The organism is Roseovarius sp. PS-C2 (genome assembly GCF_018862045.1).
Lineage (GTDB): Bacteria > Pseudomonadota > Alphaproteobacteria > Rhodobacterales > Rhodobacteraceae > Roseovarius.
This window is the reverse complement of sequence record NZ_JAHKSQ010000006.1, coordinates 1-57,671: the sequence shown is the minus strand read 5'-3', so window position 1 is coordinate 57,671 and position 57,671 is coordinate 1. Positions and strand designations below refer to the sequence as shown.

Here is a 57,671-nt window from a genome sequence, read left to right as displayed (position 1 = left end):
ACGGTTGATCGGGGCGCGGATCGGTGACGGGGCCACACACCCTTCGATCTTGGCATAGCGCCCGGCGTGGAGGAGTTGCGCGCAGATCAGGCTGCCTTCGGCCTGCACCGCCTCGCAGATCGGGCGCAGGCTAAGCGCTTCTTCCGGATCATCGATTCGCGGACCTTCTGGATCGAATATGCCCTCGGCATTGGGCGAAAACCCGCCGGTGATCAGAATCGCCGCCTCCCCCCGCGCACGCTCGGCGTAAAACGCGATCTGTTTGGCTATGCCGTCAGGCTCGGTTTCCAACCGCGTGTGCATCGACCCCATGATGACACGATTTCGCAATGTATGCTGGCCTGCGCGGATGGGCGAGAGCATGGTTTCAAAGCTTCCATCTGGTCTATTTTTCACTTTGGTTCTCCTCCTCAAAACTGCACTTGATCTACATTCTAACATTTGTTAGATTTTTGGAAAGAAGATTTTCGCTCATGGGGAGGAGCACCGATGCAATTCCAGCCTACAGACGATCAGAAGGCGTTTCGCGAGACCGCAAAGCGCTTCGCAACTGAAAGGCTTGCGCCCACATATCAAGAACGCGCCAGCGGCCATACATTCGACCGTGCTCTGATCAAGGAGATGGGCGCACTGGGGCTGATCGGGGCCGATCTGCCCGAGGAATTCGGGGGACTCGGCGAAAGCTCTGTCACGTCAGGGCTGATCGTCGAAGAGATCGCCTATGCCGATTTCAACGCAAGTTACGTGCAGCTTCTGGGCTCTCTCATGGGCGGAATGGTTGCCAAACATGCCTCCAAGGACATCGCGTCGGAATGGGTGCCCAAGGTTGTTTCGGGTGATGCGGTCATTGGCCTGGGCCTGACAGAGCCGCGCGGCGGTTCGGATGCGGCGAACCTGATTCTGAGAGCTGAGAAATCCGGCAACGGCTGGCGGCTGAACGGTGAAAAGACATCCATGAGTTTTGCCAGTCAGGCGGATGCGGCGGTCGTCTTTGCCCGTACCGGCGATCCTAACGGCGGCTCACGCGGGGTCAGCGCCTTTTTCGTCGATCTGAACCAGGAAGGCATCAAGCGCACCCATTTTGACGACATCGGCACCAAGCCTGTCGGGCGCGGGTCGGTGTTCTTTGACGATGTTTTCGTTCCGGCCGAAAATATGATGGCGGAACAGGACCGTGCCTTTGGCACGATCATGGCGGGCTTCGACTATTCCCGCGCACTGATCGGGCTGGAGTGCCTGGGGGCCGCGCAAGCGTCGGTGGATGAAACCTGGGCCTACGTTCAGGAGCGCGAGGCATTCGGAGCCCCGATCGTGCAGTATCAGGGTGTCAGCTTTCCCCTGGCCGAGGCCGAGACCCAACTGACCATGATGCGCCAGCTTTGCTATTACACGCTGGACCTGCGCGACCGTGGCCTGCCGCACACCTCTCAGGCCGCCATGTGCAAGTGGTACCTGCCCAAAACCGCCTGCGAGATCCTTCACCAGTGCCTGATCCTGCACGGACATTACGGCTACACCACCGACCTGCCCCACCACCAGCGCTACAACGATGTGCTCGGCCTGCAGATCGGTGACGGCACCGCGCAGATCCAGAAGCTGGTGATCGCCCGCGAAAAGGTCGGTCGCATGGCGCTGCAGTATGACAAGAAGGCGAAGGGAGCCGCGAAATGAGCGACCCCATCCTCGTCACTTCCGAGGGCAACACCGGCATCATCGAACTGGCCCGCCCCGAGAAATTCAATTGCCTGTCACTTGAGGTGCATGAGCGTATTTCTGTCGCGCGTGCGGAATTCGAGGCGAACCCGGATATCCGGGCGATCCTCATCCGGGCGCAGGGCAAGCACTTTTGCACCGGCGCCGATCTGGTGGAAGTGAAGGGTAAATTGAACGATCCCGCCGCGCTGGACCATTTCATCGCCTTTGGCATGAACAACCTGCGTGCGCTCGAAACCTCCTCCCTCCCTGTCGTGGTGGCAGTGCAGGGGTTGTGTCTGGCCGGCGGGATCGAACTGATGCTGGCATGCGATGTATGTTTCGCGGCCGAAAGCGCCCAGTTTGGCGATCAGCACGCGCAATTCGGGCTGATTCCCGGTTGGGGTGGCTCGCAGCGGCTAACACGGTTGATGGGGCAGCGCCGGGCGCTCGACCTGATGTTCTCGGCCCGCTGGCTCAAGTCGGACGAGGCCAAAGAGGCCGGCCTGGTCAACTACGTCGTGCCGGATGCGGATCTGCACAAGATCTCGCTGGAATACTGCCAGAAGATCGCCACCCGTTCACGTCCCGGCATCGCCGAGATGAAGCGGTTGGCGCGTGAAGGCGCGGACCTTGGTATCGACCAACAGATGCGGCTTGAGCGCGATGCCGCCGTGCGTGCACTGCCCAGCGATGACGTGGCCGAGGGCCTCGACGCATTCGAGAACCGGCGCGCCCCCAGATTCAAGGCCTGAGGACAGAACATGGATTTCACTTTGAACGACGAACAACGCCAGATTTACGAGTATGGCGGCCAGCTGGCGCAGAAGTTCGACAACGATTACTGGCTGAGACACGCGCGCAAGCACGAGTTTCCGCACGAAATGTTCCACCAGATCGCCGATGACGGCTTCCTCGGCATCATGGTGCCCGAGGAATATGGCGGCGCGGGCCTTGGCATGACCGAAATGGCCCTGTTCATGGAAGGCACCGCCAATCACGGCATTCCGCTTTTGATGATGGTGGTCGGGCCGACCATGTCGCTGGCCCATATCGCCAGCCACGGGAGCGAATTCCACAAGAAAGAGCTACTGCCGGCCGCCTGCCGCGGTGATATCCAGTTCTGTTTCGCGATCACCGAACCGGGGGCCGGGTCGAACACGATGAAGGCCACTACGCTTGCCAAGCGTCGAGGCAACCGGTTCAGCCTGTCGGGCGAAAAGACCTTCATCACCGGGGCCGAAGTGGCCGACTACTGCCTCGTGGTGGCGCGGACCAAACCGCATACCGAGGTCAGCCGCAAGACCGACGGCTTTACCCTGTTCGCCGTCGATCTGAAGAAAAAAGGCGTCGACAAGCAGCGGGTGAAGATCTCGATCCCCCTGCCCGAGGAGCAGTGGACACTGTTCTTCGACGAGGTGGATCTCGGCCCCGAGGATGTGGTCGGCGAAGTTGACGAAGGATTCTCGATTCTGTTCGACAGCCTCAACCCCGAACGCATCATCCTGGCCGCACTGTGCTGCGGCATCGGCCGGTTCGCCCTGAACAAGGGCGTGGCCTATGCCTCCGAACGCAATGTGTTCGGCCAACCCATCGGTGCGCACCAGGGCGTGCAGCACCCGATGGCCAAGGCGCATGCGGCAGTCGAAATGGCCAGTCTGATGACCCGGCGCGCGGCATGGGAGTTTGACAACAAGCTGCCCGCCGGTGCGTCGTCGAACATGGCCAAATATGCCGCCGCCGAGGCCGGGATCGAAGCGGTCGACGCGGCGCTTCAGGCGCATGGCGGATCGGGCTTTACCGAAGATACGGGGCTTTACGAAATGTACCCGCTGGTCCGCCTTTTGCGCACAGCACCGGTGAATCGCGAACTGTGCCTGAGCTTTATCGGCGAAAAGGTCATGGGTCTGCCGCGGTCTTATTGATCGCTCTGCCCGACATGGAGAACGACATGCAATTTGGAATGCGCTTCCGGCGGGAGGATGCCGCCGACAAGGTAAATGATCGCTTCTGGCACCTGATCGAGGGCACACCGCTCGACGAGGTGCGCCGTATTCAGGAAGAGCGGCTGCGCGATCAGATGGCGTATCTCAAGGCGAACTCGACCTTCTATCAGGAAAAGTTCGCCGAGGCCGGTGTGGAATTCGACGATATCCGCACTATCGAAGACCTGCAAAAACTTCCCTATACCTACAAGACCGAGATCCGCGAAAGCCTCGCCGCCGAGCCGCCCTTTGGCAAGCACCGTACCGCGCCCATGTCGGACATCATCCAGATGCAGGCCTCGTCGGGCACGACCGGCAGCCCCTCATATGTGGCCCTGACAGAATCCGACGCCGAAATGTGGCACGAGATGACAGCGCGCTGTTTCTTTGCCAATGGTGTGCGTCCCGGCGATATGGTGCTGCACGCATTTTCGCTCGCCAAGGGCTTTGTCGGCGGCATCCCCGTGATGCAGGGATTGCAGTACATGGGCACGATCGATGTGCCGGTGGGCGCCGATGGCGGTGCGGAACGGCTGCTGCGCGCCTGCGCCGACACCCGCCCGCGTTGCGTGGTCGGCGCCCCGAACTTTGTGCTGCACCTGGCCGAAAAGGCTCCCGAGGTGCTTGGCTGCAAGGCCAGCGAACTGGGTATCGAGCGCGTGATCGTCGGCGGCGAACCCGGCGGCGGCATTCCCGCAATTCGGGCAAAGATCGAAAAGGCCTGGGGTGCGAAATGCACCGAGATGCTGGGCGGCACCGATCTGGGCGTGACATACTGGGCCGAGTGCGACGCCCAGTCGGGTATGCACATGGTCAACATGGATTATGTCCTGACCGAGCTGCTCGACCCGGAGAGCGGCAGGATCATTCCCTGGAAAAAAGGCGCAGAAGGCGAGATGGTCTATACCGCGCTCGGCCGCCAGGCGAGCCCGCTCGTGCGGTTCCGGTCAGGCGATTATATCGAAGTGATCGATACCGAATGCTCCTGCGGCCGCACCGGACCGAAGATCCGCTGCACCGGCCGCACCGACGACATGCTGATCGTGCGCGGGGCCAATGTCTTCCCGTCGGCGATCAACAGCATCATTACCGAAATGGTGCCGGACACCAACGGCGTCATGCGAATCGTGGCCGATTTCGAGGGCCACACCACGCAGGGCGCGCTGACGGTGATTGTCGAACGCGGCCCCGATCGCGATCCGGCCGATGACGTCACCCTCAAAAAGAAAATCGAGCAGCGGCTGCGCGACTCCTTGGTCTTCAAGGCCGACGTTCACCTGGTTGCGGCCGACACTTTTGAAAAACCCGGCGCCGCGAAGGTCGCCTTCGTTCTCAGGAAATATCCAGACCTGCCATGACTAGAATGAAATCCCTTCTCGACACTGCGTCGGACGACTTCCGCGCCAACGACGCGTCTTACCGCGAAAAGGTCGATGAACTGCATGCCCTCCGGCTCTCACAGCGCGTCGGCGGCCCCGAAATGGCGCGCGAACGTCATGTGGAAAAAGGCAAGATCCTGCCCCGCGAACGGATCGAACGGCTGATCGATCCGGGCACCCCCTTTCTGGAACTCGGCGAGCTGGCCGGACTGAACATGCACAAGGGTGTTCCGCCCGGCGCCGGCATCATCACCGGTATCGGAGTGATCGAAGGCCGCCAGTGCATGATCATCGCCAACGATGCTACAGTGAAAGGCGGCACCTATTTCGGGATCACCTGCCGCAAACATGTCCGGGCACAAAAGATCGCCTGGAAAAACCGCCTGCCTGTTATCACGCTCGTGGATTCCGGCGGGGCCTTCCTGCCCGACCAAGCCAACCTTTTCCCCGACGAAGGCCAGTTCGGGTCCATCTTTCACCAACAGATCGGCATGTCGGGTGACGGTGTGCCGCAAATCGCCGTGGTCATGGGGCCCTGCACCGCGGGTGGTGCCTATATCCCCGCGCTCTGCGACGAGGTGGTCATCGTGCGCGGCCAGGGCTTCATGTACCTGGGCGGACCAGAGCTGACCTTTGCCGCGACCGGCGAAAAAGTGGATGCCGAAACATTGGGCGGCGGCAAGATGCATTGTTCTGTCTCCGGCGTGACCGACCATCTGGCCGAGGACGATGCCCATGCTTTGGCCATCACCCGCGATATCGTCCGACACCTGGGCGAAAAGCCCCTGCCCCGCAAGACGCCGGAAACGCCGCGTGAACCTGCCTATCCGGTCGAGGAAATATATGGTCTCGTCAGCCGCGACCCCAAGGTGCCGACCGACAACCGCGAGATCGTCGCCCGGCTGGTGGATGACAGCGATTTTCACGAATTCAAGCCGCTTTATGGCGACACGATCATGACCGGCTGGGGGCGCATCCACGGCCATGAGGTCGGGATCATCGCCAATACAGGCGTGCTTTTCGTCGAAGCCGCGCTGAAGGCGACGCATTTCATCAATCTCTGCGTCCAGCGTGATATTCCGCTGCTGTTCCTGGCCGATGTGAACGGCTTCATGGTGGGCCGCGAGGTCGAGCAGATGGGCATTGCCAAGGCCGGCGCCAAGATGATCACGGCCATGTCTTCGGCCCGGGTGCCGAAATTCACAATCATCACCGGTGGCTCTTACGGGGCCGGATACCTGGCGATGCTGGGCCGCCCGTTCCAGCCGGACGCAATGTTTGCCTGGCCGACGGGACGGTCGGCGATCATGGGGCCGGAACAGGCCGCAAGCGTGCTGGCCCAGGTCCGCGCCCAGATCAACGAGCGCGAAGGCAAAAGCTGGACCCCCGAGGAGGAGGAAGCCTTCAAGGCGCCGATCCGCAAGGAATACGAGGATTTTCAGGGGGCCTATAATTTCGCGTCCAACCTTTGGATCGACAGCGTGATCGAACCCTGTGAGACCCGTGACGTCATGGCGCTGATGCTGGATGTGACATCGCGCAGACCCAAGGTCGATACCAACTTCGGCGTGTTCAGGATGTGAGGAGCGAACCGTGAAAATCAAAACGCTTCTGATCGCCAACCGCGGTGAAATTGCCTGCCGGATCGCGCGCACCGCGCGGGCCAGCGGGATCACCCCTGTCGGCGTGCATTCGCAGGCCGACGCCAATGCCCTGCATGTCCGCGAAATCGGCAGGTCGGTCTGTATCGGCGCCGGACCTGCATCCGAGAGCTATCTGAAAATCGACGCGGTGATTGCCGCTGCGCAATCAGTGGGCGCGGATGCGATCCATCCCGGTTATGGCTTTCTGGCCGAAAACCCCGATTTTGCTCGTTCGGTCGAAGCCGCTGGCATGATCTTCATGGGGCCGACGCCGGAAACGCTTGAACGTTTCGGCGACAAGGCCAGCGCCAAAGAGGCCGCCGTGGCGGCCAGCGTCCCGGTGATTTCGGGCGCCGAAGGTGCGCGGTCCGATCCCGAGCAGATTGTAGAGGAGGTGCGCCAAATGGGCCTGCCGGTGCTGCTCAAGGCTGTCGGCGGCGGTGGTGGGCGAGGGCAACGGCTCGTCACTGACGAAACCACGCTGGTCGAGGACATCGAAGGCGCGCTGCGCGAAGCAAAATCCACCTTCGGCTCCGAAGGGCTGCTGTTGGAGCGTTTCCTGCCCGAGGCGCGCCATGTTGAAGTGCAGATCGCAGGTGACGGCAAGGGCCATGTGGTGCATCTGTTCGAACGCGATTGCACGCTTCAGCGCCGCCACCAGAAGGTCATCGAGGAAGCCCCGGCCTGGGGTCTGCCCCGGACGCTTATGGACGACATCGCGCGCGACGCGGTGCGCCTTGGTGAAACGCTGGACTATCGCGGGCTGGGCACGGTCGAGTTTCTGGTCGCGGGGGACGAGTATTTCTTCCTTGAGGTAAACCCGCGCATTCAGGTGGAACATCCCGTCACCGAAGCGATCACCGGGCTGGACCTTGTCGCGCTTCACCTGCGGATTGCCGAAGGCGCGGGCCTTGGATTGGTGCAGGACGATCTGACGATCAACGGCCACGCGGTCGAGGCGCGGCTTTACGCCGAAGATCCGGCGATGCAATTCGCCCCGTCGACCGGCACCTTGACCACGCTCAGCCTGCCGTCGGGCCTGCGCATCGACAGCGGCGTCGAGGAAGGCGATGCGGTCACGCCTTATTACGACCCGATGATCGCCAAGCTGATCGTGCACGCGCCCGACCGGGAAACCGCATTGGCACGTCTGGCCACGGCGCTTGATCATGTCGCGGTCGAAGGCGTCGAGACCAATCGCGCCTTTCTGAGGGCACTGGCGCGAAACCCTGAATTCGAACGGATGCAGGTTCATACACGGTGGATCGACGGCCGGTTGGCCGAGCTGACACAGGCGTCCCCCCTCGTTCGCCCTGATCTGTGGAAAGCGGTTGCCGCCATTCTGTTCGTGGCCGCCTCGCGCGGCGATACGGATGCCAATCCCTGGACCAACCGTGATGCCTTTACCGGCTGGCGGCTCGGCCTGGGCGGCGATGCGATGGAAGCAGGGCAAAGCGTGACGCTCACCGATTCTGACGAGGTATCCGAAGAACTGCGCATCGGCCCTGTCAAACCGGGTGCCAGATACACCGTCTATTCGGAAAACGGCGAGGCGCTGACACTGTCGGCACGTGAACTGACCCCGGGCTGTTGGCGTGTCGGCGAAGGCGACACCGTCCATCTGATCGAGGCACGTCTGCACGCGGGCGTGATCGAACTGGACACGCCCGAAGGCCGCCTGGTCTTCCGCCCCGCCGCGCCCCTTGCCTTTGCCGGCGGCGATGCCGCGGGGGATCGCGCCGTGACCTCTCCGCTGACCGGCATGATTGTCGAAATCAAGGTCTCCGGTGGTCAGAGCGTAGCCGAAGGCGACGTGGTCGCGGTCATGGAATCCATGAAACTCGAAATCTCGATCCGGGCGGCCGCGGCCGGGATCGCCAGCAATATATCCGTCTCGAATGGGGACATGGTCGATCGCGGCCAGGTCATCGCCGAGATCCTGCCATCCGAGGAGTGATGAAATGAGCGACTTTCCCAAATTCGTCGAATTTCGTGAAGAAGGCCCGCGCGAGGGATTCCAGATCGAAAAAAAGATCTATCCGGTCGAAGAGCGGATCGAACTGATCGACATGCTCAGCGAAACCGGTCTGAAACGCATTCAGGTCGGCAGCTTTGTCAGCCCGAAATACGTTCCTCAGATGGCGGACACCGGCGAGTTGTTCCAGCGTATCAAGCGCAAACCGGGCGTGAACTACACATCGCTGTGGCTGAACGACAAAGGGTTTCGCAAGGCCCTGACCGCGCATGAGGTCGATATCGACCCGCGTCTGCTGTTCTATCCTTCCGAAGCATTCGCCCAATCGAACAACAATTGTTCCTCGGCCGAGATGCGGGAAAAACAACGTGACTGGGTCCGTCTTTACAAGGAAGAGGGATATACCGTCGACGCGGCCTATGTGATGACCGCCTTCGGCTGCAACCTCGAGGGCCCCATCCCCCAAGAACGCATCTTGGACGATTTCCGCTTTATCCTCCAACTGTGCGAGGAAGAGGACATCCCCGTGCCGATCCTTGTGATCGCCGACACCATGGGTTGGGGAAACCCCGAGGCGGTCAAACGGATGATCGGCGCCCTGCGCGAATTGGCGCCCGAGGCGCGCATCGGTATGCACATCCATGACACACGTGGGCTGGGGATCGCCAACGTTTATGCGGCCCTGTCGATGGGCGTGGACATGTTCGAAAGCTCCGTCGCCGGTCTTGGCGGCTGTCCTTTCGCGGGCCACGGCCACGCGCGCGCCGCAGGAAATGTCTGCACCGAGGATGCAGTGTTCCTGTGTCACGAGCTCGGCATCGAAACCGGCATTGATCTGGACAAGCTGATCGCAGCGGCGGTCAAAGCAGAAGAGATCATCGGTGTGCCGCTCATGGGCCGGGTCATGCACACCGGCGGGTTGGACAAATACCGCAAGTCACGCTGAGGGAGCAAGAAGATGACAAAAGCACTTGACGGAAAGGTCGTTCTGGTCACCGGGGCCGGCGGTGGGATCGGGCGTGATATCGCCTTGATGGCAGCCGCAGAAGGCGCCGCCGTGGTGGTCAATGATCTGGGTGCCTCGCTGAAAGGCACGGGCCAGACCGAAACCGCTGCGCAGAAAGTTGTTGCCGAGATCAGGGCGGCGGGCGGCGATGCGATCGCCGATGGCGGCAACGTCACCGATCCGGACGCCGCGCGCGCGATGATCGAGGCGGGTGTCAAGGAATTCGGCCGCATCGACGCGGTGGTGAACAACGCCGGCATCCTGCGCGACGGGTTCTTCCACAAAATGACCTACGAGGATTTCGACGCGGTGGTGAAGGTTCATCTTTATGGCGCCTTCAACACCAGCCGCGCGGCGGCCGATTATTTCCGCGAACAGGAGGGCGGCGCGCTGGTGCATATGACCTCGACCTCGGGGCTGATCGGCAATCTGGCGCAGGCGAATTACGCGGCGGCAAAGCTGGGCATCGCGGCCTTCTCGAAATCGGTCGCGCTTGACCTGAAACGCTGGAACGTGCGGTCGAACTGCATCGCGCCCTTCGCCTGGAGCCGGATGATTTCCTCGATCAAGACCGACACGCCCGAACAGGAGGCGCGGGTTGAAAAGCTCAAGCAGATGACGCCCGCCAAAGTGGCGCCGATGGCCTGTTTCCTGATGTCGGACAGGGCCGAAGGCGTCAGCGGACAGATCTTTGCCGTGCGCAACAACGAGATTTTCCTGTTCAACCAGCCCCGCCCGGTGCGCTCGGTTCATTCCGGCGATGGCTGGACCGCAGATGAAATCGCCGAGCGCGCCATTCCCGCGCTCAAATCGCAATTCACGCCGCTCGAGGTTTCGGCGGATGTCTTTTCATGGGATCCGGTCTGATGGGAAAACGCAAAGAAAAAATCAGCTCCAGCATTGCCTGGAGCACCCCTGACAAGATCAGCGTGCGTGGCCTCGACCTGCCCAACGAGATCCTGGGCCATATGAACCTTGGCGATCTGGCGTTCCTGCAACTAACGGGCCGCAAGGCCACGCCCGAGGAAAGCCGCGTCTTTAACGCCATCGTCATTACCCTGGTCGAACATGGTATCACGCCCTCGGCCCTGGCGGCGCGGATGACCTATATGGGGGCGCCGGAATCGCTTCAGGCGGCTGTGGCGGCTGGCTTGTGTGGGCTGGGCACCGTCTTTGTCGGTTCTATGGAAGGTGCCTCGAAAATGCTTTACGAGGCACTGCCACAGGACAAGTTGGGCACCGGTGTCGATCTGGATGCGCTGGCCGTCGAGACGGTAGAAAAATTTCGCGCCCGCAAGATGATCGTGCCGGGGCTGGGCCATCCGGTGCACAAACCGGTCGATCCGCGCACCCCGCGCCTGTTCCAGATCGCTGCCGAGAACGGCAAGTCCGGTGAATACATCGAGTTGATCCAGAAAATTCAGGCCGTTGCCGAAGAAAAATCGGGTAAGATGCTGCCGATCAACGCCACCGGCGCGATCGGGGCGATCTGCTGTGAATTCGGCTTTCCCTGGAAGATCGTGCGCGGCTTTGGCGTCATGGCGCGGTCCATCGGGCTGGTCGGTCATATCCTCGAAGAGAGCGAAAACCCGATTTCCTATGAGCTGTGGCAGCGTGCCGAGCAGGAAATTCTTGAAACGTCGGGTCCGGGGGCGGCATAAGCGATGCAGACCTCGGCCCCCGACAGCCATAACGACCTGCGCGACGCCATGCGCGCGCTTTGCGCGCAGTTCCCGCCCGACTATCACCGCCGCGAAACCTACCCCGAGGAATTCGTCGATGCGCTGACCCGCGAGGGCTGGCTCGCCGCGATGATCCCCGAGGAATACGGTGGCTCGGATCTGGGGTTGACGGAAGCCTCGATCATCATGGAAGAGGTGAACCGCTGCGGCGGAAACGCGGGCCATTGCCACGGGCAGATGTATAACATGGGCACGCTTCTCAGGCACGGTTCGGAGAAGCAAAAGCAGAAATACCTGCCCGGCATCGCCAGCGGCGCGTTGCGCCTGCAATCCATGGCCGTGACCGAACCGACAACCGGGACCGACACCACCAAACTGAAGACCACCGCGGTCAAGAAGGGTGACCGGTATGAGATCAATGGCCAGAAGGTCTGGATCAGCCGTATCCAGCATTCCGACCTGATGATCCTGCTGGCACGCACCACGCCGCTGAGCGAGGTCAAGAAAAAGTCGCAGGGCCTGTCGATCTTTATGGTCGATCTGAAAGAGGCCATCGGCAACGGGATGGAGGTCCGCCCCATCGCCAATATGCCCGGCCACGAAACCAATGAAGTGTTTTTCGACAACCTGGAAATCCCCGCCGAGAACCTGATCGGCACCGAGGCGCGCGGATTTTACCATATTCTTGACGGGCTGAACGCCGAACGGACCCTGATTGCGGCGGAATGTATCGGTGATGGATACTGGTTCGTCGACAAGGCCCGCGCCTATGCCGGTGACCGCGTGGTCTTTGACCGTCCCATCGGCCAGAACCAAGGCGTGCAATTCCCTATCGCCAGGTCCTATGTGAACATCGAGGCCGCCAATCTGATGCGCTTTGAAGCCTGCAGGCGCTTCGATGCCGGGCTGGATTGCGGAGCGCAGGCGAATATGGCTAAGCTGCTGGCTTCGGAGGCCAGCTGGGAAGCGGCCAATGCCTGCATCCAGACCCATGGCGGCTTCGGTTTCGCACGGGAATACGATGTCGAGCGCAAGTTCCGCGAGGCGCGCCTCTATCAGGTCGCCCCGATCTCGACCAACCTGATCCTGTCATATGTCGGAGAACATATCCTCGGCATGCCAAGATCGTTCTGAAGGCCAGGGTTATGGGTGAGATCGACCTTGACGCGCTGGCGCCCTGGCTGGGACGCACCGAGACTAAGGAAGATGTTCTGACGGAGGGGCTGATCGACAAATTCCGCGCCACGCTCGGTCCGCATCTTTGGGACGGATCAGGCGATGTCCCGCTGGGAATTCATTGGTGCCTTGTCCTTGATACCGTGCCAGCTGCCGCCCTGTCAGAAGACGGCCATGCCGCGAGGGGTGGATTTCTGCCCCCTGTTCCGCTGCCCGCCCGCATGTGGGCTGGCGGCGATGTTACGCATATCGCGCCGCTGAAAATCGGCGAAACCATCACCCGCCGCTCGGTGATCGGGGACATAGTGGCCAAGCAGGGCCGCAGTGGCCCATTGGTCTTTGTGACCGTCGAACATGAGTATTCGAGTGGCAACCGGCTTTGTATCCGGGAGCAGCAAACGATCGTTTATCGTGAGATTTCCGCCCCCCGCACGGGCGAGAGCGCACCTGACGCGGGTGACCCCACCACGCTCAGATCGACCCTGACACCGGATCCTGTTCTACTGTTTCGCTATTCGGCGCTGACGTTCAATGCCCATCGCATTCACTATGACCACATCTACGCCACCGAAACCGAAGCCTATTCCGGACTTGTTGTGCATGGCCCATTGCAGGCCACGCTGCTTCTGAATCTGGCGGCGGATGCGTTAAAAACATCGCCCCACCGGTTTTCGTTCCGCGGACTCGCGCCGCTCACCCTGCCCTGCGAATTGCAACTGCACAATGAAGGGACCGGCGCCTCCGGGACAGTCTGGTGTCAGGATCAAAACGGTCTTCGAAGCTTTTCCGCAGAGTACGCGGCGATCTGATCAGTTTCCTTTGGTAGCGGATTCAGTTGTTGACCAATTTTTCTAACATCTGTTAGGCTTTGCGGAGAGGCTTGGTAAATAGACCAGGCAAACCTCTGAATTAAAGCATTTCTGATTGAACCTGAATCGCGAGGGATTCCCTTAAGGCATCAGGTTTGTTTCATCCTGTTTGGGAGGATGGATCATGTCAGCACCTTTACCTTCGGCACTAAGGACGCGGTTTCAGAGATATATTGACGAAGGGTTAAGCGGGCGTGCGGCGGCGTTGCGTCTGAAATTGTCACCTGCGACAGGTGCGCGATGGGCGCGCCAAGTGAGGACCAAGGGTCACGCGGAACCCGCACCGCAGGGACCGCCGCGCGGCAAAGGCAAGCTGGCACCGCATCAGACTTTCCTTGAGGAGTTGATTGCACAAGACCCCGACATCACCCTCTTCGAGCTACGCGACGCGCTGGCCGAGGCAGAGGGCGTGCAAGTGCATCACTCTTCCATCTCCAACCTGCTGTCCCGGCTCGGGTTCACATACAAAAAAAGTCTCCGGTTGCCACCGAGCGCCGTCGCGCCAAGGTAAGGCAACAGCGCGGCGATTGGTTCAAGCATCGCTTGCCCACCATCTCCCGGATGCCAGACCGCGTTGTCTTTATTGACGAAACTGCAGTGAAGACGAACCTGACCCGCCTGCGTGGCCGATCCAGACGAGGCGAGCGTCTGACCATGGACGCGCCCTTTGGAAGCTGGGGGACGCAGACACTGATCGCGGGCCTGACGCAGGATGCACTGATCGCGCCTTGGGTTATACAGGGTGCGATGGGCGGCCCGGCCTTTGCCGCCTACATACGCCAAGTGCTGGTCCCAGAGATCGCACCAGGAACCGTTGTTATCCTCGACAACCTCGCGACGCATCGCAACAAGGACGCCGCGCAGGCCCTGCGCGACCACGGCTGCTGGTTTCTGTACCTGCCGCCTTACTCGCCCGATTTGAACCCCATCGAACAGGCATATTCAAAGCTGAAAGCCCACTTGCGACGGATCGGGGCTAGAAGCTTCACCGAGGTCTTCGACGCTATCGGATCAATCTGCGATCTCTACGATCCAGAAGAGTGCTGGAATTACTTCAGGGCTGCCGGATATGTCTCAGGTTAATATCGAAACGCTTTAACAATTACCTTGGGCCAATCAGATCGGGCTGCTCAGGATCGGAGCGGTGAAAGAGGTGATGACCACGGCGGCCTACATCGACCGTCTCGACCGAGAATACCACGCCGCCAAAGATGCGCTCTGTTCCTGACGAAAGAGGGCGGCCGGTCACCCGGCCGCCCATCTGTTTCTGCGGTTGTCGCCGAAGATCGAGACGCGATCTCAGACGTCTTTTTGGTTGACGATCAGTTCTGCATTCTCGGGTAGTTCCGAAACGATGCTCACCGCGTCGGCGCGAATTCGCGCATGCAGTTTAAAGCTTTCGGCGGCGGCTGCTTCCGCAGCAGAAGCGTCGGCACCGTCTTCAAGCACAAGCGAGAGGCGGATCATGTCGCGATCGTTCTCGCGCACTACCACGGCCTGCGCGGCCTTTGCGCCCGGCGTGCCGATGACGACTTCTTCAACCACGCGCGGATAAACGAAAATCTCGCGCACCTTGACCGCGGTGCCAACCCGGCCCTGCAATGCGGAAATGCGGCTGACGCTGCCATCCGCGTTGCTTTCCAATGCAAACGCGCTGTCGCCGGTGCCGAACCGGATCATCGGCCAGGTGGCATCGCGCGCGGTCACAACAACCTCGCCCGGTTCGCCATGGGCGACCTGTTCGCCGCTGACCGGATCGCAGATCTGCACCACGCGGTCGGGATGAACCAGGTAGCCTTCGCCCCCGTCCTCGTAGGCGACAAGGCCCAGATCGGCGGTGGCATAGGCGGCCCAGGTCGACACGCCGTAATCGGCCTCGATCCGGCGGCGTTTGGCCATCCAGTCGCCCATTTCCCCGCCCAGAAAGGCGGTTTTCACCTTCCATGCGTCGCGGCCATAGGTTTCGATCACCTTGTCCGCCAGCGTCAGGAAAAACGCAGTCGAAGCACAGATCGAAGTCACGCCGGTTTCGACGATGATCTGTGCCTGAAGCTCGGTATTGCCGACGCCGCCGGGGATCACCGTAGCGCCTGCGGCCTGTGCGGCTTCGTCGAACAAAAGCCCCGCGGGCACCAGATGATACATCCATGTGTTCAGGATGATATCCCCCGGCCCCACGCCTGCCGCCTTGAACAGCAGGTCAAGGCCGTGGCCGCCACCGCCCGAAAGGGCGGGTTCGAAAATCGGGCCGGGGGACACGTAGATCCGTCCGACATCCTTCAGATCAGACGCCAGGAACCCGCCAAAGGGCGGGTTCTCGCGCTGGATCTTCAGAAGTTCTTCTTTTTTCATCACTGGAAGACGCGAGAGGTCCGCCACCGATGTGATGGCTGCCGGATAGAATCCGGCAGCCGTAAATCGCGATTTCAGGCCAGGAGCCTTGTTGGCCGCAGCGGCATAGGCTTGAGCTATATCTTGGTAGATATCATCAGACATTTCCATGCCTCCTCGTCCAATCGGGCGTTAAAGCGGGCAGTCCTTACGGAAGTTCGGCGCGCGCTTCTCGCGGTGCGACAACACACCTTCCTTGACGTCCTCGCTCATGAAGCCAAGCATCTCCAGCGCGGTCGACGCATCAAAGATCGGCCCGGCCTGGCGCAGCCAGTTGTTCAGCGAATACTTGGTCCAGCGGATCGCGCTTTGCGAGCCGTTGGCCAGTTCGACGGCTGTATCCAGCGCGATCTGCTGCAGCTCGTCATCCTCGACGCACATTGATACCAGACCGATACGCTCGGCCTCTTCGCCCGATACGGGCTTGCAGGTCATCAGATAGTATTTCGCCTTGGCCATCGAGGTCAGCAGCGGCCAGATAATCGCCGCGACGTCACCGGCGGCAACACCAAGGCGGGGATGACCATCGACAATCTTTGCCCGTTTCCCGGCGATTGAGATGTCGGCCAGGATGGCAACCACAAGACCCGCGCCTGCCGCAGGGCCATTGATCGCGGAAATGATCGGCTTGTTGCAGTTGATGATGTTGTAGACGAGATCCTTGGCTTCTTTCCACGTCTTCATGATCTCGTGCGAGTTGCCAATCATGTTTTCGATCAGGCTAAAATCACCACCGGCGGAAAACGCCTTGCCCGCACCGGTCACGATGACCGCGTTGATGTCGGGGTCGCGGTCGATGTCGATCCACATGTCCGTCATCTGGGTGTGGGTTTCGGCATCGACCGAGTTGAATGTCTCGGGCCGGTCGAACGTGATGCGCAGCACGCGATCCGCCGGGTAGTCAAATTTCAGTTTGTCGTACTTTGCGTAGCGCTCCGACATGGGTCTTTTCCTCCTCACGGTATGGGTTCAGCCAGGCAGTCCCAGGACGGCCTTGGACAGGATGTTTCTTTGGATTTCGTTCGATCCACCGTAGATCGTGGTAGGTCTGGCCTTGTAGAAACTCGCCAGAACATCGACACTTACGTTGCCGACCTGAAGCGGCCCGATGGAGCCGCCATCGGGACCGGCTGCTTCGATCATCAGCTCGGTGATGCGCTGGAAGCACTCAGTCACCCAGATCTTCAGCATGGACACATCCGCACCCAGCGTCTCGCCACGTTTGAGCTGATCTGCAAAACGGGCATAAAGCGCGGCATGATCTTCCACATCCAGTGCCGCCTGGGCAAAGCGGTCACGGAACACCGGATCGTCAAACGCGCCACGGCCACGGGCAAAGCTTTCAAGCTGTCCCAGAGCGTTCTGGGCCAGACTTGGCGAACCGATGAAAATGCGTTCGAAGCTCAAAAGCGCCTTGGCCATCGTCCAACCCTTGTTCAGCTCGCCCACGAGGTTCTCGCGGGGCGTCCGTGCATTGTCAAAGAAGACCTCGCAAAACTCGGTCTCGCCCGACAGGGTCGTGATGGTGCGTACATCGACTCCGGGCTGATCCATCGGAGCGAGCAGGAAACTGATACCCTGTTGTTTCTTGGGCGCATCCGGATCGGTGCGCACCAGCATGAAAATATGCGTGGCGTCATGCGCCATCGTGGTCCAGATCTTCTGTCCGTTGATGACAAAGTCGTCGCCGTCAATCTCTGCGCGTGTGCGCAGGTTCGCCAGATCGGACCCGGCGCCGGGTTCCGAATAGCCCTGACACCAGATGTCTTCGCAACTCAGGATACGCGGCAGCCAGTAGTCTTTTTGTTCCTGGGTGCCGAATTTGATGATCAGCGGCCCGACCATCTGCACGCCCATGTCGCGACCGCGATTGACGCCCCAGCGCTGCTGCTCTTCATAAAAGATCAGCAGCTTAGCAGCGTTTAGGCCCATACCGCCGAATTCAACGGGCCAAGCTGGTGCAACCCAGCCCTTGGCGTGAAGCTTGCGGTGCCAATGTTCGATCTCGGCGAACTTCGGGCGGTGCGGCAGGTGGCGCAGCTCTTCGGGATATTCCGCCTCGAAGAACGCGCGCACTTCCTTGCGGAAATCCGCATCGCTCATTGCGTTCCAGTCGGTCATTGTGCGGCTCCTTCCTGTTCTCGCGCCTCGAACCAAAGCCGTCTGTGGTAGGCGTCATCGCCCAGCCAAGCGGACAGAACCAGCGCTCGGTTCAGATAAAGCCCGATGTCGAACTCGTCGGTATAACCGACGGCCCCGTGCAGCTGGATGGCGTCGCGCGTGATCTTCTTGGCGGCGGTGACCGCGCGAGCCTTGGCCCGGCTGGCAAGCCGCGCCCGGACTTTTGGATCGGTTTCGCTGTCCATCTGCGCAAGCGCCTCCCGCACTCCGGCCTGCGCGACCTCGCACATCACGTTGAGTTCGACGGCACGGTGCTGGATGACCTGAAAAGACCCGATCGGCTTGTCGAACTGCTCGCGCGTCTTGATGTAGTCGAGCGTGATCTCGAAGGCACGCTCGCTCAGGCCGACAAGCTCGGCCGCGGCAAGCGCCGTTGCATCGGCGACAGCCTCGGCCAGTGCAGTGGGAACCGCACCGCCGCTGGCCAATTCCACGGCCGGAGTTCCCGAAAACGAAAGCTCGCCCAGAGAGCTGCCATCCGCCTGCGTCCGCTTGTCGATGACAAGCCCCTGCGCGTCTGCCTCGGCCAGAACCAGAACCGGACCATCATCCTGTTCGGCCACGACAAGGAACCCGTGCGAACCGATCGCACCGACGACCCAGGCCTTGCCACCGGTCAGCTTTCCGTCCGCGTATCGGCAGGTCGCATCGGCAGGCGCCCCATCGGGGCCGCGTTCCTGCCAGGCAACCGCCAAGGAAATTTCGCCGCCGATGAGCTGTGCCATCTTCGGATGATCCGGACAAAGGCGGCGCAGAAGGCCAAGACTCAGACCGATTGTCAACACGACCGGTTCCGGTGCAATCACACGGCCGACTTCCTCGGCGATGACACCCCCGGCGGCTAGGCCCATGCCAAGCCCGCCCTGATCTTCGGGCACCGCCACGCCGAAAACACCGGCCTCGGCGAGTTCCCGGACCATCTCCGGATCGAAACCGCTCCCGGCATCACGGAGTTGTCGGGCCCTGTCACTTCCGCCCGCCCGTTCAAACAACGTGCGCGCGCTCTCGCGCAACAGGCGAAGGTCTTCTTGTTCGCTGGAAAGGATATCAGTTTGTGTCATTTTGTTTTCGCTGGATCATCACGGGGGTGTCGGTCGAAAAAACGACCTCGCCCTCGGGGTTTTTGGCGCTGAGTGTATAGTGCAAAACACCTCTGTCGGGCTTGCTTTTTGACGGTGTGACCGAGTTGACCGTCAGTTCGACATCAAGGGGTTCGTTCGGGCGCACCGGCCGCAGCCAGCGCAAATTGTCAAAGCCCATGCCGCCGATATTGGCAACATTGACCATCATCTCGGTCATGACCGGCTTGAACACCTCAAGCATGGTCTGAAAGCCCGAGGCGATCAGGCTACCATGTATGGCGATTGCATAGTCTTCATCGGTGTGCAGTCGCTGCGGATCCCATTCCTTGGCAAAGGCCTTTATCGAATCCGCGCTCATCGGAGCGCTGCGAAAGCGATAGACTTGGCCCGGCGAGAAGTCTTCCAGATACCTCAAGAGGCACCCTCCTTTGCGAAACCGTCATCGTATCCGCTCGCATCCTTGGATATCCGGATGCGGTTGAATTCTTCCAGCTTCGGATAGGTTTCCTTGAACGCCGCCAGGAACTCACCCATCGGCGCGTCGAAATAGAGACCACGGTCGTTCACATATTCCATGTGCCGGTGATTCTGTTCGTCGAACTCGTGAAAGAGCGCGTCGTTATAGCCGTCGAAGACCAGGGGTTTGACCCCGAATCTTTCACACAGTTCCATGTTGAATGCAGGTGTCACCTTGTAGGCCTCATTCCCCAACCACAGCTGAACATAGCCGTGGTAGATAAAGAGATCGGTCCCCATCAACTCCTGCAACTTGGGTGTATTCAGGTGGTTGCGCACATCCGCGAACCCCAGAGCGGCGGGGATACCCACAGCACGCAAACAAGCCGCCAGAAGAATTGCCTTGGGAACGCAAAACGCCGCTTCCGCCCCAGCGATACGGCTGGCACGGTACGAGTCCTCATCCAGCGCAAAACAATAGGGATCATAGCGAATATCGTCGCGCACCGCTTCGAACAGGCGGATCGCCTTATCTCGATTGGTTGCGTCCACAGGAAGATCACGCAAAGCCGATGTCACGAAACCCTGCACTTCCAAGCTATCGCTTTCCACAAAGCGCGATGGCATGAGATAACGCTCAGCTTCAGTCGGCAGGTCATCGTCAGACTTGTCCATTGGCCCCTCCCTTTTTCTAACAAGTGTTAGATTACCGATTCAAAACCTGCCCGTCAACGGGATTTACTCTGTCTTTGGTTGGTCCACGCCATAACGCGTATTGTCTTCGCCCAGAGTGGCTGCAACTCCGACCGAATTTCCCGAAGAACGGAACTCCGGCGCAATTGGCAGCGGCAAAGCAGGCGCGTCCCGGCCGGAGATTTTTACTGTCCGCCCGAACACGTCACGCGCTTTGAAATGCGGGTCACGCGCCGCCTCGGCGGGCGTCTTCACGACCGAACAGCAGCAATCTGCCGCAGCCAGCAAAGGCTCCCAATGGGTCGAGGGGTGTTCCCTCAGACGACGTGCAACCTCCGCGGCACAGGCATTTGGATCGGACCAGTCATCGCGAAGGGCCACCGGCAAACCAATGACATCGCAGAACGACTGCCAGAACTTTTCTTCCAACGCGCCGACGGCGATCTGACGCCCGTCCGCAGCCGAATAAAGCCGATACCGGGCCAGGCCACCCGTCAGACGGCTGCCACCGCTTTCGATGTTCTGCCCGGCAATCACACCTTCGGCATGTGCCCAATAGGCAAAGGCGAACGCCCCCTCGGCCATTGCGATATCCAGATGCGTTCCCTGCCCGCTTGCCTGCCGCGCTATCAGGGCCAGCAGGATATTCATCACCGCCGGATATGTTCCGCCTCCGATATCGGCGACCAGCCCGAACGGTGTCGTTGGCTGGTCATCCGGTCCGCGACTGAGCGACAGGATACCCGCATCACCGACGTAGTTGAGGTCGTGGCCAGCGGAGCTGGCCTTTGGTCCGGTCTGGCCATAGCCGGTGATCGAACAATAGATGAGACCGGGATTGATCTTTCGCACCGCTTCATAACCAAGCCCCAGCCGGTCCATCACTCCGGGACGGAACTGCTCTACCAGAACATCGGCCCTCTCGATCAAGGGGCGCAGACGTTCCACTGCTCCCCTTGACTTGAGGTCGATGGCCACCGATCGCTTGCCGTGGTTCAACACGGCAAATCCGATGCTCTCTCCGTCGATCTTGGGCTCGGTTTGGCGCGCGTGCTCGCCGACTCCGGGCCGTTCGAACTTGATCACTTCGGCGCCGGCCTCGGACAGCATGAGCGTCGCCATCGGACCGGGAAGAAGGGTGCTGAAATCCAGCACCAGGATATCCTTGAGCGGTTGAGCCATCTTCATTGCCTCAGGCGAAGCGCGCTGCGCCGTTGTTCAGAACAACCACGTCGCGTGCAGGAATAGACGCTCGAAACCGGGCCTCGCCGTCCTCTTCCCAGATTTCGAACCGCACGGTTTCGCCGGGATAGACCGGAGCCGAGAACCGAACATCCAGACCGACAAGCCGGGCAGAATCATAGTCAAGCAACGTCTTTAGAATCGCCCGGGCCGCCAGCCCATAGGTCGCCAGACCATGCAGGATCGGGCGGTCAAACCCGACAGAACGGGCCACATCCGGGTCAGCGTGAAGCGGATTGAAATCACCGCTGAGACGATAAATAAGGGCTTGGCGCGGCAGGGTATCGATGTCACATATATGATCCGGCGCCCGATCAGGCAGCACTGCGGGTGCCGGGCCCGCCTGGTTTTCACCGCCGAACCCCCCATCACCGCGACAGAAAGCCGACATCGCCACGCGCGCCAGTTTTTCACCGCTGTCCGCGTCGATAATATCGCGGCTTTGGTAAATGACGGCTCCCTTGCCCTCGCCCTTGTCGGCGATGAAGTCGATTTTGCTACGGCCGACAATCCGGCCATGTGTCGGCAGCGGCTTGTAGATGTCGAGCCACTGTTCGCCGTGCAGCACTTTCTGCCAGTTTACGCCGGTCTTGGGGTCGCGCAGCCAGAAGCCGGGATACCCCAAAATGACTGCCATCGAGGGAACTGCCTTGAGCCCGTCCTCATAGACATAGGCCAGCTCCATTTTATCTGTCGGATCCTCGCCGAACCCAAGGCCGAGTGCATACAAGATGGTATCCCTCTCGGTCAGCGTCTGTTCGATTTCCTCAAAGTCCCAGTTCGATAGTGCCTCGAAATCCAATGGCATTTGCTTTCCTCCCTTAGTTGCCGTCAGAGCGTGTTTTGCGATCCAAGTATCGCCGTGACCTGACTGGACAGCACACCGCCGTTGCCATGCGCCAGCGCCAGATCAATATCCTTCAGCTGAAGGCCCGGCGCGTCGCCACGGATCTGACGGGCAGCCTCGATCACTGTGAAGATGCCGTACATCCCGGGGTGCACGCAGGAAAGGCCGCCGCCATTCGTGTTCACCGGCAACACGCCGCCAGGCGCGATGCGCCCGCCTTCGACAAAGGCCCCTCCCTCGCCCTTGGCGCAGAACCCAAGATCTTCGAGAAACAAAATCGTGTTGATGGTGAAGGCATCATAGAGCTCGACCGCCTGGATGTCCGCAGGGGTCACTCCGGCCGCCGCAAAGGCGCGCGCGCCCGAGTCGCGGGCCGCGGTCACGGTGAAATCCTTCATCTGGGAAATCTGCCGGTGCGAGCTCTCCGCCGCACTGCCCAGCACATAGACAGGCACCTTGGGGAAATCCCGGGCGCGGTCCGCGCGGACCATTACGATCGCGCCGCCGCCGTCGGTGACAAGACAACAGTCGCGCACGGTCAATGGATCGCCCACCATGCGCGCACCCAACACGTCCTCGCGGGTCAGCGGGCCGCGCTCGAACGCTTCGGGGTTGTGCTGCGCCCAGGCCCGCGCGGCAACGGCCACGTCGGCCAGCTGTTCGCGGGTGGTACCATATTCATGCATGTGCCGCGCCGCCGCCATCGCATAGGCCGAGATCGGATAGCGCGGATTATACGGCGCCTCGTAGGCCGGCGGACGTGAAGCGGTCACCAGTCTGCCGGACGCGGTGCGCTGGTTGGAGCCATAAACAATCAGCGCGACATCACACAGACCGGCGTCCAGCGCCATGGTCGCGGACGTCAGGTAGTTTACGAAGGACGAACCGCCCGACATCGTGCCATCAATGAAACGGGGCTGGATGCCCAGATACTCCGCCGCCATAAGCGCCGGCATGCTGTCTTCCATCATGGTGCAAAACAGCCCGTCGACGTCGGACATTTTCAGCCCGGCATCGCCAAGCGCCGCAAGCGCGGATTGCGCCATGACATCATAGGCCGTCAGGCCATGGGCTTCTCCGAAACCGGCATGACCGGTTCCCACGATGGCGGATTTCCCCCGAAGTTCTGTGGTCATGGCTTATCCCTCCGACGGCTTGAAAAGCACGGCCGGAGCGCCCTCGGCCTCGCCCACGAAAGCGGTTACAGCCATGTCGATGGCGACCTCACCCGGGGCAATGCCCTCGACCCGGCTCATCATCCGGACACCCTCGTCCAGCTCGACGACGCATACGTTGTAGTCGCCGCCCCGTTCGGGCTTTCGGCGCACGACTGTTGTGGTGTGGACTCGTCCCTTGCCGCCAGCCTGCTTCCACGAAATCGCGGCGCCATGACAATGTGGACACAGGACTCGCGGGAAAAAGTGATAGGCCCCGCAGTCGTCGCACTTGGGCAGCAGGATCTCGCCCTCTGCCAGCGCGCGTTGGAAAAGCTGGTCTGGTCCTTTGGCATCCTGCATAGGCGTTCTCCTTCAAGCGACCCAGTCATTGTTCAAGCGTATTGATAATCTTTCTAACAATTGTTAGATTTAGTCAACCTTTCAGGATCAATTGAGAGAAACTCATGCCAGGTTCAGACTTAGCCCCCCTTTCCGGCAAACTCGTCATTGCGCTGGAACAGGCAGTCGCCGCGCCTTTTTGCTCCTCGCGGCTGGCCGACGCCGGCGCGCGCGTGATCAAGATCGAACGCAAGGGCGCAGGCGATTTCGCCCGCGCCTACGATACCGCCGCCAACGGTGAAAGCGCCTATTTCACATGGCTGAACCGAGGCAAAGAATCGGTCGCCTTGGACATTAAAGCCGACGAAGACCGTGAAATCCTGCTCAGGATGCTGGAAAACGCAGATGTGTTTATTCAGAACCTGCTGCCTGGCGCGCTGGCCAAGCTCGGGCTCGATTCCGCGACTCTGCGAGAGAGCTTCCCGCGTCTCGTGACCTGCGACATCACCGGATATGGCGAAGACGGCCCGATGCGCGACGCCAAGGCCTATGACCTTCTGGTGCAATGCGAGAGCGGTCTGGCATCAGTGACCGGTACACCCGACGGACCAGGACGGGTGGGCGTGTCGGTCTGCGATATCGCCACCGGTATGACAGCCCATGCTGGAATCTGCGAAGCACTTGTCGGGCGTGATCGCACCGGCAAGGGCAGCGGCGTTTCCGTGGCAATGTTTGATGTGATGGCCGACTGGATGTCGGTTCCGCTGCTGTATCACGATCACCTTGGCAAGCCGACACCTCGTGTCGGACTGAACCACACGGTCATCTGCCCGTACGGGGCCTATGAATGCAAGGACGGTCAGCTTGTCGTCATTACCGTTCAGCACAGCGGCGAATGGCAACGGTTCTGTGAACACATACTGGGCGATGCGGCTTTGGCAACCGACCCCCGGTTCCATGACAACACGTCGCGAATTGAAAACAAACCCGCGCTCGAAGTTCTCATCAAGGCCGTGTTCGCCTCGCATGACCGCGCCGAGATGCTGAAGCGGCTTGACGCTGCGGGCATTGCCTCGGGCGCGGTGAACGACGTGGCGACCCTGTCCGGTCACCCCCAGCTTGACCGGTCCGTAATTCGCACGCCTTCCGGTGAAATCAACGTCCCGACCCCCCCGATCCGGCGCAGCCTCGGCGAAACGGCACTGGGCCCCTGCCCGGCCTTCGATGCGCAAGGCAAAGCCCTTCGCGCCGAGTTCGGCCGTCGTTCATAAAAACGGTGGGCAACTAAAAGGGTGGACAACCAAATGACCGCTGAGAACAAACCGGGGCTTCTTCAAGGCGTGAAGATCGTCGATCTGACTTCTGTGGTTTTCGGACCTTTGGCGACGCAGATGCTGGGCGATCTGGGGGCCGATGTGATCAAGGTGGAAGGCCCCGAGGGCGATCTTCTTCGCCAGGTCCAGCCATCGCGCAACAAGCTGATGGGTGCCGCTTTTCTGGGGGCCAACCGTAACAAGCGCAGTGTCGTACTGGACCTAAAAACGCAAACCGGTCGCGATCAGTTGCGCAAACTGCTCATCGATGCCGATGTGATGATTTCGAGCATTCGGCCTGCGGCGCTGGCCAGATTGTCTTTGGATCCCGAAACTCTACGCCAGGAAAACCCGAACCTGATCATGGTATCCGCCACCGGTTTCGGGCAGGACGGGCCCTATGCCGCCAAGCCTGCATTCGACGATTCCGTCCAGTCGGTGTCGGGATTGGCCAGCTTGGCAACCTTGCGCGACCCTGGGGTACCGCCCGCTTATGCCCCGACAATTCTCGCCGACAAGCTTGGCGGGGTCACCGCCGCCTATGCCGTGATGGGTGCCCTGTTCCACCGCGAACGTACTGGAGAGGCCCAGCATGTCGAGGTTCCGATGTTTGAAACGCTGGCCGCCTTCCTGTTGGCCGAACATATGGATGGGGCCACCTTTGAAGAGACTCCGCAGGATTTCGGCTATGCCCGCATGCTGGTTCCGCACCGGCGTCCAGTTCAGACCGCTGATGGCTACATCACCATTCTGCCCTACACCAACGTACAATGGGCACGGTTTTTCAAGGCGGTTGGGCGCAATGACATGATCGACCATGTCTGGGTCACGGACATGGACACCCGTAGCCGCAACATCGGCGCGGTATACGATATGGTGGCGCAGATTGCGCTGACCCGGACCACGAATGACTGGCTTGCCCTGATGGAGCAGGCAGACATACCAGCCATGCCGGTGCGCAACCTGTCAGATTTGCCGAACGATCCCCATCTTGCCGCGACCGGGTTCTTTCAACGGATTGATCACCCGACCGAAGGTGCGATCTGGACGACACGCCCGCCGATACGCTTCTCAGCGACCCCGGCGCGACATGATCATCGCCCGGCCCCGCGACTTGGGGAACACAGCGACGAAATTCTGGGGCCGGGTAGGGAATAGCCCCACCCGGCACCGGACGGATCAAACGTCCATCGAACGTGCGATCAATTCCTTCATGATCTCGTTGGTGCCGCCATAGATCATCTGGACCCGGCTGTCGGCATAAAGACGCGCGATGGGGTATTCCATCATGAAACCGTAACCACCGTGCAGTTGCAGGCATTCATGCATGACCTCGTTCTGCGTCTGGCTGCCCCACCATTTCGCCATCGAAGCCGTGGCCGTATCAAGTTCGCCCGCTTCAAGACGCGCGAGCCCATCATTGACGAAGGAACGTAGCAATTCGGCCTTGGTTTTGCATTCCGCCAGTTTGAAGCGCGTATTCTGGAAGTCCATGATCCGGCTTCCAAATGCCTTGCGGTCCTGAACATATTTGACCGTTTCATCGATCGCAAAATCAATAAAACCGAGCGCGGTAATGCCGATCATCAGCCGCTCCCAAGGCAGCTGCTTCATCAGCTGGTAGAACCCCTGCCCCTCTTCCGGACCAAGCAGGTTCGCCGTAGGCACGCGTACATCTTCGAAGAACAGCTCAGCCGTATCCGAACCTTTCATACCCAGTTTCTTCAGGTTCCGTCCCCGGCGAAAGCCCTCGGCACCCTCGGTTTCCAGAACGATCAACGAAAGGCCCTTGGCGCCGGCGTTGCGGTCGGTCTTTGCCACGATCACAACCAGATCCGCCGCGTGCCCGTTGGTGATGAAGATCTTCGATCCGTTGATCTTGTAGTGGTTGCCATCCTTTTCCGCATAGGTTTGTACGTTCTGGAGGTCAGAGCCCGTTCCAGGCTCGGTCATGGCAATCGCCGCAACGCTGTCGCCGCTGACCAGTTTCGGCAACCACTTTTTCTTCTGTTCCTCACTGCCATATGCGTTGAGATAATGGATTACGATGGACTGGATCCCATAGCCCCAACCCGTATCACCGGTGCGCCCCTGCTCGTAGACGGTAATCGCGTCGAACCCGATGCCGCCACCGAACCCACCATATTCTTCGGCAATCGAGCCACCCATGACACCCTGCTGACCGACTGTTTTCCAGAAGTCGCGGTCAACAATTCCCTGTTCCGTCCATTTTTCAATCTTCGGAGCCATCTCTGCATCGAAAAGCCTGCGTGTACTATCGGCGAACATCTTGTGTTCATCCACTGCCCAGCTAGGGGAGTTCTTAATCAGAGACATGAATTTTTCCTATCGATTCAAGCTTGTGTTGAGCCAAAATCTAACAAGTGTTTTGCTTCTTGACAATGAACCGGAGCCGTTCTGACGAGGCGTCACAAGGCTTAGGACCGCGCGCATCCTGGTCCGTCCGATCCGCTCGCCGCCCATTCGGCTCGTACCAAAAAAGGCCCGCCGGGGGTTCGGCGGGCCTTTGATGCGTTTTGGCGGGTTGGGCCGTGGCCCTTACAGCTTCTCGGTCAGTTCGGGGACGGCCTGGAACAGGTCGGCGACCAGTCCGAAGTCGGCGACCTGGAAGATCGGGGCTTCTTCGTCCTTGTTGATCGCGACGATGATCTTGCTGTCCTTCATCCCGGCCAAGTGCTGGATCGCGCCCGATATGCCGGCGGCGATGTACAGATCCGGTGCCACGACCTTGCCGGTCTGACCCACCTGCCAGTCGTTCGGTGCAAAGCCCGAGTCGACGGCGGCGCGGGATGCGCCAACGGCGGCGCCCAGCTTGTCGGCCAGTTTCTCGATCAGGGCAAAGTTCTCTTCGGAGCCAACGCCGCGCCCGCCGGACACGACCACACCGGCCGAGGTCAGTTCGGGACGATCCGATGCGGCGACCTTGTCTTCGACCCATTCCGACAAGCCGGGGTCGTCCCCGGCGCCGATGCTTTCGACCGAGGCAGACCCGCCTTCGCCAGCGGCATCAAAGGTCGAGGTGCGGAAGGTGATGACCTTTTTCACATCCGACGATTTGACGGTCTGAATCGCGTTCCCGGCATAGATCGGGCGCTCGAACGTGTTGCCATCGACAACGCCGGACACGTCCGACAGGACCATCACGTCCAGCAGCGCGGCAACGCGCGGCATGACGTTCTTGGCGTCCGTGGTGGCCGGGGCGACGATATGTTCATAGTCACCGGCCAGCGATGCGATCAGCGCGGCGGTCGGTTCGGCCAGGCGGTGACCCAGCGATGCGTCTTCGGCGACCAGAACCTTAGCCACACCGTCGATCATGGCGGCGGCGTCGCCTGCGGCAGCAGCAGAGGCGCCCGCGCACAGAACGGTCACATCGCCCAGGGCCTTGGCCGCGGTCACGGCCTTGGCGGTTGCGTCGATTGCCAGTTCACCATTGGTGACTTCTGCGAGAAGAAGAACAGCCATTACACAGCCCCCGCTTCTTTGAGTTTTGCGACCAGCTCGTCCACCGAGCCGACCATGATACCGGCCGCGCGTGCCGCGGGCTCGGAGGTTTTGACGATTTCCAGACGCGGCGTGACATCAACGCCGTAATCATCGGCGGTTTTCTCATCCAGCGGCTTTTTCTTGGCCTTCATGATGTTGGGCAGCGACGCATAGCGCGGCTCGTTCAGGCGCAGGTCCACAGTGACGATCGCGGGCATCTTGACCTTGATGGTCTGCAGGCCGCCGTCAACTTCGCGGGTCACGACGGCACTGTCGCCATCGATGCCCATTTCCGAGGCAAAGGTCGCCTGGCTCCAACCGAGGATCGCCGACAGCATCTGGCCGGTGGCGTTCATGTCGTTGTCAATGGCCTGTTTGCCCGCCAGAACCAGACCGGGCTGCTCTTCCTCGACCACCTTGGCCAGGATTTTCGCGACGGCCAGCGGCTCGATGTCGGTGTGCACATCATCGGCGGCAACCACCAGAATGGCACGATCCGCACCCATGGCCAGCGCAGTGCGCAGGGTTTCCTGCGCCTGTTTGACGCCAATGGAAACCACGACGATTTCTTCGGCCTTGCCGGCCTCTTTCAGGCGAATCGCCTCTTCGACGGCGATTTCGTCGAAAGGGTTCATCGACATCTTAACGTTGGCCAGATCGACACCGCTTCCGTCCGCTTTGACACGAACCTTCACGTTGTAGTCGATCACGCGCTTCACAGGCACGAGTACCTTCATTGGCGTGGTCTCCTTGAGTTTTGCGATAAGGTTTCAACCGAGCTAACGGTCTTTGAATTCTGGAGTTCTTTTTTCCGAAAACGCTTTCATGGCCTCGGGAAAGTCATGCGCGCACAGCAAAACGCTTTGGGCATCGCGCTCGATATCCAGCGCCTCGAGATAGCTGCACTCGGCTGCGGCGCGCATCACACGCTTGGCGGTCTGAACGCCAAACATAGGGTGCGTTGCAATCTCGCGGGCAATTTCCAGCGCCCGTTGTTCGACCCGGTCGGCCGGTACGCATTCCTCCACGACACGCAGGTCCCGGGCGGTGCGTCCGTCGATCTCGCGGCCCGTGAGCACCAGCATCCGCGCCACGCCGGCCCCGGCACGCTGCTGAAGCAGCCAGCTCGACCCGGTGTCGGGACAGCCGCCGACGCGTGCAAAGACTTCGCACAGCCGGGCATCTTCGGCGGCAACGACGATATCCGCCGACAAGGCCAGGCTTAGACCCGCGCCAAAAGCCACGCCGCATACCGCGGAAATCAAGGGTTTACAAAACAGATAGGCCGCGCGTCCGCCATCGTGCACGCGGTCCACCATTTCCGATGTCGCCCTTGCGCCTTTCGCGATCTCAGACTGAAACCCGACAAGATCGCCGCCGCTGCTGAAATGATCGCCACCGGTCATAACAACGACACGGATCGCATCGTCACGTTCGGCTTCGCGCAGGAGCGCCACTAGTTCTTCGACGAACCCGATGCTGTAAGGGTTGCGTTTTGTCGGCTGAAGAAAACGCAGGATTCCGACAGGGCCATCCCTGTCCAGGCGAATAAGCTCAGTCATTCAAGCCTCCATCAGGTCCCGGTCCAGACGGGTGCTCGCTTTTCAGCAAAGGCCTTTGGGCCTTCAATCGCGTCGTTGCTGGCGTAAACCACCTCGTGCAGGCGCTTGCCCTCTTCCAGACCACCGGCACAGCCCAGATCCATGGTTGCGCGAACACTGCCTTTCGCGGCAACAACCGACAGCGGGGCCGCGCTGGCAATGCGTTTGGCAAGGTCGAAGGCCCGTGCGCGGACAGCATCGGGAGTGTCTTCGATATAGTTGGTGAATCCGTATTCGTGCAGGCGCTCGATCGGCATCAGGTCGCCGGTCAGAACGATCTCCATAAGGATGGGCTGTGGCAGCATGGACAATGCCGGCGATGCCCAGGGCGAGCCACGACCGATCTTTACTTCGGTGATACCGACCTTGGTCCCCTTGAGACCGACCCGCAGATCGCAGTTCAGCGTCAACATCATGCCACCGGCCATCAAGGATCCGGTCATGGCGGCGATGATTGGCTTTTTACAGTCGCGCATCGTTTCGTGAAACGGATCGCGCATCTTGGTCAGAATATCGACCCCCTCATCCTGCTTGATCTGGGTGGCTTCCTTGAGATCAAGCCCAGCACAGAATACACCGCAATCGGCCGAGGTCAGAATGGCCACGCGAATGCTGTCATCCGCTTCGATCTTTTCCCAGGCATCCGTCAGCCCGTTCGTTGCAGCCACGGACAGCGCATTCTTGCGCTCGGGCCGGTTGATACAGACGGTTGCGATGCCGTCTTCAATCGTCAATTCGATAGGGCTCATGATCTCTGCTTCGTTTCTTTGGTTTATATACAAACGTAAGGTATGGAGTTCCCCGCGACATGGTTGCCGCGGGGAAAATCTTGCTTATTCGACGGTGAACGTCGCGGAGCTGTGCTTGATGACATCCCAAACAACGTCGAGATAGTCGGCGCTCCAGTCGGTCAGCGGAACCCAGGTTTCGCCATTCCACTGTTCGACCCGAGTCTTGCCGCCACCACCGTGGTCTTTGTCGGTCACTGTAACCGGGGCCATGATGCCGTTTCCATCGAAGTCCTCGATCGATTCATAGGCATTCTTCATGCTTTCCGGTGTGATCGGCCAACCGTTTTCAGTAATTGCGATCCGCGCGGCTTCGAAACCGGCCGAGTAGATCGCCATGCCCGTGTTGTAGTACACGTCGCGCACCAGGCTCTCGGGACCGCTGCCCTTGCCATTGGCATAGTAGGTGTCCAGCATCGTCTTGACGATCGGAACTTCCTGGCCACCGGCCACGTTGGTCCCGCGCAGGATGCCTTTCGCCTCTTGTGCGCCAATATTGGCGATATCAACTTCGTTCAGCCAGTTCACCGACAGATAGCGGTCGATCGGGAAACGGTTGCGGCGCATTTCCTTCGAGGCGACCACATGCCCGCCCGCCAGCAGCCAGCTGATCACGTAGTCAGGCTTGTCGCGGCGGATTTTGCTCCATGCGCCGGCCTGATCCGACCCGGGAAGCGGCACGGGATACAGCTCCAGTTCGAACCCTTCCTTTTCGGAAAGCGTTTTCAGGATCTCGATCGGTTCCTGGCCAAAGGGATAATCCAGATAGATGAACCCGATCTTCGCCTTGCTCAAGTCACCGCCCATCTGACCCTTGATGAAGGCAACGTCATTTGCCGCCTGCTGCCAGTACGTCGGACCGACCGGGAAAACCCATTCGAACACTTCGCCGTCCACCGCGTCACCGCGGCCAACAAAGGACTGCATCAACACGTTGCCGTCCTTCATCGCACGCGGCAGAACCGCGTTCGTGACCGGCGTGGACAGAAAATTGAAAAGGAAAACGCCTTCGCGCTTGAGCTGCTCGTAGCATTCCACACCGCGCTGCGGTTCGTTGCCGTGATCGCGAATGATGACTTCAACCGGATGCCCTTCGATACCGCCATTTTCGTTGGTGTACATCGCCAGGTCCTGCGCGGCCTGGGCCACCTGCGGCGAAATGAACGTGTAGGATTTACTGAGGTCGAAGCAGAGTCCGAAGCGGATCGGCTCCTTGTCCTGCGCTGAGGCAACAGTCGCGCTTGCTGCCAGCGCAGTAGCAAGTACCACTGCCTTAATGTGCTGTTTGACTTTCATGTTTTCTCTCTCCCGTTGGTTTGGTTTGGGGCGGTGATACCGCTTTGTAAACGCCGCTGCCGCCCCGCGTAGCGTCGCCCTTCCTGCTACCAGTCTTTCACTGCTCGTATTTCGCGGAACTCTCTTTAACCACACCCCACACAACGTCCGTGTACGCAGAGATCCAGTCGGTTTGCGGCACCCAAGTCTCTCCGTCCCACATTTCGATACGGGTCTTGCCCCCGCCGCCATGATCTTCGGCCGTCACCGTAACGGGGGCCATCAGCCCGTTCGCGTCATAGCCCTCAAGCGACTCCAGTCCGGCCTTGTAGGATGTCGGAGTGATCGGCAGCCCCTCGGCTTCCGCCGCCTTGCGCGCGGCTTCGAACATGATCGAATACATGGCCAGCCCGGTGTTGTAGAAAACGTCCTGCGTCTTCTCGATCGGGCCGGATCCCTCGCCCTTGTCATAAAGCTCGGCCATGATTTCCTGATACAGGGCAATATCCTGACCGCCCACGACATTGGTCCCGCGCTTGATACCTTTGGCGGCCTCTTTACCGATGTTGGCGATATCGACTTCGTTCAGCCAGTTGACCGAGATGTATTTGTCCATCGGAATGCGATTGCGCTTCATCTCTTTCGAGGCAACCACATGGGCACCGCCCAGCATCCAGACGATCACATGATCGGGCTTGTCGCGGCGCACCTTCGACCACACGCCGGCCTGGTCGCTGCCAGGCAGTGGCACGGGGTACAGTTCAAGCTCGAAACCCTCTTTCTCGGACAGGGTTTCCAGGATCTCGATCGGCTCCTGCCCGAAGGGATAATCGAAGTAAACAAACCCGACCTTCACATCTGACAGATCGCCGTCATGCAATTGCTTGATGTAGGCGACATCGTTGGCGGCCTGTCCCCAATAGGTCGGCCCGATCGGATAGACCCAATCGAAGACGGTGCCATCAACGGCATCGCCGCGCCCGACAAGAGACTGCATCAGGATACGCCCGTCTTCCATGGCCCGCGGCAGGATAGCCAGAGACACCGGAGTGGACAGGGTATCGAAAACAAAGACGCCCTCGCGGCTGAGTTTCGAGTAGCACTCGATTCCGCGCTGCGGTTCGTTCCCGTGGTCACGCACGATGACTTCGACCGGTTCGCCACCGATGCCGCCCTTCATGTTGATGAGCTTGGCAAGGTCCATCGCGGCCTGCGAAACCTGCGGCGTGGCAAAGGTATAGGCTTTGCTGAGGTCGTAGCAGATGCCGATCTTGAATGGCTCGGCCAGCGCCTGGGTGCTGAACACTGCTCCTCCGAACATGGATAGTACAGCCAACGCTTTGGTAAATTTCTTCATTTGTTCCTCCCTGAACAACTTCTGATTAGTACCTCAACTCAACCAACGTTTGCGTCGGCTGTAGTGCTTGACGTTGTGAAAGTCGGTCTCTCCGCCGCCTAGATAGAACTCCTGAATGTCGGAGTTAGATTTGAGCGCCTCGGCGGTGCCGTGCATAACAACGCGGCCGTTCTCGATAAGGTACCCTTGCGAAACGATTTCCAGAGCCGCCAGGGCGTTCTGTTCCACCAGCAGGACGGACAGGCCCTCATCCTTATTGATCTTTTGCAAGATGCCGAAGATCTCCTCGACCAGGAACGGAGCAAGCCCGAGACTTGGTTCATCAAGCATCAACAGCTTCGGCTGGGTCACGAGGGCCCGCCCAATGGCAAGCATCTGTTGCTCACCACCCGACAAATAGCCTGCTTGCGAACTTTTGCGTTCGGCAAGCCGCGGAAAATATCCGTAGATCTTGTCCTTTTCCGCATTCAGCGTTGATCGGGACATTCCGCGCGGCGCGGCGGCGGTCAGGTTCTCGTCGGGGGTCAGATGTTCGAAGACCCGCCGCCCTTCGATGACATGACAGATGCCCATCTCGACGCGTTCTTGCGCGAGCGCTTCGGTAATGTCCACTCCCTGGAACGTTATCTCACCTCGGCTGATGCGTCCGCGCTCAGCCTTCAAAAGACCGCTGATCGCTTTCAACGTGGTGCTTTTTCCCGCTCCGTTCGATCCCAAGAGTGCGATCATCTCGCCCTTTGGGACTTGGACCGAAACACCTTTGATCGCCAGTATTACATTGTCGTACAGTACTTCGACGCTGTTCATGGATAGAATGTTCTGGGCTTCAACTTTTTCTTGCATCGGCATTCCCCTATTTCTTGAACTGATCGAAGGGCCAGACCATCAGATAGTCTCTGATGTTGCCGTAGAGTTTTCCCAAACCGAGTGGTTCGATCAGAAGGATAATGACGATCAGTGCGCCATAGACTGCGTTCGGGATGTGAGCGAGTGTTTCAACATCGATCTGCATGCCAAGCCCGTCACTCAGCGTGACGACGAGACCGTTCACGATACCCGGAACAAGAAGGATCAGGGCAACACCGAAATAGGAACCGATAATGCTGCCAAGGCCGCCAACAATCACCATCGCAAGAACCTGGATCGAAACGGCAACCGAAAATTGCTCGGGTGCGGCGAGAAAGAAAAAGGTGGCAACAAGCAACGCACCGCTGACGCCTGCGATGAACGACGAAGTCGCGAACGCGAGGATTTTGTAGTAGAAACTGTTCACACCCAGGATCGCGGCCGCAAAGTCTTTTTCCCGGACAGCGACCAAGGCGCGACCGAGTCCAGTACGCTTGAGATTAAGCATGAAGATCGTCACCAACACACACCAGCCGAAGGCGACATAGTAGAAGCCAGTATCAGTGGTAATCTCTTGCCCGAGCAGAGCCAATGTCGGTGACTGGAGCGACGCGTGTGAACCCCCCGAGATCGCCGGAGAGTGGGTCAGAACCCAGTCCATCACGAATTGCATCGCAAGAGTGGTAAGGGCGAGATACAGTCCCTTGACCCGCAAAGCGGCAAAAGCAAACAGGCTGCCGATCACGGATGACGTCAATCCGCCGATGATCAGGGCGAATTCCCACGGCACCCCGAAACGCGCGGCATGGATCGACGAATACGCTCCGACGGCCATGACCGCAGCATAACCCAAGTGAAGTTGGCCTGCCCAACCTGTCACCAGATTCAATCCAAGCGCGGCGGCCGTCCAGATCAGCCAGGGAAGCATGTAGCTGTTCAGATAAAGCGACGGGATGATGAATGGCGCGGCAAGACCGATCAGAAAGATGAATGCTGTCAGATTTCTGTCGGCAGGCACCTTGAAGATACGGCTGTCCGAAACGTAGTTGGCGTGATGGACGCCGGAAAGTCTGTAAAACATCCCTTACACCCTTTCGATGTCGTGACGACCGAACAGCCCGTGCGGACGGATCATGACGGTAAGAATGAGCACGGCGGCGACGATAAGCTCACGGCTTCCGCCTCCGACAAGCGGATCGAGGAAATCAGAAACAACGTTTTCGACGACGCCCAGGATGATGCCTGCGATCACGGCGCCAAGGATACTGTCGAGACCACCGAGAACGGCAACTGTCAGACCTTTGAGAAGCAACAGCGACAGCGCCTGATCGACACCCTGAATCTCGCCCCAGATAACGCCCGCAGCGACGGCAACAACGGATGCCAGCGCCCAGGACAGGCCAACTCCGCGTTCAACCGAGATACCTACCGACCACGAAGCCATGTAATCATCCGCGATCGCCCGCAACTTGATCCCGGTCCGGGTTCGGAAAAACAGCATGAATGCGACAAACAAGGCGAGCGCAACACCGGCACCAACCAGATGGATGCGGCTGATGAAGATGTCGTCAAAAAACAGTGGATCATAGCTGACGCCCAATTCCATCGAACGTGACGTCCCGCCCCAAATCGCAAGCGTTGTACCCCGCAGGAAAATGTCGAGGCCGAGTGTCAGCATCAAGATCATGACAACCGGCCGACCTGCGAGACGGCGCAGAGCAACACGCTCAATGCCGAACCCAAGGCCGAACATGACAACCGCAGCCAGAGGGATGGCCAGCCACAAGGGTAAACCCACGTCGCGTGCCAGCGCCAGGACCACATAGGCCCCTACCATGGTCAACCCGCCCTGAGCCAGATTGGGCACCGAAGATGCCTTGTAAATCAGCACAAGGCCGATGGCGAATAGCGAGTACAGCAGACCCGTCAAGGCTCCGTTGATCGCAAGCTCTGATAGAAAGACCCAGTCCATTTATACCTCCCTGATGGGAAGGCTTCTTTCGACCTTCCCTACTTCCCCGGTCTCGTAAGTCACCTGCGCGCTTACATGGACCTCTTTTGAACCGTCGTAGAGCGCCGCGATCACGTCGGCATAGCGTTCCTGAACGACCTTCCTCCGCAGTTTTCGGGTTCGCGTGATTTCACCATCGTCCGGGTCGAATTCTTTCGGCAGACTTACAAAGCGTTGCAGGCGCAATGGTTCGGTGACGGCCTTGTTGACCCGTTGGAAGGCCTCGCGAAGCAACGTCGCGACCTCTTCACGCTGAGAAAGATCGGCATAAGACACATAGGGCACGCCGTTCACCTCTGCCCAGTGGCCAACGGCTTCGAAATCCACGCAGACCATAGCCGTCAATTCGTCAAGCCCGGCGCCAATCACGGCCGCATCCTTGATATACGGGCTGAATTTCAACCGGTTCTCGATGTAGTTTGGAACGTAACGTTCACCGTCGGCGGTGTGCATGACCTCGGATACACGCCCCAGAACAACCAGGTGTCCATCTTCCTCAAGATACCCGGCATCACCTGTATGCAGCCACCCGCCCTCAAGGGCTTCGGCGGTCGCTTCGGGTTTGTTGAAGTACCCTTCGAATACGCTGTCCGAGCGTACCAGGATCTCCCCGTCCTCGGCGATGGTCACCTCGACGCCGGGCGCGGGTTTGCCGACGGTATGAAGGCGCACTTCGCCCGGAGACTGAATTGCATTGATCGCGCTGTTTTCGGTTTGGCCGTAGAGTTGGCGCAATTTGATTCCCAAGGCTCGGTAGAAAACAAAGGTGTCTTCGCCGATTGCTTCACCGCCGGTGAACGCGTTCTTGAGTCGGCTCATCCCGAACTGGTCCTTGATCGGACCGAAAATGATTGCCTCGCCCAAAAGTCGGCCCAAAGGCTCCAATATACCACCGCTTTTTCCGTTCAGCTTGCGTGTCTCAGCTGCGATGGCCCGATCCATGAAAAAATGGTACAGCCATTTCTTTAAAGGGGTCGAATTTTCGATACCAACCTGGATTGTCGTCAGCATCTGGTCCCAGCTTCTCGGAGCCGCCAGATAGAAGGTCGGAGCGATCTCGCGCATGTCGCGCACGACCGTTTCCTGGCGCTCAGGCACATTCACGGTGAAACGCCAAAGGAGTGCCGCGGCAACGGTTATGGCGTAGTCTCCCACCCAGGCCATCGGCAGGTACGCGAGGATCTCCTCATTTTCGTCGAAGGCACCCGCCGCATGTCCATTCCGAGCAGCAGCAAGAACGTTCTTCTGACTCAGTACGATGCCCTTCGGCGCGCCCGTCGTTCCGGAGGAGTGCAGAAAAATGGCCGGATCTTCCGGCTTCGCACGACTAAGCAGTTCCTCACGCAGGCCCGGGGTTTCGTTCAGATCGTGCTGACCAATTTTGATCAGGTGATCCCAGGACGTCAGCCCTTCAACCTCGTAGAAACCAAGACCACGCGCTTCATCATAAATGATGTGGTCGATGCCCTCGGCGCCCGCGTCCTTCAGTTCCAGGATCTTGTCAACCTGTTCCTGATCTTCCGCAATGGCCGCAAAGATCTCGACTTCGCCAAGAAAGTGCCGTAGTTCCTCAAGAGTTGCGCCCGGATAAGCGGGCATGGCGTAAGCACCAAGCAACGAAACAGCCAGCATGCCACCATACAACCGCGCACGGTTATCGCCCAGAACAAGCACTGCTTTGCCAGGCTTCACGCCGATTTTTTCAAGTCCAGCCGCACAGGCCACCACCTCTTGGGCGTATTCCGCCCAGGTGGTTTCTTTCCATATCCCACGCTCTTTTTCGCGACGGGCAATATCTTTTCCGTGGAGCGAAGCGTTCTTCGCCAGAAGTGCACCAATCGTTTCGCCGCCTGAAGACCCGTTCTTCGTAAAATCAGTCATGCGACCCTCCGATATATGCCTCGATGACCCGCGGGTCCTTCACAACCTCCTTGGGGATGCCACTGGCGATCATTTCCCCGTAATTCAGGGCCAGCATCCGATCACAAATGCCGGTGATGACATCCATATGGTGTTCGATCAGCAGAACGCTGACGCCGCGTTCGGCACGGGCATCCAGAATGAAACGGGACATATACCCTTTCTCTTCCTGGTTCATGCCAGCCATCGGTTCATCGAGAATCAGCATCTGTGGTTCGGCCACCAATGCCCGCGCCAGCTCGACCCGTTTTTTCAACCCGATCGGAAGACCATCGACCAACTCATGCCGGATGCTCTCGAGTTGCAGAAACTCGATCACCTCCTCGACGATTTTACGGTTCTCGATTTCTTCACGCTGTGCTGCCCACCAATATAGCACCGTGCGCAAAACGCCTGGGCTCATGTGGATGTGCCGCCCGAGCAGGATGTTGTCCAGAACGCTCATCCCGTTGAACAGGGCAAGATTTTGGAACGTCCTCGCAACCCCAAGCTTGGCAACCTTGTGAGGCGCCGTACCCGTAATGTCGTTTCCTGCCAGCCGGACTTTGCCCTCGTTTGGCGGGTAAAATCCGGTAATTGCGTTTGTTAGCGTTGTCTTGCCGCTGCCGTTCGGGCCGACAAGTCCAAAGATTTCCCCTTGTCGAATAACGAGGTCAACACCGCTGACAGCGACGATGCCGCCGAACCGTCGTTCGACCCCGCTGCACTCCAGTATCGCCCTATCATCGGCTCCGATTGCTGTTTTAATCTTAGTCGTCATCTAGATATCATTGTCCCCCTAAGGTTCACGGCCAACATCAGGTAATCCGGAAGTAGTCCGGCCGCCCCGTTGGCCATGGATCCCCCCACAATTGCTGCCCACCGTCGATGTTCAGAACTTCACCGGTTACGAATTTCCCTGAATTCGCCGCCATATAGACAACCCCTTCAGCGACATCCCATTCGTCCCCGGCGTGCCGCATCGGGTTGGAGTCCTGAAATGTCGCAGAACCCTCCGGAGGGTAGTTCCCGAAACCGTTGCTTTCGCAGCAACCCGGCGCCACGCAGTTGACTCGGATATTGTGCGGGGCCCACTCCACCGCAACCGACTTGGACAGGTAAACTACCCCTGCCCGGGCCGCACAGGTATGAGCGATGCCGGGCATGCCGCGCCAGATATCGGCCACGATGTTGACGATGGAGCCCGATTGGTTGTTAGCAACCCAGTGGCGCGCCGTGGATTGCATCAACCACCACGTGCCGTTGAGGTTGGTGTCTATGACCGCATTCCAGCCCTTTGGACTAAACTCCAACGCGGCTTGCGGAAACTGACCCCCAGCATTGTTCACCAATACGTCAATCGCCCCGAACTCCTGATTCGTCTTGGCGACAAAATCCTCGACCTGCTCAGGCTCCCGGATGGTCATAGGCACAGCGAAAACTCCACCCCCGAACCTTTCGAGAAACTCCTTGGCCAAAGCCAGCTTCTCTTCGTTGCGTCCATTGATCGCCAGATTGGCTCCAAGCCTCGCGAACAGAGTCGCAATTGCCAGCCCCAATCCGCCTCCAGCGCCGGTCACCACAACGGTTTTACCGCTGAATAAATCGCTCGCGTAAACGGTTGCACGGTTCGACAGGTCCTCCATCGAAGACCCGAACTGCGTCTTAAGCATGACGCCTCCTCCCATTCCCCTTAAGGGGCAGTTGCCAGTAATCTAACGTGTGTTAGAAAATTGGTCAAGACACCTTTTCCCACCAGCCCCGCCCGTTATCTCCGATCAGTAAGACTTTGGAAGTCCAAGGGCTTTTTCTGCTATGAACGACAAAAGCATCTGCGGTGTCACCGGTACGATGCGGAACAGCAGAGCCTCCCGTACCAGTCGCTCCACGTGATATTCCTTGGCGTATCCGAATCCGCCAAACGTAATTTGCGCGGCTTCGGTCGCCTCGACCGCGGCGTCGGCGGCCAAAAGCTTGGCAGCGTTCGCCTCGACGCCGCAGGGCTCTCCCGCATCGTAAAGGGCAGCAGCGTGCATCACCATAAGATTGGCAGATTCCACCCGCGCCCAGGCTTTGGCGAGCGGATGCTGAACACCCTGATTTTGGCCGATCGGGCGGTCGAAAATCACACGTTCGTTTGCATAATGCGCCGCGCGCGCCAGTGCGTTGCGCGCAATACCTATGCATTCTCCGGCCACCAGGATGCGTTCGGGATTCAACCCGTGCAAAATTTGTCTAAAGCCTTTGCCCTCCTCCCCGATCAGGTCCTCAGCCGGAATTGGCAACCCATCGATGAAGACTTCGTTCGAATCGACAGCCTTGCGCCCCATCTTTTCGATTTCTCGCACATTAACGAAATTCCGGTCGAGATCGGTATAGAACAGGCTCAGCCCTTCGGTCGGGCTGCTCACATCTTCAAGCCGCGTTGTCCTGGCCAGAAGCAGCATCTTGTGGGCCACCTGCGCGGTAGAAATCCAGACCTTCTGCCCGTGCACGACATATCTGTCCCCCTGCCGCACCGCCATGGTCTTCAGCTTTGTGGTATCCAGCCCCGTCGTCGGTTCGGTCACGGCGAAACACGCCTTTTCGTCACCCGCGATCAGCGGGCCAAGCATGCGCGCACGCTGCTCGTCCGTCCCGAATTTCACCACCGGGTTTAGCCCGAATATGTTCATGTGGATGGCCGAGGCCCCGCTGGCGCCGGCGCCCGATTCGGCAATCGCCTGCATCATGATGGTCGCTTCGGTGATCCCCAAACCCGCACCGCCGACAGCTTCTGGCATGGCGATACCTAGCCAGCCGCCATCGGCCATTGCCCTGTGCAGATCATGGGGAAAACCACCGTTGCGATCCCGTTCCAACCAGTAATCATCGTCGAACTGCGCGGATATCCGCAGGATATGGTCGCGAATTTCCCTTTGCTCATCCGTCATCCGAAATGTCACGATGTGTCCTCCCTTTTATCCAGACCGACAAGCCCCGCGACGCTAAGAGCGTCGATCTGGTCATCGTCAAGACCAATGTCGCGCAGAATGGCGCGGGTGTCTGCGCCCGGTGGTCGTCCCAGCCAGCGCAGCGCGCCCGGCGTGGCGCTCAGATGCGGGATCGGGCCGACAACCTGCGTCGGCTCGCCTTCGACTGATACGATGTCGCCGCGATGGCGTATCTGCTCGTTCGTCGCAATCTCCTCGACGCTCAGTACCTTTGAAGCAACCGCGTCGTGACGGGCGAATTCGGCCTCCACTTCGGTTAGTGTGTGTTGGGTGACGAAATCATTGATGGCATCGAAAACCATGGACATGTGCTGCGACATCTCGGCAAGGGTCGCGAAGCGCGGGTCATCCGCCAGAGTGTCGCCGCCGACTGCGCGCAGCAGCCGTTGCGCGGTTTCCGCGCTTCCTGCGGAAACAGTCAGCCATACCCCGTCGGACGTGCGGAACATGCCCCCCGGGGCAAAATCCATCGGCTGACGCAATCCGTTGCGCCGAGGCGAATGGTTTGCGCCTGTTAGCGCCGGAACGGGATAGTCCATCAACCGAAGCAAAGCCTCGAACACAGCCAGATCAACGACCTGACCGCGTGCGGTTCCCTTCTCGCGGGCCAGAAGCGCGATCATGATGCCAAGTGCGCCCATCAACCCTGTCGTGCTGTCAGCCGCCGGAAATCCCGGGTGCATCGGCGGCCCGTCGGGGAAACCTGTCAGATGCGCAAGACCGCTCATCGCTTCAGCGGCTCGCCCAAAAGCCGGCACATCCCGCATCGGGCCGTCCTGGCCGTAGCCGGACACGCGCAGAATAATCAATTCCTGGTTCCACCCATGCAGGATGTCCGGACCGATACCCGCGCGCTCAAGCACGCCCGGTCGGAAATTCTCGACAAGGACGTCGGCACCTTCAACCAACTTGCGAAGAATGTCCCGGCCTTCGTCCGACTTCCAGTCGAGGCCCAGCGTCTTTTTGTTGCGGCCCAGCGTTTTCCACCAGACACCCACTCCGTCCTCGGCCTTGGGTCCAAGGTCACGCATCATGTCGGTTCGGTTCGGTGCCTCGATCTTGATGACATCGGCACCGAAGTCGGAAAGCAACGCAGCCGAAAGCGGCCCCGCAATCACATGACCGAGTTCGATGATTTTCAGGTGATTAAGTGGTCCAGTCATACGCTTTCATCGCTGATAACCTAACACATGTTAGATTATCAGCGATGAGGAAATCAATCCTAAACACGCGATACTGGAAATTGGACCGCTGCGTTCAGGCACTCCGCATCCATCCACGGGTCAAAGCAAGAAGGCGCGCGCGCCAAAGGACTGCGCGCGCCAACGGAACCTACAATTGTCAGGCCAGTCCTTGACGCGAAAATGGTAACTCGCGAACTGTCTTGCCGGTTGCCCTGCGGACTGCATTCGCCACGGCGGGACCAATTGGCGGTGTACCGGGCTCGCCTATGCCTGTCGGCGCCTCGGTTGATTGGACGATGTGAACGTCCACCCGTGGCATGTCGGCGATCCGAAACGGCGTGTAGTCGTAGAAATTCGACTGGTCCACCTCGCCTGCAGTCATCGTGATCTCTTCACGCAGGATCGCCGAGAGGCCGTAGCCCAGGCCACCTTCAATCTGCGCCTCGATGTTCGAGGGGTTTATCGGGACACCGCAATCGACACCACAGGTCACACGCTCGACCTTGACGGTGCCATCCTCGCGGATCCTAACATCCGCGATTTCGGCGACGTAGGAACCGAAGCTTTTGTGCACCGCGATGCCCCGTGTCAGGCCGGCCGGTATCGTACCGGCCTTTACGGCTGCCAGTTCCAGCACGCCACGCGCGCGCGGATCGGTGAGGTAGCGCAGACGGAATTCCACCGGATCGGCACCCGCCGCCTCCGCCAACTCATCCATGATCGTCTCGACGACATAAGCCGTGTGCGTATGCCCGACCGACCGCCACCAGAGCACGGGAACACCGACAAGCGGATGATGAACATCGACCGACCAGCCCGGAATGGTGTATGCCGAGTGCTGCCCAAGGCCCTCAACAGAAGACGCATCGACGCCGTTGTTCACCATGAACTGTTCGAACGCGGTTCCGATGGCGATACCCTGCCCCACCACGCGCTGTTTCCACGAAGTGATATTGCCCTCTGCATCAAGACCGGCACGCACACGGTGCATGTGCATCGGGCGATAATATCCGCCGCGCACATCGTCCTCGCGGGTCCAGACCAGCTTGATCGGGCGCGCCTGCCCATGGGTTTGCAGCCACGCTTGCGCAATCATCGCCGCCTCGGCCACATAGTGGCTGTCATAGATCGCGCGGCGCCCGAATGAGCCACCGCCCCAAAGGGTCTCGATTTTCACTGAACCGGGATCAATGCCAAGGACCTGAGCACCGATGTTCTGGTCTAGGGTCTGGATCTGCGATCCGGTCCAAAACGCCGCCTCGGTCCCGTCGAACAGAACGGTGACGTCTATCGGCTCCATCGGGGTATGCGCGAGATACGGGAAGAAGTAATCGGCTTCGACCACCTTCGCCTCTTCGGCCTCCGAGACTGCGGCGCTATGGAATGCGATGCCATCTTCATCCAGCAATGCGGTGTACTCTGCCCGCAAATCCTCTGTGCCCCGATTTTCAGCGTTCGAGAAATCCCATTCGGCAGCCAGAGCGTTACGCGCCTGAATGGCCTGCCACGTGGATTCAGCGATGACTGTGGCCCGATCCGGCAGGCGGATCACGTCGATCACGCCGGGCATTGCCCGCGCCTCGGCTTCATTCAGTCCGACCAACACGCCACCAAAGCGCGGGCTGCTCAGGCTAACAGCGTACATCAGCCCGTCCATCGCGACATCCATGCCGAACATGTGGGTGGCACCTTGGGTCTTGGGCGCAACATCCACCCGCGGAAAGGACTTGCCGATATACACCCACTGGTCGGGCGTTTTCAGCGTCACGCTGTCTGGCACGCCCTGCCTGGCAGCAGCGGTGGCCATGTCGCCCAGCGTAGCTGTGTTCGGGCCACCACTGATCTCACCTTTTGATATGGTGACGTCCGAAGGATCGACGCCCCAGGTCTCGGCTGCCGCGGCGACAAACATTGCGCGCGCCGTCGCCCCCGCCTCACGGTATTGCTGCCATGAGTTGGGCATCGCAGTCGATCCACCTGTGCCCTGCACACCCAGGAGCGTGTTGGCATAAAGACCCGTGTTGGCAGGTGCAAATTCTGTGGTGACCTGCGCCGCATCCGCATCAAGCTCGTCCGCAATCAGCGTTGCCAATCCCGTGGCGGTCCCTTGGCCCATGTCCAGATGTTTGACGATCACGACAACAGTGTTGTCCGGACGTATATGAACGAAAGGCGTGGCCAGACCGTCGGTACCAGCTTGTGCAGCTGCTGCGGTCGGCTGAAGCGCACCACCCAGAATAAGGCCACCCGCAGCGCCTGCGCTCAGTTTGAGAAAGCCGCGTCGCGTTGTACCCGCTGCTGGGACGGCCTGTGAGATAATCCTGTTCAGCATGTTAACCCTCCACAATTTCGGATGCGCGATGGATCGCTTTGCGGATCCGTGCATAGGTGGCACAGCGGCAAAGGTTTCCATCCATTGCCGCATCGATGTCTTCGTCGGTCGGGTTGGGCGTGTCCCGCAACAGCGCCGCCGCCGACAGGATTTGGCCTGACTGGCAATAGCCGCATTGCGGCACCTCCAACTCGACCCACGCCGCGCGGATCGCTTCGGTGGTCTCGTCCAGCGCGCCCTCGATCGTAGTCACGGTAGCGCCGTCGATGTCGCCCACATACGTCTGACAAGAGCGTACAGGCGCACCATCGACGTGCACCGTACAGGCCCCGCACGAGGCAACCCCGCAGCCGAATTTGGTGCCGGTCAAGCCCAGCTCATCGCGCAGCGCCCACAACAATGGTGTATCCGGACTTGCCGCGATCTCGCGCGGCTCACCGTTCAAGGTCAGTTTGATCATCGCTCACTTCTCCATTTTTCAGCTCAAGTCCGGTGCGGTGGACGCAAAGGTCTCATCCGCGCTTATTCTGTCCCACCACTCTTGCACGCCGTCGATCGACAGGATCGCCGGGCCATCTTCGGTCATGGTCGCATAGGCCATGAGCGGCCCAAGCAGATAATCGGCAAACCCGGGTGTATCCCCGGCGAGAAACGGCGCGTCGCCCCTATTCTCCATAACAAGGCTGACCAGCTTCTTGGCCTGATCAAGGCAGGATGTGCGCATTTCTTCATCCTTTCCACCAACGAAGTCGGGAAACAGATGGTAGGCCACGAACCCGATGATCGCACCGTAGCCGTAATTGCCGATCAACGCCGCGTTCTCGTCAGCTTTCGCACAAACCTTTGCGTCGGCAGGAAACATCGAAGGCTTCGGGTCGCGCGCTTCGAGGTATCGGACGATTGCATCGGTTTCACGCAGGCGCAGTCCGTCGATATCGAGAACAGGCACCTTACCGAAAGGGTGGCGCTCAAGATGCTCTGGTTCCTGCGGCTCGCCCTCCAAGACGTTGACAGGTACCTGATCGTAAGAAACGCCCTTGCTCGCCAATACGCAGCGCACGGTGCGCACATATGTTGAACCGTCGAAACCAAAGAGAGTTGTTTTTGTCATAGTATCCTCGTTGTTTTATTTGTGAGTTTGAGAGATATCGGCGTTCAGATACCCAGCAGATAGGGTGACAAGTTCGCGCAGTCTTTCAGAGCCCTGCCTCGAAGTGTCGGATGCACACTGACGTGGCGTTGGTCGGAGCGGTCACGGTTTCGCGTCCGCAATCCGTGATCTTGCGTGTGCCTCAGGAATTCACCATCTCCGTTCTACACGAGACATGCGACACCATAAGTGCATGGCAGCTTGACGATGCAGGTCCGAAGAAATTGTTTAATGTGCGCCGCATTGAATCTCATGTCGCTTTGCCGCCAACAACCTGCAAGGGAGCGCCGTCGGGTGCCCCCTTGCAGTGCCAAGTATTACATCCAGGTCGACGGGAGATAGCGATAGGCTTCACCATCCCGCAGAATACGGCCAAAACCCGGGAAGTGGATGTGGCTGCCCGCGACGAGCATCTTGTCGGCCGACACCATATCAAACACTCGGCGGCGGGATTCTGCGGCTTGAGCGGGATCAGAGTCGAAACCAAACCCGACATCCGGCAACGCCGTATGCACATCCGCCGAGTGCAGCGTGTCGGCAATCATCAGCAATTGGCGATCCCCGCCGTCTATCATTACAATAGAATGACCGGGCGAATGGCCGGGAGACAGCATCATCGACAGACCCGGAGCAGCATCGCCACCGTCGGCGATGCGGGTCACTCTTGTGCCATAGGCATTCAACACGGTTTGCGCCAGTTGGAACAGGCCTTTCGCATCGTCGGGGGCCTGCGCCATCATCGCCTCATCGGTCCAGAAACCCGCCTCGACGTCGCCAATCGCGAGTTCGGCGTTCTGGAACACCGCGTCACCACCACGGATCAACCCGCCAAGGTGATCGGGATGCGCATGCGTCAAAACCACCAGATCAACGTCATCCGACGCGACACCGGCTGCGGCCAGAGCAGGTGTTACCCCACCAAAGCCCGGCCCGAGCAGTTCTTGCTCGCCCATACCCGCATCGATCAGGATCGTGCGGTCGTCTGACTGCAGAAGGAACGCCGACACAGGCGCGGGCAAGGCATCTGGTCCGATGCCAACCTGCTGCATGACAGGGTCAATTTCGTCGCTGCCGAAGAAAAAACCACGCCCCAAAGGTGCGATCCCGTCGAGCAGAGCGGTGATGCGGTATTGTCCGAGCGGAGCAGAATAAAGCGCCGCCTCTTGCATCGCGCTATGCCCTGCGGCCAGCGCCGGAGTTGCAGCCCCTGCGAGAGCAGCGGTTGCAGGCAATGCGGCAGCACCTTTGAGCAGGTTGCGTCGGTTGATCTTGGTCACAGTAAGTCCTTTCGTGTTGGATTAATTCGTACCCGAAGTTTATGGTCGCAAATGTGGCTTTGCCGCATTGCATTTACGACTGATGTGGATACTTAGCGTGCATGGAAAAGAAATCCAACCTCAATGATCTGGCCTGCTTTCAGGTCTACACGCTGCATCATGCGTTTGGCCGCTATTATCAGGCGGCGTTTGCAGAAAGCGGCCTGACCTATGCAAAGTACATTATCTTGAAAGCTCTGGATACGCAGGCACCGATGTCCCTTTCTGAGCTCTCGCAACATGTAGGTGTTGAACCAAACACGGTCTCGCCTCTCGCCAAAAAAATGGCGACCTATGGCGTGATCGAGCGGGTGCGCGACGCTGAAGACGAACGCCGCATTGTTTTACGTCTCACGGAATATGGCTTCCAGGTCGTGAAAGCCGCCGATCAGGTTGTGGCGCAAAATTTCGCAGATCTCGGGATCTCGGATGATGATGCCAGTCAAGCCATTGCTCTGATATCACGCCTCCGTTCGGCGGTGGAAAAAGCCAGGCCGGTTCGGTTCGATTTGCCTCAAGCGCCTCCAAGAGCGCAAGACAGCCTGCTGGATTGAGGCGCTGCAGCAGGCATGGACGCAGCGTTTTCCCGGTTGATCCCATACTCACACCAGATGGTGTCAAGGGTAAAACCTGGACGACATACCGCCCCCTTTGCAGGGTACGAAAAGGATTGAAACAGATGGAACTGAACGCTGATTTTTCTCAGAAGGTCGTTGTGGACACCGATAGTCTCGAGTGGCAACCCTCGCCCATGAAGGGCGTGGACAGAAGGATGCTCGACCGGATCGGGGACGAGGTTGCCCGCGCCACAACCATCGTGCGCTATGCGCCCGGCAGCAAATTTTCAGCGCATAGCCACGGGGGCGGCGAAGAGTTCATCGTGCTCGATGGTGTCTTTCAGGATGAACATGGCGATTATCCTGCGGGGACTTATGTGCGTAATCCGCCAACGACCTCTCATACCCCGGGATCGGATGCGGGTTGCACGATTTTCGTCAAACTCTGGCAGTTCGACACGGATGACCGCACCCAGTTTCACAAAGATATGGAAGCAGAGCTTGGCGCGCCCGAAAATGGTGTGGCGACCGCTATCCTGCACCGCGATATGCGCGAGACAGTGACGTTCTCCAGTTTGGAGGCGGGCGCGACCATGACATTGGATGCAACAGGCGGCGCCGAGGTATTGGTCATCAGCGGGACCGCAACGGTGAATGGAGAAGCCCTGAGACAAAACGCTTGGCTGCGTCTGCCTGATGGCAGTGCCTTGACAGCCACAGCTGGGGCTGAGGGCGCAACGCTTTGGATGAAAACAGGGCATCTGCCCTATGCCAAAGCGCCGCAGGTTTGACGAAAACGGGCCGAACCACTGCGCACAGGGAAATCTGAACGATGCAAACGCAGACCCTTATCATCGGTGGCGGGCTTTCAGGTCTGGCGCTCGCCGCGCGGCTATCGGCCGAGGAGCAAGATTTTCTGCTTGTCGAAGCCCGCGAAAGATGGGGCGGACGTATCCTGAGCGAGCAGTGCAATGCGGGCGCCTTTGATCTTGGCCCCTCGTGGTTCTGGCCCGGCCAACCCCGTATCGCGGCGCTGATCGATCGTCTTGGGCTCACACGGTTTGAGCAGTTTTATCAAGGCGAACTTTTGTACGAAGACGAACGTGGCCATGTCCAGCGCGGGCGCGGCTTTGCGTCGATGCAAGGCTCATGGCGGTTGCAAGGCGGTCTCGCAGCCTTCATCGACAAGCTGTTGCTTGAAATTCCGTCAGACAAACGCATCTGCGCCACGCCAATCAACGCGCTGCGAAAAAAGAGCGATGGCGTCGCCGCCCAAACGGTCGCGGGTGCGCAGATCATGGCAAAAAAGGTCGTTCTGGCCTTGCCACCGCGCATTGCAGCGCAGTTTTCCTATAAGCCTGTGCTGCCCACAGACGCCCTGACTGCGATGGAGGGTATTGCGACCTGGATGGCAGGACAGGCCAAAGTCGTTACTGTGTTTGACCGCCCTTTCTGGCGTGATAATGGCCTGTCGGGCGATGCGATGAGCAGGGTTGGCCCGATGGTTGAATGTCACGATGCCAGCCCGTCTGAGGGTGGTCCCTATGCCATCTTCGGCTTCATCGGGATCCCGCCAGATTTGAGGCGCGACACCGCGGCCCTGCGCGAGCAGGTGCGCATGCAATTGGTGCGGCTCTTTGGCCCCGAAGCACAAAATCAAAAGCGTCTATACATCAAGGACTGGGCTGTAGACCCATTCACAGCGACTTATCTTGACCAGCGGACCGTTTATGCCCACCCCGATTATGGTTTGCCGCGCGCTTTGTCCGGTCTTTGGGACAATGCGCTCATCTTTGCCGGCACCGAAGTGGCCCCCACGTTTGGCGGCTTTCTTGAAGGCGCGCTTGAGGCGGCGGATCAAGCCTACACTGCTCTCACGACAGGCTAACTGCGGTAGGCGCGCCCGTGCGCCAGCCTGACTTTAGGCGGGTGCCGCAGCACCGGACGTAGCGCTGTCTTTCTTCGGCGGTCTGATCCGGAAAAACAGCGCATACAGCACGGGCACTGCGATCAAAGTCAGAATCGAAGCGAACGCGAGGCCGCCCATAATTGTCACCGCCATTGACGCAAAAAATGCATCCGGCAGCAGCGGGATCATGCCGAAAATCGTTGTCCCGGCGGCGAGAATAACGGGTCGCAAACGGCTAACAGATCCGTCAACAACCGCCTGATAGTCCGGCACCCCGTCGGCACGCTGAAGATCGATCTCTTCAACCAGAACAATCGCGTTCTTCATCAACATCCCCGACAGTGACAGGAACCCAAGCAATGCTGTGAAAGTGAAGGGCAAGCCCGTGAACAGCAGCCCCAAGACCATGCCCGTCACAGACATCGGGACGACGAGCCACAGGATCAGGGGTTGGCGGACCTTGTTAAACATCAATATCGAAATCGTCAGCATAACAAGGAAGCCCAATGGGAGCTGCTTGCCGAGACTTGCCTGCGCATCTCCGGCGCTTTCGAATTCGCCGCCCCACTCCATCATGTAACCCTCAGGCAGCGGAATGGCTTCGATATCCGACCGGACACTTCGGAAGGCTTCGTCCGCAGTCAGGTCGCTGCGAGAACCGCCAAGCGCAGTGATGGTGCGCTCCCGGTCCCGCCTGTGAACGAGCGCCTCGACAAGGCGTGTCTCGAAACGGTCCACGAGGTTAGCCATGGGAACGTAGGACCCTGCCCCGTCGGACCACACCGACAGGTCCTGAAGGCGGTCAATGCCGTCGCGTTCACGCTCAGGGAGGCGGAGATGGATCGGGATCACCTCGTCGTCCTCGCGCAACTCACCGACACGTAATCCAGACGTTCCGTAGCGGACGGTGTCCGCGATTGCTCCACGACTTGCGCCCGCCAGACGCATCCGTGACTCATTGACAATAGGTTCGACGAGGATCTCTCGCTGGCGCCAATTGGTGCGCGGATTGGTGATCGTCCCGGCATCCTCGTAGATCCGCATCGCGTCATCCGCGAGCTGACGCAGGATGACCGGATCGGGCCCGGAGAACCGGACCGCCACATCGGCACCGGCCGGCGGTCCGAACACGATCTCCTCGACACGGATCAGAGCGTGGGGGAATTCGGCGGGCAGATCCTGGTTCAGCCGGCTCGCGATGGCCGGGATCGCCTCGGCGTCCGCAACCCGGACGATAAGCTGCCCATAGCTGGGATCCGCCTGCTCTGGATTGTATGTCAGCATGAAACGGCTCGCACCACGCCCGACAAGCGTTGTCACATCCGTTACATTTTCTTCCGTCAGGAGCATCTGTTCGAGCCGCCTCATCTCGGCGTCGGTGACGTTGATGTCGGTGCCTTGCGGCATCTGGACCTCGACATAGAAGATCGGCGTGTTCGATGCGGGGAAAAAGGCCTGCTTGACCTGCCCGAAGGCCATCACGGACCAGACGGTAATGCCCACGATCACGAGGACGACAAGCACGCGGCTACGCAGGGCCATCCAGAGGAACCTGCGATATATCCCGTAGAACGCGCCCTTGTAGGGATCGTCGGAGACCTCTTTCGGCGCCCGCAGCAGCAGCTTGCCGAGATAGGGCGTGACCGAGACGGCGAGCGCCCAGCTCATCAGCAGCGAGATCGCGATCACCGCGAAGAGCGAGAACAGGAACTCGCCGGTTGCGTCGGGCGACAACCCGATGCCGGAAAAGGCCATGATCCCGATCACGGTCGCGCCGAGCAGCGGGATCGAGGTGGCGGTTTCCGTCTCGGCGGCGGCATCTTCGGCGGACTTGCCGCGCGCCATACCGATGACCATGCCCTCGGTAATCACGATGGCATTATCGACCAGCATCCCCATGGCGATAATCAGGGCACCGAGGCTGATCCGTTCCATCGCGATGCCAAAGACCGACATGAAGAACAACGTCGAAAAGACGGTCAGCCCGAGCGTCGCGCCCACCACAAGGCCCGCGCGCCAGCCCATGGTCAGCATCAGAGCGGCGATGACGATACCGACCGACTGTCCGAGACTGACGAGAAAGCTCGAAACCGCCTCGTCCACCACGACGTGCTGTTCGTAGATCGGAATGACCTCGACCCCCTCCGGCAGCCCGGCCTTGAGCCGCTCCAGCCGGGCCGACACCGCCTTGCCGACCTCGACCACGTTCCGGTCTGTCAGCGCCGACACGCCCAGGGTGAAGGCCGAAGCTCCGTTCTGACGAATGATCTGGCTGGGCTGTTCGGCTTCCTCACGTGTCACATGGGCGATATCGTAGACCGCCACCTGCCCGACCTGTCCCGGCACGCCGAGCCGAAGCTCCTCGATCCCTTCGGGGCTGACATAGCCCGCCGGAACCGACAGGCTGATCCGGGCCGGGCCCTCGGTAATCTCTCCGTTGGAAAAGACCTGATTTTCGTCGGCCAGAACGCCCAGAATTTGGGTCGGGGGAAGCCCCAACTCCGTCAGGCGCGAAGACGGGATCGAGATATTGATCACTTCTTCGGTAAGACCCTGAACCTCAACCTTGGCGACACCATCTACAGTCACCAGTCCCAGTCGCAACGTGGTCGCCAGATCACGCTGTTCTATCGGGCTCAGCCCTTCGGTCGTCACCGCATAGAACATGCCATAGACGTCACCGAAATCGTCATTGATGATGGGCGGGCGCACCCCTGCGGGCAGGTCCCCCGAGACGTCGCTGATGCGGCGGCGCATCTCGTCCCACACCTGGGGGATCTCGTCCGCCCCGTAGGTCTGCTCAATCTCGACAGTGATCTGCGCCATGCCGGGCATGGACTTTGATTCGACCCGGTCGAGTTGCTTCATCTGCTGCAATGCGTTTTCGACGACGTCGGCAACCTCCTCCTCGACCTCTACGGCTGTGGCACCCGGGTAAGGCACGAAAACAAGCGCGGTCTTGAGGGTAAAGCTGGGGTCTTCGAGGCGACCAACGGTGTTCAACCCCCAATAACCGCCGACAAAGCAGAAGATGATGACCAGCCAAGCTGCCACCGGACGTTTAATAGTCGCACGAGAGATACTGAGTGCCATGGGTCTTAATGCGTCCTATGAAATGGGATCAGAGACCCGAAGCTACGACTGTTTGATTGTCTCTAAGCCGCCACCAACCGCCGGAAACGACCAGTTCGTCGCCTTCGAGACCTTCCAGAACGACAATTTCGTCATCGACCGGAAGTCCCAGCCGGACCGTCCTCCGCGCGACCTGGTTGGACGCTTCCTGGTAAACCCAGATGGATGGCTCGGTCCGGCTCGTCGTGTCCACTGCCGAAACCGGAACGATGACCGATTGCGGCCGATCTTCTTCGGCTGAACTGGAAATGCGCACCTCCGCCGTCATTCCGGGCAGCAGGCGCGGATCAATATCATCCGTGATTGCGAATTCGACGTCGTAGGTCTGCGCCGTAGGGTCTGCATCGGTCGCAAAAGAACGAAGGACGAGCGGCGCGGTATAGCCCGGCACTGCGGGAAAACTCGCAACGATGTCGAAAGCGTCGAGCGCCGAACGCGCAAGCGCGGCAAGTTCCTCCGGCAGCGAAATCATGATCCGCATCTCACTGACATCCTGCAAGCGGGCGATCGGCGCGGCTGAGGTAACGTTGATGTATTCCTCAACGAAAGTACGCGCCACGATCGCGTCGAATGGCGCTACGATCCTTGTCTGGGACAGGCGCCGTTTGGCCTCGCGAAGTGCTACGTCCGCCTGGGCGAATTGGGCGCGCGCGGTATCTAGGCGCGCATCGGCTGCGACCCCCCGCTCGGCGAGACTTCTCGCGCGCTCAAACTCGGATTTCGCAAGGTCAAAGGAGGCCTGAGCCCGGTCTACGGCAAGGTCGAAATCGGCTTGATCGAGTTCCGCAATCACGTCGCCCTCGTCAATTTTGTCGCCCGGCTCGACGTAAAGCGAGATGATCTGCCCCGGCACCTGAAACGCGATGTCCACTGTGCGGGCGGGTTCGACACGACCGGCAACCGCGCGGGATTGATTGATGACGCGGCTGAGCGCACGGGTCACTTCGACCGTGACCGGTCGATTATATTGCGGTGCTTCGGGCGCGTCGGCATCGGATTCGCCGCCATACATTTCCGTTTGGGCAAATACATCGGTCACGGCCACCGGAAGGAACGGCACAACCAAGGCCGCCGTAGTCACCAGCACAATGACTGAAGCGATCCGCTTCCAATTTCGGCTCTTACTATTCGAGTTCATCGATTATTGTCCTTAGCCGTTCGATGACGCCTTCTCTAATATCCGCGCCGCCATCCGGAAGGTTCAGAAGCATTTGGAACCGCAGCCCCTGGATCGCCAGGACCGCAATCATGGCATCCGGAGAGCGCTTCGCATCGGACAGGATACGCTCAAGGTCACAAGTCAGTTCAGTCCGCAGCGGATCGAGCAGCCGCGGATCCGATGCAGAAGCCGCGAGTATCGCCATTGACAGATCATCATCCAAGTCTTGCGATTGCAGGACTGTTTCGAGATGCCCACGCAGAGTGCGCGATGGGTACCGCTCCGGGACTTTTTCGAGGAGTTGCCGGTGCGCGACAAGCATCTGATCCAACAGGCCGGAAAGCAAAGCCTTCTTCGTCGAAAAGTTGTAGAGCACGCCGCCTTTGCTGAGGCCCGCCTCCTTTGCGACCGCCTCGATCGTTATCTTTCCAGCGCCCTCACGCGCGGCGAGCGCGCGCGCCGCCTCGAGAATTTTCAGAGACGCGTTTCTTGGTTCCACCGAGTGCTTCCGCATCGTCACCTCTGTACCGTCCGGTCGGTTAAGTTCAGGCGACGGGTAGACTGCATAGGCACCTGCGTCAACCGCCCTCTTGGAATGCTCCACCGCATCGATCGGCTGGTCGACGGCTAACATTCGCGGCATGATGACGCCGGAAACAGACAGATGGATAAACTGACTTGCGGCGCTTTGAGCGTCGTGCACTTTCAATGACCCCGCCTCATGGAGGCCTTGAAGGACTTGCCCGACAATTCTGGTGGCCCGTCTGGGACCCGCTTCCATATATATTTCGCCCGCCTCGGGCAGTACCGCAACCGCGCCGATGCAAGCACGCAAAAGGCGAATGTAGTCATTATCCATGACCAGCCCGATCATGCGTCGCGAGAGTTCTTCCAGAACAACTCGCGGTTCGTCGCCGCTTGAAAGCGGCCGGGAAATCTCGGCCGAAAGCCTGTCACATTCAGCCTGCACAACGCTCAGAAAGAGCATGTTTTTGCTGGGGAAGTGAGCGTAAAGCGTCGCCTTAGACACCTTGGATTCCTCGGCAATCACATCGACGTTGGCTCCTTCGAAGCCACACCTCAGAAAGACCACCTTGGCTCCGCTCAGCACATCGGCAATTTTACTTTGCCTCATGCCAATCACCTGATGCCAAACCGTGATATCGAACGCGTTGTGTCACATGTCTTGCCTTCCTCAAAGCTTGCGCGCTCGCGCATTTGTCGAGTTGGCACATTCAAACAGCCCTCAATTCATCGTCTGCAAAGACACCCTCATCCTTCCATCGTTCCGCGATATGTCCCAGTGTGTCCAGAACGCCTCGCAGGTCGTTGCCACGCGGCGTCAAGCCATAGGTGACCGCGGGCGGAATTGTCTCCGCCTGTTCGCGCCAGATGACTCCGGCGCTCTGAAGCATCCGCAGGCGTTCGGTCAGCATGCGGGTCGATATTCCGGGCACGGCACGTTTCAGCGCACCGAATCTTTGCGGCCCCTGATCGCTCAGGACCCAGATGATATAGGTCGTCCACGGCCCCATGAGCAGACGCAGGATCGAATCCATCGGGCACTGAGGTGGGGTCTTGGGCATAGGCATCCACGCTTCTGAAGACTGGTTACTTTTCCGTACCTACTTTAATATGCACCATTGATCAAATATTCCGTAGTGGTCAAACGGCACCCGGAGGTGTCCTGCAAACCCAGAGGGACAGACAGACATGACCCGCATGCCAACTCTTTTCATTCCTCATGGGGGCGGCCCGTGCTTTTTCATGGAATGCGATCCACCTGATACCTGGGATAAGCACCGCGAGTTTCTGGAGACCTTGCCCGCCAACCTGCCGACGAAGCCGAAAGCGCTGCTGGTGATCTCGGGTCACTGGGAGGAACGTGAGTTTCCCGTCCAGTCCAATCCCGCACCGGCCTTCCTGTTTGACTACAACGGCTTTCCGCCACATACATATCAGCTAACCTGGCCGGCAAGCCACCGGCGCTGGTGTATTGGCAGAGAAATGATATCAACCAACCCGATCAGCAGGGGCAGAGAGTAGCTTAGTCCGGTCTGAACAACTCTCAGCGTGTTGATTTCGTTTCCTAAACGGCGTTTTGGGATGTCGTAGAACTGCAGGATTTGGTATGTTTTGGCTCAGAACCCTGCAATTTCGGATCGAGCGATGAAGCCCAAATCCCGCGCCCCGGAACAGGACGATCTCTTGCGTCCACGGCTGACCGACATGATCGATATGCGCCATGAGTTGGTGAAGCTGGCGGCGCTGATCGACTGGGAGTTCTTCGAGGCGGAGTGGGCCGGGTTCTTCCCGTCGCACACCGGGCGCCCGGCGACGTCACCGCGGCTAGTGGCGGGGCTGCTCTACCTGCAGCACACCTACCGGCTGTCGGACGAGGCCGTGGTCGCGCGCTGGGTGGAGAACCCGTATTACCAGCACTTTTGTGGCGAGACGTTCTTTCAGCACCGCTTCCCGCTCGATCCCTCGTCACTGACGCGCTGGCGCAAGCGGATCGGCGAGGAGGGCGTCGAGTGGCTTCTGACCAAGACGATCGAAGCAGGACGGGCGTCAGGGGTGATCTTGGAGCGGAGCGTCGAAGCGGTGATCGTGGACACCACGGTGATGGAGAAGGCGATCGCGCACCCGACGGATGCACGGCTCTACGAGAAGGCGCGCCGGCGCTTGGTGACGCTGGCACGGGCGGCGGACCTGCCGCTGCGCCAGAGCTACGCTCGGCTCGCGCCCCGGCTATCGGGCCAGATCGGACGCTATGCCCATGCCCGGCAGTTCAAGCGGATGCGCAAGGCTCTGCGGCGACTGAAGGGCTATACCGGCCGGGTCATGCGAGACATCCAGCGTCAGCTAGGCGACATCGCCGACGACAGCCTCCGGCAGCGGGTCGAGGCGGAGATTGCCCTCGTGGACCGGCTGCTGCGGCAAAAGCCGAAGGACAAGCGCAAGCTCTACGCCCTGCACGAACCGGCGGTCGACTGCATCTCGAAGGGCAAGGCGCGGGTGCGTTACGAGTTCGGGACCAAGGTGTCTGTGGCGACGACCCACAAGGAAGGCTTCGTCGTCGGCATGCGGTCGATGCCGGGCAATCCCTACGACGGTCACACGCTGCGTGAGGCGCTGGAGCAGGTGGAGATCCTGACCGACACCCGGCCGAAGCGGGCCTTCGTGGATCGCGGCTACCGCGGTCACGGCGTGACGGCCACGGCGGTTTACATCGCCGGGCAAAAGCGCGGGATGACACCGGCGCTCAGGCGCGACCTGCGCCGGCGCAGCGCGATCGAGCCGGCGATTGGACACATGAAGACCGACGGTCGCCTCGCCCGCTGCGTCCTCAAGGGCACGCTGGGCGACGCGCTCCATGCTGTCCTGTGCGGCTGCGGCCACAACATCCGGATGATCCTGGCCCACCTCAGGGCGCTTTGGGCCGAAATCGTCGCAGCGATCTACGCCATGTTCGGGACAAAACGCGCCCCAATCGCCGCTCAAACCGGCCTCAGGTCGCTCACAGCGTGATATTCAGCGCCGACTA

The 57,671-nt window shown here is 59.7% G+C and carries 53 protein-coding genes (1 of these 53 running past the window's edge); 19 read left to right on the top strand and 34 right to left on the bottom strand.

Annotation, left to right across the window (positions count from 1 at the left end; all coding sequences use genetic code 11):
• A protein-coding gene (locus tag KPG71_RS12485) for an FAD-dependent oxidoreductase (protein WP_050685900.1) crosses the window boundary here: on the bottom strand, positions 1-363 show its start. Its footprint begins 1,638 nt before the window's first position; 363 of the gene's 2,001 nt are visible here — the first part of the coding sequence; the start codon lies at positions 361-363; its stop codon lies off the left edge, out of view.
• A gap of 126 nt (positions 364-489) precedes the next feature.
• On the opposite strand from KPG71_RS12485, the gene KPG71_RS12480 reads away from it, so the two are divergent.
• From KPG71_RS12480 to KPG71_RS12425, 12 genes are all read left to right on the top strand, one after another.
• Positions 490-1,671, top strand: coding sequence for an acyl-CoA dehydrogenase family protein (locus tag KPG71_RS12480; protein ID WP_050685898.1), 1,182 nt, complete (start codon positions 490-492; stop codon positions 1,669-1,671).
• Positions 1,668-2,447: an enoyl-CoA hydratase/isomerase family protein gene (locus KPG71_RS12475; RefSeq protein WP_050685888.1), complete on the top strand. Its 780-nt coding sequence runs from the start codon at positions 1,668-1,670 to the stop codon at positions 2,445-2,447. The genes KPG71_RS12480 and KPG71_RS12475 overlap by 4 nt, the downstream gene beginning before the upstream one ends.
• A gap of 9 nt (positions 2,448-2,456) precedes the next feature.
• Positions 2,457-3,617, top strand: coding sequence for an acyl-CoA dehydrogenase family protein (locus KPG71_RS12470; RefSeq protein ID WP_050685886.1), 1,161 nt, complete (start codon positions 2,457-2,459; stop codon positions 3,615-3,617).
• A gap of 26 nt (positions 3,618-3,643) precedes the next feature.
• Positions 3,644-5,035 carry a phenylacetate--CoA ligase family protein gene (locus tag KPG71_RS12465; RefSeq protein WP_050685945.1) on the top strand — a complete coding sequence of 464 codons (1,392 nt, stop codon included), beginning with the start codon at positions 3,644-3,646 and terminating at the stop codon, positions 5,033-5,035.
• Positions 5,032-6,639, top strand: a complete 1,608-nt coding sequence (locus tag KPG71_RS12460; RefSeq protein ID WP_050685883.1) for an acyl-CoA carboxylase subunit beta — start codon at positions 5,032-5,034, stop codon at positions 6,637-6,639. The genes KPG71_RS12465 and KPG71_RS12460 overlap by 4 nt, the downstream gene beginning before the upstream one ends.
• 10 nt (positions 6,640-6,649) lie before the next feature.
• On the top strand, positions 6,650-8,656 hold the full coding sequence (locus KPG71_RS12455) for a biotin carboxylase N-terminal domain-containing protein (RefSeq protein WP_050685881.1): 2,007 nt from the start codon (positions 6,650-6,652) through the stop codon (positions 8,654-8,656).
• Between the two features lie 4 nt (positions 8,657-8,660).
• A complete protein-coding gene (locus KPG71_RS12450; RefSeq protein WP_050685879.1) occupies positions 8,661-9,620 on the top strand; it encodes a hydroxymethylglutaryl-CoA lyase in 960 nt (319 codons plus the stop codon).
• 12 nt (positions 9,621-9,632) lie between these two features.
• Positions 9,633-10,547 carry an SDR family NAD(P)-dependent oxidoreductase gene (locus KPG71_RS12445; RefSeq protein WP_050685877.1) on the top strand — a complete coding sequence of 305 codons (915 nt, stop codon included), beginning with the start codon at positions 9,633-9,635 and terminating at the stop codon, positions 10,545-10,547.
• Complete coding sequence (locus tag KPG71_RS12440; protein ID WP_050685943.1) at positions 10,547-11,341, top strand: citryl-CoA lyase; 795 nt, start codon at positions 10,547-10,549, stop codon at positions 11,339-11,341. The genes KPG71_RS12445 and KPG71_RS12440 overlap by 1 nt, the downstream gene beginning before the upstream one ends.
• 3 nt (positions 11,342-11,344) lie before the next feature.
• A complete protein-coding gene (locus tag KPG71_RS12435) occupies positions 11,345-12,496 on the top strand; it encodes an acyl-CoA dehydrogenase family protein (RefSeq protein WP_216338378.1) in 1,152 nt (383 codons plus the stop codon).
• An 11-nt stretch (positions 12,497-12,507) separates the two neighbouring features.
• Positions 12,508-13,347, top strand: a complete 840-nt coding sequence (locus tag KPG71_RS12430) for a MaoC family dehydratase N-terminal domain-containing protein (RefSeq protein ID WP_050685873.1) — start codon at positions 12,508-12,510, stop codon at positions 13,345-13,347.
• 184 nt (positions 13,348-13,531) lie between these two features.
• Positions 13,532-14,490, top strand: a protein-coding gene (locus KPG71_RS12425) for an IS630 family transposase (RefSeq protein WP_103911555.1) whose coding sequence is annotated in 2 segments (ribosomal slippage) — positions 13,532-13,885 and positions 13,888-14,490 — 957 coding nt in all. Because the reading frame shifts where the segments join, the coding sequence is not laid out codon by codon here.
• Positions 14,491-14,706: 216 nt separating this feature from the next.
• Here the strand turns inward: KPG71_RS12425 and KPG71_RS12420 are convergent.
• The 10 genes from KPG71_RS12420 to KPG71_RS12375 all read right to left on the bottom strand — a co-directional run bounded on the left by KPG71_RS12420 (position 14,707) and on the right by KPG71_RS12375 (position 23,816).
• Complete coding sequence (locus KPG71_RS12420; protein WP_253196245.1) at positions 14,707-15,903, bottom strand: phenylacetate--CoA ligase family protein; 1,197 nt, start codon at positions 15,901-15,903, stop codon at positions 14,707-14,709.
• Positions 15,904-15,930: 27 nt separating this feature from the next.
• Positions 15,931-16,740 carry an enoyl-CoA hydratase/isomerase family protein gene (locus KPG71_RS12415; RefSeq protein ID WP_017467550.1) on the bottom strand — a complete coding sequence of 270 codons (810 nt, stop codon included), beginning with the start codon at positions 16,738-16,740 and terminating at the stop codon, positions 15,931-15,933.
• Positions 16,741-16,767: 27 nt separating this feature from the next.
• Positions 16,768-17,919: an acyl-CoA dehydrogenase family protein gene (locus KPG71_RS12410; RefSeq protein WP_216338376.1), complete on the bottom strand. Its 1,152-nt coding sequence runs from the start codon at positions 17,917-17,919 to the stop codon at positions 16,768-16,770.
• The gene (locus tag KPG71_RS12405; RefSeq protein WP_216338375.1) at positions 17,916-19,040 is read right to left on the bottom strand and encodes an acyl-CoA dehydrogenase family protein; all 1,125 of its coding nucleotides are present in this window, start codon (positions 19,038-19,040) and stop codon (positions 17,916-17,918) included. Before KPG71_RS12405 ends, KPG71_RS12410 begins: the two co-directional genes overlap by 4 nt.
• On the bottom strand, positions 19,027-19,476 hold the full coding sequence (locus KPG71_RS12400) for a MaoC family dehydratase (protein ID WP_103911557.1): 450 nt from the start codon (positions 19,474-19,476) through the stop codon (positions 19,027-19,029). Before KPG71_RS12400 ends, KPG71_RS12405 begins: the two co-directional genes overlap by 14 nt.
• A complete protein-coding gene (locus KPG71_RS12395; protein ID WP_103911558.1) occupies positions 19,473-20,192 on the bottom strand; it encodes a transglutaminase family protein in 720 nt (239 codons plus the stop codon). The genes KPG71_RS12400 and KPG71_RS12395 overlap by 4 nt, the downstream gene beginning before the upstream one ends.
• A 63-nt stretch (positions 20,193-20,255) precedes the next feature.
• Positions 20,256-21,392, bottom strand: a complete 1,137-nt coding sequence (locus KPG71_RS12390) for a CaiB/BaiF CoA-transferase family protein (RefSeq protein ID WP_168610699.1) — start codon at positions 21,390-21,392, stop codon at positions 20,256-20,258.
• Between the two features lie 10 nt (positions 21,393-21,402).
• A complete protein-coding gene (locus tag KPG71_RS12385; protein ID WP_253196243.1) occupies positions 21,403-22,260 on the bottom strand; it encodes a MaoC/PaaZ C-terminal domain-containing protein in 858 nt (285 codons plus the stop codon).
• Positions 22,261-22,283: 23 nt separating this feature from the next.
• On the bottom strand, positions 22,284-23,435 hold the full coding sequence (locus KPG71_RS12380) for a thiolase (protein ID WP_168610698.1): 1,152 nt from the start codon (positions 23,433-23,435) through the stop codon (positions 22,284-22,286).
• 3 nt (positions 23,436-23,438) lie between these two features.
• Entirely contained in the window at positions 23,439-23,816 is a 378-nt protein-coding gene (locus KPG71_RS12375; RefSeq protein ID WP_017469908.1) for a Zn-ribbon domain-containing OB-fold protein, read from the bottom strand.
• Between the two features lie 104 nt (positions 23,817-23,920).
• On the opposite strand from KPG71_RS12375, the gene KPG71_RS12370 reads away from it, so the two are divergent.
• Together KPG71_RS12370 and KPG71_RS12365 are read left to right on the top strand one after the other, a co-directional pair.
• Complete coding sequence (locus KPG71_RS12370; RefSeq protein ID WP_168610697.1) at positions 23,921-25,066, top strand: CaiB/BaiF CoA-transferase family protein; 1,146 nt, start codon at positions 23,921-23,923, stop codon at positions 25,064-25,066.
• Between the two features lie 33 nt (positions 25,067-25,099).
• A complete protein-coding gene (locus tag KPG71_RS12365) occupies positions 25,100-26,266 on the top strand; it encodes a CaiB/BaiF CoA-transferase family protein (protein WP_050685936.1) in 1,167 nt (388 codons plus the stop codon).
• Positions 26,267-26,287: 21 nt separating this feature from the next.
• Here the strand turns inward: KPG71_RS12365 and KPG71_RS12360 are convergent, their stop codons facing one another.
• From KPG71_RS12360 to KPG71_RS12270, 19 genes are all read right to left on the bottom strand, one after another.
• Positions 26,288-27,445, bottom strand: a complete 1,158-nt coding sequence (locus KPG71_RS12360) for an acyl-CoA dehydrogenase family protein (RefSeq protein ID WP_103911560.1) — start codon at positions 27,443-27,445, stop codon at positions 26,288-26,290.
• Between the two features lie 222 nt (positions 27,446-27,667).
• Positions 27,668-28,594: an electron transfer flavoprotein subunit alpha/FixB family protein gene (locus tag KPG71_RS12355; protein ID WP_050685836.1), complete on the bottom strand. Its 927-nt coding sequence runs from the start codon at positions 28,592-28,594 to the stop codon at positions 27,668-27,670.
• Entirely contained in the window at positions 28,594-29,352 is a 759-nt protein-coding gene (locus tag KPG71_RS12350) for an electron transfer flavoprotein subunit beta/FixA family protein (protein ID WP_027238724.1), read from the bottom strand. Before KPG71_RS12350 ends, KPG71_RS12355 begins: the two co-directional genes overlap by 1 nt.
• A gap of 42 nt (positions 29,353-29,394) precedes the next feature.
• Complete coding sequence (locus KPG71_RS12345) at positions 29,395-30,177, bottom strand: enoyl-CoA hydratase/isomerase family protein (RefSeq protein WP_168610336.1); 783 nt, start codon at positions 30,175-30,177, stop codon at positions 29,395-29,397.
• Positions 30,178-30,188: 11 nt separating this feature from the next.
• A complete protein-coding gene (locus KPG71_RS12340) occupies positions 30,189-30,965 on the bottom strand; it encodes an enoyl-CoA hydratase/isomerase family protein (RefSeq protein WP_017467376.1) in 777 nt (258 codons plus the stop codon).
• An 84-nt stretch (positions 30,966-31,049) separates the two neighbouring features.
• Complete coding sequence (locus KPG71_RS12335) at positions 31,050-32,300, bottom strand: ABC transporter substrate-binding protein (RefSeq protein WP_027238721.1); 1,251 nt, start codon at positions 32,298-32,300, stop codon at positions 31,050-31,052.
• A 97-nt stretch (positions 32,301-32,397) separates the two neighbouring features.
• Positions 32,398-33,636 (bottom strand): ABC transporter substrate-binding protein, encoded by a 1,239-nt coding sequence (locus KPG71_RS12330; protein ID WP_027238720.1) that lies wholly within the window; start codon positions 33,634-33,636, stop codon positions 32,398-32,400.
• Positions 33,637-33,669: 33 nt separating this feature from the next.
• Positions 33,670-34,479, bottom strand: coding sequence for an ABC transporter ATP-binding protein (locus KPG71_RS12325; protein ID WP_050685932.1), 810 nt, complete (start codon positions 34,477-34,479; stop codon positions 33,670-33,672).
• 10 nt (positions 34,480-34,489) lie between these two features.
• Complete coding sequence (locus KPG71_RS12320; protein WP_028095207.1) at positions 34,490-35,563, bottom strand: branched-chain amino acid ABC transporter permease; 1,074 nt, start codon at positions 35,561-35,563, stop codon at positions 34,490-34,492.
• A 3-nt stretch (positions 35,564-35,566) separates the two neighbouring features.
• Entirely contained in the window at positions 35,567-36,454 is an 888-nt protein-coding gene (locus KPG71_RS12315) for a branched-chain amino acid ABC transporter permease (protein WP_050685832.1), read from the bottom strand.
• Positions 36,455-38,374 (bottom strand): long-chain fatty acid--CoA ligase, encoded by a 1,920-nt coding sequence (locus tag KPG71_RS12310; RefSeq protein ID WP_168610335.1) that lies wholly within the window; start codon positions 38,372-38,374, stop codon positions 36,455-36,457.
• Positions 38,367-39,173 carry an ABC transporter ATP-binding protein gene (locus KPG71_RS12305; RefSeq protein ID WP_168610334.1) on the bottom strand — a complete coding sequence of 269 codons (807 nt, stop codon included), beginning with the start codon at positions 39,171-39,173 and terminating at the stop codon, positions 38,367-38,369. Before KPG71_RS12305 ends, KPG71_RS12310 begins: the two co-directional genes overlap by 8 nt.
• A gap of 37 nt (positions 39,174-39,210) precedes the next feature.
• Positions 39,211-40,065 carry an SDR family oxidoreductase gene (locus KPG71_RS12300; RefSeq protein WP_017467537.1) on the bottom strand — a complete coding sequence of 285 codons (855 nt, stop codon included), beginning with the start codon at positions 40,063-40,065 and terminating at the stop codon, positions 39,211-39,213.
• Between the two features lie 105 nt (positions 40,066-40,170).
• Positions 40,171-41,325, bottom strand: coding sequence for an acyl-CoA dehydrogenase family protein (locus KPG71_RS12295; RefSeq protein WP_168610337.1), 1,155 nt, complete (start codon positions 41,323-41,325; stop codon positions 40,171-40,173).
• A gap of 8 nt (positions 41,326-41,333) precedes the next feature.
• Complete coding sequence (locus KPG71_RS12290) at positions 41,334-42,548, bottom strand: CaiB/BaiF CoA-transferase family protein (protein WP_168610333.1); 1,215 nt, start codon at positions 42,546-42,548, stop codon at positions 41,334-41,336.
• A gap of 178 nt (positions 42,549-42,726) precedes the next feature.
• Positions 42,727-44,901 carry a xanthine dehydrogenase family protein molybdopterin-binding subunit gene (locus KPG71_RS12285; protein WP_216338374.1) on the bottom strand — a complete coding sequence of 725 codons (2,175 nt, stop codon included), beginning with the start codon at positions 44,899-44,901 and terminating at the stop codon, positions 42,727-42,729.
• Position 44,902: 1 nt separating this feature from the next.
• On the bottom strand, positions 44,903-45,361 hold the full coding sequence (locus tag KPG71_RS12280; RefSeq protein ID WP_017469494.1) for a (2Fe-2S)-binding protein: 459 nt from the start codon (positions 45,359-45,361) through the stop codon (positions 44,903-44,905).
• Positions 45,362-45,379: 18 nt separating this feature from the next.
• The gene (locus tag KPG71_RS12275) at positions 45,380-46,012 is read right to left on the bottom strand and encodes a glutathione S-transferase family protein (protein ID WP_216338373.1); all 633 of its coding nucleotides are present in this window, start codon (positions 46,010-46,012) and stop codon (positions 45,380-45,382) included.
• A 356-nt stretch (positions 46,013-46,368) separates the two neighbouring features.
• Entirely contained in the window at positions 46,369-47,328 is a 960-nt protein-coding gene (locus tag KPG71_RS12270) for an MBL fold metallo-hydrolase (RefSeq protein ID WP_017467556.1), read from the bottom strand.
• A gap of 101 nt (positions 47,329-47,429) precedes the next feature.
• On the opposite strand from KPG71_RS12270, the gene KPG71_RS12265 reads away from it, so the two are divergent.
• The 3 genes from KPG71_RS12265 (at position 47,430) to KPG71_RS12255 (ending at position 49,812) form a co-directional block, all read left to right on the top strand.
• Positions 47,430-47,921, top strand: coding sequence for a MarR family winged helix-turn-helix transcriptional regulator (locus KPG71_RS12265; RefSeq protein ID WP_017467557.1), 492 nt, complete (start codon positions 47,430-47,432; stop codon positions 47,919-47,921).
• Between the two features lie 125 nt (positions 47,922-48,046).
• Positions 48,047-48,715 (top strand): cupin domain-containing protein, encoded by a 669-nt coding sequence (locus KPG71_RS12260; protein ID WP_216338372.1) that lies wholly within the window; start codon positions 48,047-48,049, stop codon positions 48,713-48,715.
• Positions 48,716-48,756: 41 nt separating this feature from the next.
• Positions 48,757-49,812 carry an FAD-dependent oxidoreductase gene (locus KPG71_RS12255; RefSeq protein ID WP_114865609.1) on the top strand — a complete coding sequence of 352 codons (1,056 nt, stop codon included), beginning with the start codon at positions 48,757-48,759 and terminating at the stop codon, positions 49,810-49,812.
• A 33-nt stretch (positions 49,813-49,845) separates the two neighbouring features.
• Here KPG71_RS12255 and KPG71_RS12250 read toward each other — a convergent pair whose 3' ends face one another.
• The 4 genes from KPG71_RS12250 to KPG71_RS12230 form a co-directional block, all read right to left on the bottom strand.
• Positions 49,846-52,926: an efflux RND transporter permease subunit gene (locus tag KPG71_RS12250; protein ID WP_216338371.1), complete on the bottom strand. Its 3,081-nt coding sequence runs from the start codon at positions 52,924-52,926 to the stop codon at positions 49,846-49,848.
• Between the two features lie 28 nt (positions 52,927-52,954).
• Entirely contained in the window at positions 52,955-54,103 is a 1,149-nt protein-coding gene (locus KPG71_RS12245) for an efflux RND transporter periplasmic adaptor subunit (RefSeq protein ID WP_017467648.1), read from the bottom strand.
• Complete coding sequence (locus KPG71_RS19640) at positions 54,090-55,259, bottom strand: TetR family transcriptional regulator (protein ID WP_253196239.1); 1,170 nt, start codon at positions 55,257-55,259, stop codon at positions 54,090-54,092. Before KPG71_RS19640 ends, KPG71_RS12245 begins: the two co-directional genes overlap by 14 nt.
• Positions 55,260-55,359: 100 nt before the next feature.
• Positions 55,360-55,683 (bottom strand): helix-turn-helix domain-containing protein, encoded by a 324-nt coding sequence (locus KPG71_RS12230; protein WP_017468888.1) that lies wholly within the window; start codon positions 55,681-55,683, stop codon positions 55,360-55,362.
• Between the two features lie 154 nt (positions 55,684-55,837).
• Between KPG71_RS12230 and KPG71_RS12225 the strand changes: the two genes are divergently transcribed.
• Positions 55,838-56,170, top strand: a complete 333-nt coding sequence (locus KPG71_RS12225) for a dioxygenase (RefSeq protein WP_210402503.1) — start codon at positions 55,838-55,840, stop codon at positions 56,168-56,170.
• Positions 56,171-56,293: 123 nt separating this feature from the next.
• On the top strand, positions 56,294-57,655 hold the full coding sequence (locus KPG71_RS12220) for an IS5 family transposase (RefSeq protein ID WP_216338370.1): 1,362 nt from the start codon (positions 56,294-56,296) through the stop codon (positions 57,653-57,655).
• The last annotated feature ends 16 nt before the right edge of the window (positions 57,656-57,671 follow it).

Excerpts from the sequence above, each read along its gene's own strand:
- KPG71_RS12480 (WP_050685898.1), top strand. The coding sequence starts at position 490 with ATGCAATTCCAGCCTACAGACGATCAGAAGGCGTTTCGCGAGACCGCA.
- KPG71_RS12475 (WP_050685888.1), top strand. The coding sequence starts at position 1,668 with ATGAGCGACCCCATCCTCGTCACTTCCGAGGGCAACACCGGCATCATC.
- KPG71_RS12470 (WP_050685886.1), top strand. The coding sequence starts at position 2,457 with ATGGATTTCACTTTGAACGACGAACAACGCCAGATTTACGAGTATGGC.
- KPG71_RS12465 (WP_050685945.1), top strand. The coding sequence starts at position 3,644 with ATGCAATTTGGAATGCGCTTCCGGCGGGAGGATGCCGCCGACAAGGTA.
- KPG71_RS12460 (WP_050685883.1), top strand. The coding sequence starts at position 5,032 with ATGACTAGAATGAAATCCCTTCTCGACACTGCGTCGGACGACTTCCGC.
- KPG71_RS12450 (WP_050685879.1), top strand. The coding sequence starts at position 8,661 with ATGAGCGACTTTCCCAAATTCGTCGAATTTCGTGAAGAAGGCCCGCGC.
- KPG71_RS12445 (WP_050685877.1), top strand. The coding sequence starts at position 9,633 with ATGACAAAAGCACTTGACGGAAAGGTCGTTCTGGTCACCGGGGCCGGC.
- KPG71_RS12440 (WP_050685943.1), top strand. The coding sequence starts at position 10,547 with ATGGGAAAACGCAAAGAAAAAATCAGCTCCAGCATTGCCTGGAGCACC.
- KPG71_RS12435 (WP_216338378.1), top strand. The coding sequence starts at position 11,345 with ATGCAGACCTCGGCCCCCGACAGCCATAACGACCTGCGCGACGCCATG.
- KPG71_RS12430 (WP_050685873.1), top strand. The coding sequence starts at position 12,508 with ATGGGTGAGATCGACCTTGACGCGCTGGCGCCCTGGCTGGGACGCACC.
- KPG71_RS12420 (WP_253196245.1), bottom strand. The coding sequence starts at position 15,903 with ATGTCTGATGATATCTACCAAGATATAGCTCAAGCCTATGCCGCTGCG.
- KPG71_RS12415 (WP_017467550.1), bottom strand. The coding sequence starts at position 16,740 with ATGTCGGAGCGCTACGCAAAGTACGACAAACTGAAATTTGACTACCCG.
- KPG71_RS12410 (WP_216338376.1), bottom strand. The coding sequence starts at position 17,919 with ATGACCGACTGGAACGCAATGAGCGATGCGGATTTCCGCAAGGAAGTG.
- KPG71_RS12405 (WP_216338375.1), bottom strand. The coding sequence starts at position 19,040 with ATGACACAAACTGATATCCTTTCCAGCGAACAAGAAGACCTTCGCCTG.
- KPG71_RS12395 (WP_103911558.1), bottom strand. The coding sequence starts at position 20,192 with ATGGACAAGTCTGACGATGACCTGCCGACTGAAGCTGAGCGTTATCTC.
- KPG71_RS12390 (WP_168610699.1), bottom strand. The coding sequence starts at position 21,392 with ATGGCTCAACCGCTCAAGGATATCCTGGTGCTGGATTTCAGCACCCTT.
- KPG71_RS12385 (WP_253196243.1), bottom strand. The coding sequence starts at position 22,260 with ATGCCATTGGATTTCGAGGCACTATCGAACTGGGACTTTGAGGAAATC.
- KPG71_RS12380 (WP_168610698.1), bottom strand. The coding sequence starts at position 23,435 with ATGACCACAGAACTTCGGGGGAAATCCGCCATCGTGGGAACCGGTCAT.
- KPG71_RS12375 (WP_017469908.1), bottom strand. The coding sequence starts at position 23,816 with ATGCAGGATGCCAAAGGACCAGACCAGCTTTTCCAACGCGCGCTGGCA.
- KPG71_RS12370 (WP_168610697.1), top strand. The coding sequence starts at position 23,921 with ATGCCAGGTTCAGACTTAGCCCCCCTTTCCGGCAAACTCGTCATTGCG.
- KPG71_RS12365 (WP_050685936.1), top strand. The coding sequence starts at position 25,100 with ATGACCGCTGAGAACAAACCGGGGCTTCTTCAAGGCGTGAAGATCGTC.
- KPG71_RS12360 (WP_103911560.1), bottom strand. The coding sequence starts at position 27,445 with ATGTCTCTGATTAAGAACTCCCCTAGCTGGGCAGTGGATGAACACAAG.
- KPG71_RS12355 (WP_050685836.1), bottom strand. The coding sequence starts at position 28,594 with ATGGCTGTTCTTCTTCTCGCAGAAGTCACCAATGGTGAACTGGCAATC.
- KPG71_RS12350 (WP_027238724.1), bottom strand. The coding sequence starts at position 29,352 with ATGAAGGTACTCGTGCCTGTGAAGCGCGTGATCGACTACAACGTGAAG.
- KPG71_RS12345 (WP_168610336.1), bottom strand. The coding sequence starts at position 30,177 with ATGACTGAGCTTATTCGCCTGGACAGGGATGGCCCTGTCGGAATCCTG.
- KPG71_RS12340 (WP_017467376.1), bottom strand. The coding sequence starts at position 30,965 with ATGAGCCCTATCGAATTGACGATTGAAGACGGCATCGCAACCGTCTGT.
- KPG71_RS12335 (WP_027238721.1), bottom strand. The coding sequence starts at position 32,300 with ATGAAAGTCAAACAGCACATTAAGGCAGTGGTACTTGCTACTGCGCTG.
- KPG71_RS12330 (WP_027238720.1), bottom strand. The coding sequence starts at position 33,636 with ATGAAGAAATTTACCAAAGCGTTGGCTGTACTATCCATGTTCGGAGGA.
- KPG71_RS12325 (WP_050685932.1), bottom strand. The coding sequence starts at position 34,479 with ATGCAAGAAAAAGTTGAAGCCCAGAACATTCTATCCATGAACAGCGTC.
- KPG71_RS12320 (WP_028095207.1), bottom strand. The coding sequence starts at position 35,563 with ATGTTTTACAGACTTTCCGGCGTCCATCACGCCAACTACGTTTCGGAC.
- KPG71_RS12315 (WP_050685832.1), bottom strand. The coding sequence starts at position 36,454 with ATGGACTGGGTCTTTCTATCAGAGCTTGCGATCAACGGAGCCTTGACG.
- KPG71_RS12310 (WP_168610335.1), bottom strand. The coding sequence starts at position 38,374 with ATGACTGATTTTACGAAGAACGGGTCTTCAGGCGGCGAAACGATTGGT.
- KPG71_RS12305 (WP_168610334.1), bottom strand. The coding sequence starts at position 39,173 with ATGACGACTAAGATTAAAACAGCAATCGGAGCCGATGATAGGGCGATA.
- KPG71_RS12300 (WP_017467537.1), bottom strand. The coding sequence starts at position 40,065 with ATGCTTAAGACGCAGTTCGGGTCTTCGATGGAGGACCTGTCGAACCGT.
- KPG71_RS12295 (WP_168610337.1), bottom strand. The coding sequence starts at position 41,325 with ATGACGGATGAGCAAAGGGAAATTCGCGACCATATCCTGCGGATATCC.
- KPG71_RS12290 (WP_168610333.1), bottom strand. The coding sequence starts at position 42,548 with ATGACTGGACCACTTAATCACCTGAAAATCATCGAACTCGGTCATGTG.
- KPG71_RS12285 (WP_216338374.1), bottom strand. The coding sequence starts at position 44,901 with ATGCTGAACAGGATTATCTCACAGGCCGTCCCAGCAGCGGGTACAACG.
- KPG71_RS12280 (WP_017469494.1), bottom strand. The coding sequence starts at position 45,361 with ATGATCAAACTGACCTTGAACGGTGAGCCGCGCGAGATCGCGGCAAGT.
- KPG71_RS12275 (WP_216338373.1), bottom strand. The coding sequence starts at position 46,012 with ATGACAAAAACAACTCTCTTTGGTTTCGACGGTTCAACATATGTGCGC.
- KPG71_RS12265 (WP_017467557.1), top strand. The coding sequence starts at position 47,430 with ATGGAAAAGAAATCCAACCTCAATGATCTGGCCTGCTTTCAGGTCTAC.
- KPG71_RS12260 (WP_216338372.1), top strand. The coding sequence starts at position 48,047 with ATGGAACTGAACGCTGATTTTTCTCAGAAGGTCGTTGTGGACACCGAT.
- KPG71_RS12255 (WP_114865609.1), top strand. The coding sequence starts at position 48,757 with ATGCAAACGCAGACCCTTATCATCGGTGGCGGGCTTTCAGGTCTGGCG.
- KPG71_RS12250 (WP_216338371.1), bottom strand. The coding sequence starts at position 52,926 with ATGGCACTCAGTATCTCTCGTGCGACTATTAAACGTCCGGTGGCAGCT.
- KPG71_RS12245 (WP_017467648.1), bottom strand. The coding sequence starts at position 54,103 with ATGAACTCGAATAGTAAGAGCCGAAATTGGAAGCGGATCGCTTCAGTC.
- KPG71_RS19640 (WP_253196239.1), bottom strand. The coding sequence starts at position 55,259 with ATGAGGCAAAGTAAAATTGCCGATGTGCTGAGCGGAGCCAAGGTGGTC.
- KPG71_RS12230 (WP_017468888.1), bottom strand. The coding sequence starts at position 55,683 with ATGGATTCGATCCTGCGTCTGCTCATGGGGCCGTGGACGACCTATATC.
- KPG71_RS12225 (WP_210402503.1), top strand. The coding sequence starts at position 55,838 with ATGACCCGCATGCCAACTCTTTTCATTCCTCATGGGGGCGGCCCGTGC.
- KPG71_RS12220 (WP_216338370.1), top strand. The coding sequence starts at position 56,294 with ATGAAGCCCAAATCCCGCGCCCCGGAACAGGACGATCTCTTGCGTCCA.